This window comes from Siminovitchia fortis, from assembly GCF_003605365.2.
GTDB classification, from domain to species: domain Bacteria; phylum Bacillota; class Bacilli; order Bacillales; family Bacillaceae_C; genus Siminovitchia; species Siminovitchia fortis.
In genome coordinates this window covers 1-56,870 of record NZ_QYTU02000011.1, presented here as the reverse complement: position 1 = coordinate 56,870, position 56,870 = coordinate 1, and the positions used below count along the sequence as shown (strand labels likewise).

The window sequence follows — 56,870 nt, the reverse complement described above, 5'->3', positions numbered from 1 at the left end:
GGTTCAGCAAATAGTCATATTTCATCAACCCCTCAGCCAGCTCCCTGTTCCGGATTTCTTTTTCATTCAAAAACTGAATTAGCCTTTTATAGAGGTCTTCAAGCTGATGCCCGATTCTTGACCATCCCTGTTCGTCCCAGTAAGAACCGAAGTTCTGGAAGAAATCAAAAGGAGTATCAAAACAGGAGGATGTGATATAGTCCACTGCATGATCCATTCTATGGTCATTCCAGTATTTTTCCAGAACATCTTCCACCTGCTTGATTTTCATGACATCTTCAAAACTAAGTACATTATTTTGCAGAATTTCATAAGGGGAATGGTCCATATAGACATAACCGAACTGTTTGGCAGATATCCTTAATCCTGTACCGCGCAGCATTTTTAAAAATCCGAGCTGAAGTTCTTCCGGTCTTAAGGCGAATACATCATTAAATGTCTTTCGGAAGGAATGGTAATCTTCTTCCGGAAGTCCGGCGATCAAATCAAGGTGCTGAAGGATTTTTCCGCCTTCTTTGACCATTGTCACTGTCCTTGTCAGCTTTTCAAAATTCTGCCGTCTTTTTACCAGCTCATTTGTCAGATCATTCGTGGATTGCACACCGATTTCAAAACGAAATAACCCCGGAGGTGCATTTTTATTTAAAAAGTCGATGACTTCCGGGCGCATGATGTCACCCGTAATTTCAAATTGAAAAACAGTGCCCGGCACATGCTCATCGATCAAAAATTGGAACATCTCCATGGCATAGCTTCGGCTTATATTAAATGTGCGGTCAACAAATTTAATTGTTTTTGCGCCATTAGCCATCAAATATCTGATGTCGTCTTTTATCTTGTCCCTATTAAAATATCTCACGCCCACTTCAATGGATGAAAGGCAGAATTGGCAGCTGAATGGGCAGCCTCTGCTCGTTTCAATATAGGTGACACGTTTGGAGAGATTGTCCCTGTCTTCCGGAAAGCGGAAAGGGGAGGGAAGCTCCCGAAGGTCGACTTTGTCTCTTATCGGGTTAATGACAGGTTTTCCGTCTTTCATAAAACCAATGCCTTTAATATCATCGGTATTCGTTCCATTTTTAAATGCGTCAAGGAGCACCTTGAATGTTTCTTCACCTTCCCCGATAACGATAAAGTCGATTTCATTTAAGCGTTGCAGCCAATAAACCACATCATAGGAAACTTCCGGGCCTCCCAGGACAATTTTGACATTGGGCATGATTTTGCGCATGATCTGAATCACTTTGACCGTTTGTTCTATATTCCAAATATAGCAGCTGAAGCCGACGACATCAGGCTTTTTGGCAAATAGGTCCGTCACTATATTTAAGGCGGGATCATTGATCGTGTACTCAGCAATTTCAATATCATGATCAGGGGCCGCATACGCCTTTAAGTAGCGTATGGCCAAATTTGTATGGATAAACTTCGCATTAAGCGTACTTGCGATTACTTTCATTTCGTTCGCAGCTCCTTTTTTCTTCACTACTTTATCCATTTTATCGAAGAAAAAAGAAAACTACAATTTGTGATAAGAAAAGCAGGAATTTTTCGAACTATAGCGAATTTAGGTAAAAGATGAATAAAAAAAGAGCGAATCAATCGCTCCATCAAAGTGAACTGTATTCATTCCGCAGCCGGTTTGCAGCATGCTTTAACTTTGACCACTTCATTTCTATAATCGGCTGGGTGAGGCTCGTTACAAATTTACTCGAAAGGAGAGCGGTCAACAGAAGACTGACTATTAATAATAAAGGTAATGCCTGCACTTGATCTACGTAATCCTCAAGGCCACTTCCCCTAAATGTACGTACAATGAATCCGTGCAGCAAATAGACGTACAGTGTATTTCTTCCCCAGTTCGTAAAGAAGAATTGCCTGCGAGGAACAAATGCAAAAAAACATGCAGTCATCGCAAATTGGACCATGTATATTCCCGCCCGCTGTAATATTCCAAAAATCTCCGCGCTATGAAATTCACTATATGCTTTTGAACCAAAGAACCACTTTTCATTCAGGTCAGGGAAACATAGGATGCCGACGGCTACGATAAACATGACAATGAGCGCGGCAACTTTTGCCTTTGGCTGGATGAGTTTCTTGAAATCTTTTTTGCTTAAAAAATAACCTGTTAAGAAAAACGGAAAGAAGACAATGGTTCTCGACAGGCTGAAATAAGTTGAAATCCAGTCAAAGTAGCCTGCTCCAAGACCGGCCAAAAGAGTGATGGCCAAAGCAATTCCGGGTTTCATGCGGCTAAAGGCCAACAGCAATATATTCCAGCAAAAAAGGCTGATTAAAAACCAAAGGGACCAATGCGGCTGAAAAAGTTCCAGTTTAAAGGTATCTTTGCTGTGCAAAAAATAGTAAAATACGGCGTAGGCAATTTGGAATAAAATATAGGGCAGAATCAGTTTTTTGGTGATTTTGGCAATATAGCCCTTTTCATAAATGCCTTTGGCAAAGAAACCCGAAATCAGAATAAACGCGGGCATATGAAATGTGTATATGAATTTATATAAAAAGGAAATAAACGAACTTGTTTCAATATAGGATTGAAGGAAGTGCCCAAATACGACCAGAAAAATCAACAGGATTTTGGCGTTGTCAAAATAATAATCTCTTTTTTTCATCAGTGATCACCTACATACCAAGTTAGTCACTATGCATTTTCCCTTTATACGCATTCACAAACATTACGTTTTTGTAACAAATAAAAAAGTAATATAAGTGGATAAGGAGGCTAATACAATGGACAGAAATTTTACAACAAACAAATTTTATTATACAGAGATGGACAGTTCAATAGGTAAACTATTTCTAACCGCTGCAGATTATGGAATGACAGGTATTTATTTTAAAATGGATGATGTTCCGGAATCGGTAAAAAACAATATGAAGGAAGGAAGGGATCATCCGATTCTACGAGAGGCTGCCAATCAATTATCAGATTATTTCCATGGTAAAAGGCGGGAATTTTCTGTTCCTCTTTCTCCTGAAGGAACGGACTTCCAGAAAGCTGTGTGGAATAGTCTGTTGGAAATTCCTTATGGAGAAACCCGGACATATGCTGAAATCGCAGCTTCCATACAAAATGAAAAAGCAGTGAGAGCGGTTGGACAGGCAAACAGGGCCAACCGATTGCCGATATTGATCCCATGCCATCGGGTGATTGGAAAAAATAGCAAATTAACAGGTTATGCGGGGAATCAAGTCAACAAAAAGGAACTTCTGTTAAAATTGGAAGGTGCTCTATGATCAATATGAAAAAATAATCTTATTTTTGTCCGAATAGTGTCAACTTCTGGATATTTATTTACATTGATGTGTAGTTTTGAGATAATAGAAAAGTTGAAAAGAATGGATGGCGGAGGTAAGTAACACATGTGCAACAGCAGTAAGGATCAAAGCACTTTTTTGGCAAAGATTCAACGAAAACGGGAAGAAATGTTCATTCTAGGCGAAAAATACGGATTGAGCGCAGATGAAACGATTACCTGCAGCCGTGAACTTGACCAGCTTTTAAACGATTATTATCATAATTTTCAATCGACACCCTCTGCTAAGACAACAAACCAAAGCCGCAAACAATCGTTTGTAATATTCTCAAAACCGTATCCTGCAAGACATGTACAATCATCATGAAAACTGAATAAATGAAAAAAAGAGACTGCCCAATTAGGCAATCTCTTTTTGTTTTACGATGATTTTATCGTTCTCCACGACAGCTTGAAGCTGCTCGGCGTCTTCATTTTCCAAGATGAAATCTGCGATTTGATCTTCAAGCTGTTCCTGGATCGCACGGCGCAGCGGGCGTGCACCAAACTGTGGATGATATCCAAGGTCCGTTAATTTTTCTTTCACTTCGCCTGAGATGTCAATGGACAAGCCTTGTTCAGCCAAAGTATCGGACATTTCCCGGAGCAGAAGATCTACAATTTTCAATAAGTGTTCTTTCTCCAGCTTGTGGAATTCTACAATTCCGTCGAAACGGTTGAGGAATTCCGGCTTAAAGAAAGATCCGAGTGAATCGAGGATGCTCGTCTCTTTTAGTGCATCGCTTTTATCAAATCCGACTTTGATCTCTTTTACGCCTGTTCCGGCATTGCTTGTCATAATGATAACAGTATCTTTGAAGCTCACTGTTCTGCCCTGGCTGTCTGTCAGACGGCCGTCTTCCAAAATCTGCAGGAACATATGCTGTACATCTGGATGTGCTTTTTCAATCTCATCAAGCAAGATGATGCTGTACGGATTGCGGCGCACTCTTTCAGTCAATTGTCCGGCTTCCTCGTGTCCCACATATCCTGGAGGAGATCCAATCAACTTGGATACGCTGTGTTTTTCCATATATTCGCTCATGTCCAGGCGGATATAGGCATCTTTTGTTCCGAAAAGTTCCTCGGCCAATACTTTAGTCAATTCTGTTTTACCTACTCCTGTCGGTCCTACGAAAAGGAATGATCCGATCGGGCGGTTTTTCGCCTTCAAACCGGCGCGGCTGCGGCGGATGGCTTTGGCCACTTTTTGAACCGCTTCTTCCTGGCCGATTACTTTGGAAGATAGATTGTCAGCAAGTTTTTTCATTTTCTTTTGTTCATCCGACTCAAGCTTTCCGACTGGAATTCCTGTTTTCACAGCGATGATGTCCTGGATATGCTTAACATCCACAACCATCCGTGGTCCGGCTGAGCCCTCATTCAATATTTTCTCCAACTCCGCTTCTTCGTCGCGGAGTTTTGCGGCAGTTTCATAATCTTCTTTGGCAAGTGCCGCCTGTTTTTCTTTTTCCACTTCAGCGTAACGCCGCTGTGCTTCTTCCTTGCTTGGTTCATTGATCATCAAGTTTAACTTGGAACCTGCTTCGTCCATCAAGTCAATGGCTTTGTCCGGCAGGAAGCGATCCTGGATGTAGCGGCTTGACAAGTCGACGCATGCATTGATTGCTTCGTCTGTGTAAGTCACTTCATGAAAGCTTTCATATTTGTCTTTCAAGCCTTTTAAAATTTCCAGCGCTTTTTCCCTGCTTGGTTCGCCGACTTGCACCGGCTGGAACCGTCTTTCCAATGCCGCGTCTTTTTCAATTTGACGGTACTCTTTTAAAGTAGTGGCCCCGATGACTTGCAGCTCACCTCTGGCCAACGCCGGTTTCAAAATGTTGCCGGCATCCATGGAGCCTTCGGCCGATCCGGCACCGACAAGCAAGTGAATCTCGTCGATAAATAGCAAGATGTTTTTGCGTTTTTGAAGTTCAGCGATCAGCTGCTTCATCCGCTCTTCGAATTGTCCTCTGATGCCTGTATTGGCAACGAGAGAAGCAACATCCAGCAAATAAACTTCCTTGTTCTTTAATTTGGAAGGTACACTGCCTTCGATAATCTTTAAGGCGAGGCCTTCGGCGATAGCAGTTTTACCAACACCCGGCTCACCGATCAAAACAGGATTGTTTTTGTTCCTGCGGTTCAATATCTCGATGACCCGGTTGATTTCCTCGTCACGTCCAATGACAGGATCGATCAATCCCGCTTTGGCTGCATCATTCAAGTTGCGGCCGAACTGATCTAAGAATCCCCCGCCATGTCCTCCAGCGGTCCTTTCCTGGACTTTTCCATTCATGTTTGGATTAAATATATTTTCTCCTGCACCCGGGAATCCTTTGAAAAAGTCATCAAATCCCCCGAATTGATTTCCGAAAGGGGATCCTCCCATTGCTCCCAGAGCTTGTTTTTCATTGGCATAGCAGGTGGAGCATAATGCCAAGGTTTGTTTTTGTCCATTAATATTTACGTGGAGATGAACGTTAGCATTTCTTTGATTACATTTGCTGCATAGCATATGCATCTAACCTCCATTATTTAGTTTGATCATTTTTGACCATTTAGCGATTAAAAAACAGGTAAGTTGTTTGACCAACTTTGACCTTGTGATTTCATTATACACTGACCTTTTTTGACTTTCAACCCATTTGATCAAAAAAATTTATTTTTTTTGGGCCTGTCTCATATGGATAAAAGGAGGGGAAAGGAGCGTGTCTGTTGAGAAAATGGTCAGAGGCTTTCCAGGTCGCTTCAGTCTATGTGGGAACAATAGTAGGAGCGGGATTTGCAACGGGGCGCGAGATCGTCGAATTTTTTACACGCTTCGGTTTCTATGGCACTGCCGCCATCTTTCTGGCGGGTGTCCTGTTTATTGTGCTGGGTTCTAAAATCATGCTTGTCGCGATTGATATCAGGGCAAAGTCCTTTGAGCAATTGAATGAATATTTGTTTGGGCGCCGCCTCGCTTTGGTCATGAACATTTTTTTAATGCTCATGCTGACGGGAGTATGTGCTGTCATGCTATCCGGTGCGGAGGCATTGTTTACGGAACAGCTTAGGCTGCCGCAGCGTACAGGCTTGGTCTTTACAGTAATTCTTACACTTATTGTCATGGCTGCCGGGGTGAAAGGGTTGTTTGCGGTCAATACATTTGTTGTCCCGATGATGGTTGTTTTCAATTTCCTTGTTATGCTCCTGGTGATGAATACAGGCAGCCGGGTTTTTGCACCTGTGGTTTCATCAGGGTGGGAAGAAGGAGGGAAAGCAGTCTTGTCGGCTTTTTCATATGCCGCATTTAACCTTGCCTTGGCCCAGGCGGTTCTGGTGCCGATGGCTGCAGAGATCAAGGACCGTTCCGCTGTAAAAAGGGGAGGGGTGATCGGCGGCCTGCTGCTCACTGTCATTCTTTCATCAAGCCACATATCACTTGGAACGCTGTCTGATCCCGCAAGTTTTGACATCCCAATGGCAGTGATTGTAGAAGGGACAGCAGGCACACTTTATTTCTTATATCTTCTTATTATATATGGGGAGATTTTCACATCGGTGATCGGGAATTTGTACGGGCTGGAAAGGCAGATACGGAGTTATTTGCCTATCCACAGCCTCTGGATCTATATTTGCCTTTTGTCTGTTGTTTATGTCATCAGTCTTGTCAAATACGGGACCTTGTTGGAAATCTTATATCCTTTGTTCGGGTATATCAGCATCGGATTTTTATTTTTGCTGTTGATCAAGCCGGATAAAGCCCGGTGAATTCACTCACCGGGCTTTAGCAAAAAAGAAAGAAAGTATAACTTGATATGAAAATTTTTTTCAAAAGAAGCCTTTCTTTGTCCAGCTCCAGGCGCCATCGGCGAAAGGATCAAGTCAAATTGCTGTGGTGGCTGAAGAACTCCCTCATCAAAATTTGCCTTGTGCTTGTCGCCTAAGGCTGCGCGCCTTACGCTTTTCTTATGTCTATTTCACTTTTTTTCAATCGTTTCGGCCATTTTTAAGAAAGGATCTTCCGCATCTTCTTTGACGGGTGTAAAAATTGTCAGTTTCAGGAGCCAATCTTTTTGCGGGATGAGATATGCGCTGACTTTTTCATTTCCATTATCAGCCGTAAAGCCGGCTGCGTCTTTCAGCCACTCGTGCCCTTGCGGCTTGGCCTCTTTTATATCGGAGCTGACAGATTCAAGCTGCGATTTGGCTGTTTCAATTTCATCATTTAATTCTGCGTCAGCCGGAAGGAGCTCAATCCGCATAAACAATGTATCATTCTCTTTCAGGTAGAGGACATCTTTTCGCGGTTCCTCGCCGGTCAGTTCATAGTCCGGGAGTACGTATAGGGAATAGTCCTGATTGTCGCTCTCCTTTAAAAAAGCCGTTTCTTCTTTTTCCTCGCCTTTCCATTGATAATTGAGGTTTTTTTCCATCAGACGGATCTTGTCTGATCCGCTCCCGGTTTCATTTTCTTTTTGATCTTGTCCATCTGGGGATTCATCATCGGATTTGCCTTCATCGTCCTGTTGTTTGCTGGTGCCATCGTCTGCAGTTTCGGTGTTTTCTTTTCCATCACTGCCGCCGCTTCCGGCATTTTGCTCTTTTTTTGTTGTCCCGCAGGCTGAAAGCATGGCAGCGGCAAGCAGGAAGATGAATAATAACTTCATTTTTTTCATTTTAATGGCCTCCTGTATAATGTTTTTCAAAATATGATTTGCCTAATATAAAGGGAAGATCATCAATAATAACAGGTCAAACGTCAAATGTGAAAAAATGACAAGAGGTATGCTCCGTTTCCATAAATACAAGGTTCCCCAGACGAGGCCGCTCACGAAAGCGGCTAAGGCCAATATGGGATATCCTGAGAGGAAAAAGCCTGCTCCATTCAGCAAGGCGGCGCCGATTACGGCTGCTGCAGGGCTTAGCAGTCTTGTCATCCTTTTAAGGACAAACCCTCTCCAAAAGATTTCTTCTCCGGGAATCATGATAAAAATAAGGACGAGGTAATGCCAAATGAATTTAAAAGAAAAAAAGTTGAATAGCGATGCAACCTGGCTGTCCAATGAGCCCGGCAAAACGGATAATATCCGGTTCCCAGCAAAAAACAGCAAATAAAGGGAAATTCCCGACCAAAGCCCGTGTTTGATATAGTCCTTTGCCGGCACTTCATCGTCAAGCTGTTCATTTACGATTGTATAGCTGATTAAAAATAAGAGAGTGGCCGTATATAAATACCAAAATACATCTTTTCTGTCGAACGTGACATAGATGAGCAGGAAAGCAAAGAATATGCCTCCGATTAATTTTAAGTCAACCCATTTTTTAAACATGCAGCAGGTTTGGTTCCTTTCCTAATTTCTATAACCTTTTGAGAATATGAATTCATTCTAACGGAAAAAAGAGTATTCTTCCAATCATACTCCGGCAAAACTGCGGTTTTCGATAGATATATGAATGGGGAGAAGGCAAGCTAAAAAAGCAAGCATATTCGCTTGCTTTTTTAATTGTTTAGCGTATTATAAAATGCTCAGGTTGTAAGTAACTTATTTGTCACTCAGTGCTGAGTCCGGCTCCGACGGACAGGAGGTCCTAGTGCCGCCGGCGCCACAGGACGTGGCGCTTTAAGGCGGCCAGCGCCTATCGACTAGCAGACTTCACACTTAAAGTGCTCCTGCGGCGCAGCTTACTCTAGGAGGCGTAGGCGAACATCATAGCAAAGCTGCACGACCCCAACTCAAGGAAGCATCACACGAAGCCATCTCAAGTAGTAGCTTTCCTACGATAAGTCAACATCGCTCCGCTGCGCGTGTTGTCCGGCTGCGAGTGCCATCGGCGCAAGGATTAAGCCAATCGCTGCTGAAGGCAAACTACGCCTTCGCAAGCGTAGTCTAGCTTTGCGCCGATAAGCAGGCACTCTCCGGCTTTCCTTATCCTTTATCTCGTCAGAAGCGCTCCAGTGTCTAGCTTCAGACGGCAGGGGCTCGAGGTCGCTTCGGTCAAACCAATGAAGTCAAAGAACGACTTCACAGGTTTGCCCTCCGACGGACAGGATGTCCTAGTGCCACCGACGCCACAGGATGTGGCGTTTGTCGGCGGCCAGCGCTTGTCGCCCCTAAACGGCCGTCTTCCGCATTTCAGTCTGTACGTCGATAAACAGGCGCTTGCGCCTTTGTTCTTGTATAGGAAATTATAAAATTCTGCAGTTGTGGATAACTTCTTGTGGTACAATTCAAGCAACACTTTAAGGAGTAATAAAAATGGCTAAGGGTTCCGGGGTAATAAAACAAATTCTAAAAGAACATTTTGCGGGATTTTGGTATCTGCATTCTAATCGATTTCCAGAAAGTTATCGAGAAGATATAAAAGAAACAGTGGAGAAAACGATAAGTTGCGGATCCAAGGATATAGGTTATGCCCGTTATGAATGTTTAGGATGTGAAAATCCTAACCCTAAATTTGTCTGCTTTACTTGTAAAAGTAGGTTTTGTCATCGTTGCGGAAAAAAGTATACAGATGACTGGGCAGATAAACAACAGGAAATGATCTTTGATGTTCCCCATCGCCATATGGTATTCACTATTCCTAAAGAATTACGGAAGTTATTTTATAATGACCGGAAAAAGTTAAATGAGCTAAGTAAACAAGTTTCAGATGTATTTCAATATCATCATGATCAAAGAAATAAAGAAAGAGGACTACGTTCAGGTGTCATTACAGTTATCCATACGTTTGGACGTGATCTGACTTTTAACCCCCATATACACGCTCTTGTTACGGAAGGGGCATTGGATAACCAAAATAAATGGGTATCTACTCCCTTTATCCCTTATGAGTATTTAAGAAAATCATGGCAAAAGATTGTATTAGGTCTATTGAAAAAATGGTTTCCGAGGGACCTAAAAGTCAAAGAATTGATTAATGATTTATTCCAAAGGTATCCTAAAGGGTTTTATGTAAATGCAGAAAAAAAGATGAAGAATGCGAAAAGTGTAGCTAAATACATAGGCCGATATTTAGCACGACCAGCAATCGCGGAATACCGCGTTGTGGAATATGACGGAGATGAAGTTCAATATTGGTATGAAGATCACCGTACTGGTAAACGGATAGATAAAAAAGTACCTGTATATAAATTTATATTTGAACTTCTTCAACATATTCCGCCAAAACATTTTCGAATGGTTGGTAGATATGGGTTATATAGTAGGAGATCCCATTATAAAGCTCAGCAAATATTAAGCTTACATGCATTCATGAGAACGAAGCAAATTTCACTATTATTGGAAACCAAACGTAAAAAGAAGTCATATCGTGAACGTATGATGGAATCTTTCGAACAAGACCCTCTTCAATGTCCACATTGTCAGGGAGAGATGGATCTGGTAGGTATATGGCATAAAGATTACGGATGGATTTATCATTATATGGAAGACATAGAAAAGGAGAGATGTAGGAAATATGGTATCCCCTATCAAAAAAGGCCAGGGTGAGTCGTCTGATTTGGATTGGTTAAATGAGGATGATCCATTGCGCTTTGATGAAGAAATAGTAACCGTACTATTCAAATGTATAGATTGTAAAAAAACCGATGACGTTCCTGAGTACATTATCGGTGAATTTAGTGTGGATTTGAATAAAGGGGAAGAAGTAGAAATTCATTGTCCTTACTGCAATGGCACTATGATAGAAGCGAGAAAAAGTCCCAAGTGATTCATCTACACTTGGGACGTGTTTAAGGGCGCGTTAGCGCTTTTGTTCTTCAACTTGTACGCCTGCGCGTTGTTTCAAAGCTTGACTGATTCATTAATAATTTTATAGTTTTTATGGTTAATGACAGTTTTTTCTTCCAGTTCGAGATCACGGTAATTTTTCATATATGTCAAGTCTACAATTACCGAGTTTTCATTTATTTTTTCAACTATTCCTCTAAGGCCGTCCTTGAATTCAATGAGGTCACCGACTTTAGCAATTTTCATTGGCTTCTCCCCTTTATTTTTTATCTAGTTTGCACTATTTTTAATAAAAGTGCAATCGTAAAAATAATAACGGTTCCTTCCATGTACACATGCACGGATGTTGTAACAAAAATGAAATAAAAAAATTTTAAAAAAAGAGGTTATTTGGTCAAGTTTTGGGTAATAAAATACTAATCATGGCTGATTGGAATTTTCTAGTAGTCATGTCAATCTCATTTTTCCCCCTTTTATTGGAAGACTTTGTGTCTTCCTTTTTTTATGTGATCTTCCAGGTTACCGCAGCTAAGCTTCACGTTTTCCTAATCCGGAATTCCTCTACTGTTTGCCGGGTATATTCAGGCGATTGCAGGTTGATTCTTGTGCTATACTTGTGACAGGAATGAAGGGAAAAGGAGATGAGAGATTTGGATTTGGGTTTGAAAGATAAAAAGGCCCTTGTTATGGCTTCCAGCCAAGGTTTGGGAAAAGCCATCGCTGAACAGTTTGTCCGGGAAGGAACAGACGTCATGATTGCCAGCCGGAGCGAGGATCAGTTGAAACAAGTGGCGAATGAGCTTAATCGCTTACAGGGCGGCAAGGTGGAATACATACGCTGTGACATCACCAATCCCGACGATATCAGGCGCACAGTCAAGCATACAGTTGATGTGTTCGGAAGAATCGATATATTGATTAATAATGCCGGCGGACCGCCGGCCGGAAGTTTCGAAGATTTGAATGATCAGGATTGGCAGCGTTCATTTGAGCTGAACCTGCTATCATATATCAGGGTGATTCGGGAAGCGCTCCCATTTTTAAAAGAAAAGGGCGGCAGAATCATAAATATCGCTTCTTCTTCGATCAGGGAACCCATTCCCGGACTGATTTTGTCCAATACATTCAGGCTGGGTATCGTGGGTCTTTCAAAAACGATTGCAGATGAATTTGCCAAGTATAATATTCTTGTAAATACGGTGGGCCCCGGAAGAATTGCAACCGAAAGAGTAGAGCATCTGGATGAGGCGCATGCCCAAAGGGAAGGGGTCTCCGTAGATGAGATAAAAGCACGGTCAAAGAAGGACATTCCTCTTGGAAGGGACGGAAAGCCGGAGGAATTTGCAAAAGTTGTCGTTTTTCTTGCTTCAGAAGGAAATACATATATGACAGGCAGCACATTTGTGGTAGACGGCGGAAAACTAAGGTCCATTTAAAAGGGAGGCTGTTCAGCTAATGGAGAAAAAAATCGGTTTTATTGGAATCGGTGTCATGGGGAAGGCGATGGTTCGCAATTTAATGAAGAACGGTTATCCCGTCTTCATCTATACCCGCACAAAGGAGAAAGCTGAAGATTTGCTTTCGGAAGGGGCACACTGGAAAGCGTCACCTAAAGAAGTTGCTGAAGAAACAGATGTCATTATTACAATGGTGGGCTATCCACACGACGTAGAAAGCGTGTATTTTGATGACAACGGAATTTTTGCAGGAGCGGGTAAAGGAAAAATTGTCATTGATATGACGACTTCCACTCCGACGATGGCCAAAAAAATCTTTGAAGAAGCGGAGAAGCTTGGAATGGATGCTTTGGATGCACCTGTTTCAGGAGGGGATATAGGTGCCAAAAACGGAACCCTTTCCATCATGGCCGGAGGAACCGAAGAGGCCTTTAATGAAGTCCGCCCCATTTTTGCGGTACTTGGCAATAATATAGTATTCCAGGGAGAAGCAGGAGCAGGCCAGCATACGAAGATGTGCAATCAAATAGCGATTGCGTCCAACATGATTGGTGTAACCGAAGCCCTCGTATACGCGCAAAAGGCCGGTCTTGATCCTGAGAAAATGCTCTCATCCATCAGTACAGGAGCAGCAGGAAGCTGGTCCATGTCGAATCTCATTCCGCGGGTATTGAAGGATGACTTTTCACCAGGGTTTTTTATCAAACATTTTATAAAAGACATGGGAATCGCCCTTGATGAAGCGAAGAAAATGGGATTGGAGTTGCCTGGTCTTGCGCTTGCCGAAAAGATGTATAAAACTTTGGCGGAAAAGGGCGAGGAAGACAGTGGAACACAAGCCTTAATAAAATATTGGAGATAGTCCCCGTAAACCCGTAAAGCCGCTGACAAAAAGTCAGCGGCTTTACGGTGTAATAAGAACTAGAATACTGTTTTTGCCAAAGCCTGTCCCCTATACGGCGGTTCGAACGGGCTAAGAAGGACATTACACAGCAAAAAGGATGCAAGCGGTGTGCCGGAATCAAGCTGCTGACACATGGATTCGATTAAAAAAAGCTGTCACCCAGTTTTTTAAACACGGGCTTCTGCTGCTTTCTTTTTTGATGTTCTTGTCTGGGTTCTTTGAGACCGGTATATTCTTGAAGGAGTTGTTTCGCTTTACTTAGCGACATGCATGTTTTTGGATTGCGGGAATGTTGATCAAGATGGCCTAAATGAGGTAATTGTTCAAAATCTTCCTTTGTAGGCGGAATATGAAATGTATAATCGCCGCATTTGACTAAAACATCCGATTGCTGTTGGCTGAATCTCGGGTTTCTTGAAAAATGCAGCCCTGCTTTGGATGCTTTCTTTTCCCTGATCATTTTTTCAAGCGCCTGTTTTTTCAGGCTGTAAAGGAATTTCGGATTAAGGGCTGTCTTTGCGTGTCTGTTGACCGTGAAAATAGCTTGTGACAAGTTCTCGATTGTCGGTTCCAGTGGAGCTGTTCTTCTGGTTTCCTGATCCACAAATGGGCTCTCCTTTCTTTAAATGATGAAATTTACATATAATTATATCATTATGCGTCTGGAATGAAAAGACGTGCCTTGTTAAAGATGAAAACCTGCGGAATTTTTACTTGAAAACGGAGCATCCCAGGTGTATATTAACTTTGTCAGTGAAAGGGAAATTTACAATGATTAATTGACATATAGCCAAGAGAGCTTGCAAGGAAGGAGATGCAGAAATGAAAAAAAACAAAGATTATGAAGCTGTTTTCCTGCCTTCAAAATCAGGTATCATCAAAATTTATATTTACGGTTTCAAGCCTTACGGTTCATGGGGTAAAGTGAATACAAGCATGAACGGAGTTTCCGTCAACGTCAAAGGATATAACCGAAAGAAAACAATCATCAGGTCTCTAAAAAAACTGAACGAGTCATTGTTGAATATAAAGGAAGATCAATAAGAAAATTTTTTGCGAAAAAGGCTTCCGGGGTGGTTTGAAAAGCGGCCTCCCCGGGAAATTACTCAGAGGCAGGCCCATCCTGTCTAATTTTTTTCGAAAACCAGCACCCTCCGCAAATAAAAAACGATTTGCATTGTCTAAGGGGCATCTTTTATAATAAGTGTGTCTTCCCAAAGAAAGGGGTTAAAACATGTCACAACTATTAGGTATCATTCAAAGACTGCAAACAATGCAAAGTATGGAGGGCCAAGAAGACGTTCCGCAAAGACAGTTTGAAGTGAACGGGAAAGTCATCTGCCAAGTGAAGTACTTTTCAGGCACAGGAACATTTGAAGTGGAAGAGTACGATAAGGATAATAAGCAGACATATCAATTTGATGACATTGATGCTGCAGCTATAGAGATATTCGATATTGTCCAAGAAGAAAAAGCATTAAGTTAAACTTTTTCCCTTCCGCTTGCTCCTTGAAGCGGAAGCCTTTTCACCTTTAAGCCGCCTCGCCTTTTGTTATAAAAAGATTTTTCATATCACAGATTTGTTTCCCTTTTCTAAATTTATGGTAAAATGATATTAGAATGATTTTGTAAAGAGATGAGGGAGTTTAAAAATGATTTCCTTGAAAAGTCAGGCGTATACAGAACCGAAAATCAGTGACTACATGATTCCGTCTGAAAAAGTGGCCCATGTGCAAGTAGGAAATAATTTAGAGCATGCTTTGCTTGTTTTGACAAAGAGCGGCTATTCTGCAATCCCGGTGCTTGATGCCCGCTTTAAATTACACGGTTTAATCAGTTCTGCTATCATTACAGAATCAATCCTTGGGTTGGAAAGGATCGAATTCGAAAAGCTCAGTGATAAAAAAGTCGAGGATGTCATGGCTGTAAATATTCCGATTGTTATGCTCCATGATCATTTTAAAAAAGCAGTGGGCCTGCTGATCGACCACCCTTTTTTATGTGTTCTTGACGAAGAGGGATACTTTGAAGGCATTGTTACAAGAAGAGCCCTATTGAAAGAGCTAAAATTGCAACTTTAATGTAAAAATGTTTAAAAAGGAGGCTCCCTTTCATCGGGAGCCCAATTTTTTTATTTTAATACGAGGAGTGGGATAATGGGGGAGATGGCCAAAAACATTCCAAACCGTACGAAACGCCCGTATGTACTTGCATCTGTTATGCTGGCAATGTTCATCGGGGCCGTTGAAGCGACGATTGTTGCCACCGCTATGCCGGCCATCATAGGGGATTTAGGAGGATTTGCCCACTACAGCTGGGTTTTCTCCGCATTTTTATTAATGAATACAGTTACGGTCCTTATTTATGGGAAACTGTCGGATTTATATGGAAGAAAGCCGATTTTAACGATAGGGGTCAGTATATTTTTGATCGGATCATTTTTATGCGGCGTTTCGGGGTCCATGAAGCAGCTTATTATCTTTAGGCTCATTCAGGGGCTGGGTGCCGGGGCTGTCATGCCGATCGCAACAACGATAGTCGGAGATATTTATACAGCTGAGGAACGTGCCCAAGTGCAGGGATATTTATCAAGTGTCTGGGGAATCTCTGCAATCATGGGGCCGGCAGTGGGTGGTCTCCTTGTAGAGTATTTAAGCTGGAGATGGGTTTTTTGGGTAAGCATTCCGTTAGGAGCCCTGTCCATTATCGGTATTTGGCTTTTTTTGCATGAAACGATTGAGAAAAAGAAACCGGATATCGATTATGCCGGTGCCGGACTCCTGACTGTAGCCATTTCATTTTTCATGATCATTTTAGTGGAGGGGGGCGTCCGATTCTCCTGGTCCTCTCCTCAGGTAATAGCACTTGCAGTTATTGCAGCCGCCGCTTTCCTGATGTTTATTTTACAAGAGAAAAGGGCTGCCGAACCTATGGTGCCGCTTGAAATCTGGAAAATCCGGCCCATTTTGGTCGCCAATCTTGTCTCTTTTACAACAGGGTTGATGCTGATAGGGATATCAAGCTTTTTACCCGCATATGTACAAGGAGTGATGGAAAAAAGTGCAACAATTGCCGGGTTCACTTTGACTGCGATGTCCATCGGCTGGCCTTTGGCATCAACAGCCGCCGGCAAATTGATCATAAAAATTGGCTATCGTTCCACCTCCTTTATCGGCGGCATTTTTCTTGTCGCCGGCGGTGGCTTGTTCGTTACGATTGTACCGTCGGCCGGGCCAATAGGGGCTGCTTTTTCCTCATTTTGTGTAGGAGTCGGAATGGGGCTTACAAGCACCTCGTTTATTGTGCTTATACAAGGGGCAGTTGGTTGGAAACAGCGCGGTATCACGACCGCAGCCAATATGTTTATGAGAAACTTGGGGAATACTGTAGGTGCGGCTTTGCTAGGCGGAATTCTCAATGGCCAGATCCTCCGTTATTTTGCGGAACATGGAGGCAAAACAGGCCAAAACCTTACGCTGGACTCCACTAATATGCTGCTTACCGAGGAACATCGGGCTGAATTGGGCGAATCGGTCAAGCACTTGTTGCAGGAGGGACTGTCCCATTCATTGCATTCCGTATATATAGCGGTGCTTGTGTTTGGTATCATCAGTTTCTTTTTGGTACTTCTACTGCCGAAAAAAAGTAAAGCTGTTGCTTAAGCATTGTACAAGCAATCCGATTGAATGACACCAAGTGAAACGCTGAAATACTAAATTAAGAGGTTTTTTTATGTCCAACACAGATTTACGTTTTCTAACCGTGCTTGCTGAAGAAATGAATATGCGGAAGGCAGCGGAAAAGCTTTTTGTTTCCCAGCCTGCCTTGTCCCAGCGGCTGCAGAATATAGAAAAGCAATGGGGAACGAAATTATTTATCCGTTCACAGAAAGGTTTGATTCTTACCCCGTCAGGGGAGATTGTCATTAAATTTGCAAAAGAGATGCTGGAGAAAGAAGAACAGGTGGTAGAAGAAATCCAGGCTCTTGAAACGCATGTACACGGGACATTAAAAATAGCCTGCGCTTCGATCGTTGGCCAAAATTGGCTCCCAAAAGTACTGAAGAAATTTGTGAGTTTGTACCCCAATGCGAAAATTTCACTTATTACCGGATGGAGCAGTGAAATCCTAAAGGCGCTTTACGGAGGGGAAGTGCATATTGGCATCATCAGGGGAGCGACGGATTGGAAAAGTTCAAAATATCATTTATTTGAGGACAGTCTCTATCTTGTTGACAAGGAAATCAAAAAAATAGAACAAGTGTTTCAAACCGATCGTCCTTTTATCCAGTTTAAAAGTGATTCGAATTATTATCAGGAGATCCAGGATTGGTGGCATCGCCAATTTCAAACGGCGCCAAAAAGAACAATCGTTGTAGACCAGATCGAGACATGCAAGCAAATGGCATACAACGGAATTGGATATGCCATCCTGCCTGCCATTACACTGAACGGCCCGGATAAAAACATGTTTCAAATCCCTCTCCTTGATGAAAAGGGGATGCCGATCAAACGTGATACATGGCTGCTCGGCTACGATTCCGCTTTTGAATTGAGGCAGGTTCAGGCATTTTTGGATGTTGTCCGTGAATTCAATGAGGATCATGGGGATATTGGCTGAATGCTCCCGTCTTTGATATGGCGGTACGGAGCATTTTATTTTGTTGTCGATAAAAGTCATGGTAGACTGAAATAGGTGGAATATTTATCCGTTTTTGTGGGATACATAAGAAGGTGTAAAAAGGCAAGCGCATTAATTAGTAATGATTTTTTATTTAAATTTATTATAATTAATGTTGACTTGTCCTTAGGATTATCCTATAATAACTATTGTGATGAGGTAGTGCACTGAGAAAATACATAGACATTTCTCAGTTAAATAGTAAATTTTTAACGGAGGGATTTTAAATGGCAGAACGTATGGTAGGAAAACAAGCACCGCGCTTTGAAATGGAAGCAGTATTGCCAAACAAGGAATTTGGTAAAGTAAGCCTTGAAGAAAACATGAAAAACGACAAATGGACAGTTCTTTTCTTCTATCCTATGGACTTCACATTTGTTTGCCCAACTGAAATTACGGCCCTTTCCGACCGCTATGACGAGTTCGAAGATTTGGATGCAGAAGTAATCGGTGTATCCACTGATACTATCCACACTCACTTGGCTTGGATCAACACTGATCGCAAAGACAACGGTCTTGGCGATCTGAAATACCCGCTTGCTGCGGATACTAACCATGTTGTTTCCCGTGAATATGGAGTACTGATCGAAGAAGAAGGTATCGCACTTCGCGGATTGTACATCATCAACCCGGAAGGTGAATTGATGTACTCTGTTGTCAACCATAACAACATCGGCCGTGACGTTGACGAAACCCTTCGGGTACTTCAAGCGTTGCAAACTGGTGGACTTTGCCCTGCAAACTGGAGACCTGGCCAAGAAACATTGAACGTTTAATAAAATAGAAAAGCGAAGGCCGCTGTCTAGGGGAGATAAGCGCTAAAGCGACCTCGAGCCGATGGCGGCCGGACATTAACAGGACAGGCACTAATTGTGTCTGTCTTTCATATATCAGAGCTTAAAATTTTCCAAAGAAGAGAGGGATCGCTTTATGAAATTGCGTGAACCAATGCCTGAACTGGAAGGTGCAGCCGAATGGCTTAACGGACAGGTGACAAAAGAAGATTTGATAGGGGAGAAGCCTACATTAATCCACTATTGGTCAATAAGCTGCCACCTTTGCAAGGAAGCTATGCCTCAGGTTAACGAATTCCGTGATGCATATAAGGATAAATTGAATGTTGTAGCCGTTCATATGCCGAGATCTGAAAATGACCTGGACATAGACGAGATTAAAAAAGTTGCAGATGAGCATGATATCACACAGCCTATTTTTGTTGACAGCCAATTGAAGCTGGCAGATGCTTTCCAAAATGAATATGTACCGGCTTATTACGTATTTGATAAAGACGGCCAATTACGCCATTTCCAAGCCGGAGGCGGCGGAATGAAAATGCTTGAAAAACGGGTGAACCGTGTGTTGGGTGAATTGGAGAAAAAAGAATAAAAAGAGGGAAAGGCGCTTTCTACGAAAAGCGTCTTTTCTTATGAAAAAAAGCTAGAGCCGGAAGGCACTTCCTCCGGCTCTAGCTTGAAACAGCGACAATCCGTTCAGGGTGTGTGTAAATATTCAACTGGCCATTCCTTGCAAATCCGATCGCAGTAATGCCGAGATCATGTGCCAAATCTATCCCTAGTGTCGTTGGGGCCGATTTTGAGATCAGTATGCCTGCTCCGATTTTGGCAACCTTCAATACGACTTCCGATGAAATCCTTCCGCTGAAAACGATCACTTTATCTTTTAAGGATATATTATTGATAAGACAATGGCCGAATATTTTATCCAATGCATTGTGGCGGCCAATATCAGAGTAGCTGAAAAGCAGTTCATCCTCGGTGCATAAAGCCGCATTGTGCACACCGCCTGTCAGCTGGAATTCTTCGGAGCTTTTCTGCATTTCTTCCATCAGTTCCAGGCACTGTCCGGCTGAGATTTTTTGCCTGGACATGATCGTTTTTGCTGTTTTGGCATCATTGTAGAAGTAAAACTGCCGGCTTTTGCCGCAGCATGACCCGATCATTCGTTTCGAGTAATATTCTTTGCTGATCACTTGTTTCACTTTCAACTCCACATAGGCAAATCCCTGATGTTCATCTATCTCAAGTGAAGAAATGTCTCCGATGTTTCTGATCATTCCTTCGGATGCCAAAAAGCCGACTACGAGCTCTTTCAAATTCGCAGGGGTGCAAACGACTGTTGCGAACTCTTCATTGTCGATATGGATTGTAAGCGGATATTCTACAGCAGCCTGATCCTCTATTTCAATAAGTGATTTTCCGGTGTATCGCAATACTTGCAGGCGATCCCTGACGATAGGCTCCATACAACCACCTTCTTAGCTAATTACTTGTTCGAGATCATCCATTCGCTTTTCCAAATAGTTGATGTCTTTCTGCGCATTGTACGTGTCTGCTTTTTCAACAACGACACTGATATTATATTCCGGAATTCCGGCGAATTGTTCATAGATGCCTTTTTGCAGCAATACATTACCTTCGGGCCAATATACGGAAATATTGCCTCTTCGTGTGTCGGCAAACCTTGCTTTCCCTTGGAACGTCCCGTATTGATTATAAACAACAATGGCTTCGCCTTCCAATATTCCAAGTTCTTTTGCATCTTCGGGATGTATCAAGACATCGTATCGGTCTGCTGCATTAAAAGGATCTTTCTCGCTGTAGATCATTGAGTTGAATTGTTTGCCCCGTCTTGTCGTAACATAGAAATGTCCATCAGGCTTGCGCAATTCCGGAAGCTCGATTGGCAGAAGGTTGGCTTTTCCGTCTTCGGTCGGACAGATTCCGTCCTCGCACAGCCATGCTCCACCCCATTGAAAAACATCTCCCCGATTTTTCAAATGTTGGATTCCGTCATAATTTGGGTTGGCGATGGCTATTTCCGCCCTTATTTGTTCCGCTTCTGTAAAATTCAGCAAATGTTTTTCCTCAGGTTTGATCCGTGCGGCCAAATCCACGTATATTTCCCATTCGGAGCGGGCTTCTTCGATTCTGGGCCCTTCGATTTCAGGGGAAAAATAGACCATCCGTTCAGTTGAAGTGGATGTTCCGCCGCCGCGCTGTTCATATCTCGTTTGAGCAGGCAGGACAATGACTTCTTCCTGGGCGTCTACAAGCGTGGAAGTATTTAGAATGATGTCCTGATGGACCCTTAAGTCGACACTGCTCAAGCATTCCTCCATAAATGCCGGATCAGGCATCGTTTCAAGGAAGTTGCCGCCAGATGTATAAAAGACTTTCAATTTTTTCTCGTGATCTTCGGGAAGTACGGCATTTTCCAGAGAAACGCCGACAATATCGCCCTGCCATTTGGGGATGTCAAAACCCCAGACCTTTTCCATCCGCTCAATGTTTTCCGGCTCGAAATCTCCTCCGGGAAGAACAAATGGATCGGCTCCCATTTCTCCTGAACCTTGGACACCTGAGTGCCCTCTAATCGGCATCACTCCACAATGTTCCCTTCCGATGAACCCTCTTAAGATTGCCAAGTTGGCCACCTGGGAAATATTATCGGTTCCAAACCGGTGCTGAGTCAATCCCATGGACCAGACAAAAACGCCACTTTTGGAATTGGCAAGCACTTCCGCGAATTCCAGCATTCTTTCCTTTGTGATTCCGGATGATTTTTCAAGCTGATCCCAGCTTTGCTTCTGCACGTGTGCCTTCAAATCTTCATACCCATTTGCATGCTTGCTTACAAAATCATGATCTATCGCCGAGCCGGGCATATTTTCTTCCATTTCAAACCAATGCTTCATGATTCCATTCATGAAGGCGATATCTCCTCCGATATTCACCTGATAAACATCATCGGCTATTTTAGTTCCGAAGAGGGCGGATTCTGCTATCGAAGGTACCCAATACCCCTCCATGGCCGGTTCTTTGTATGGATTGATGCAAATGATTTTTGTGCCTTTTCTTTTTGCGGCATACATGTATTTGGTTGAAACAGGCTGGTTATTGGCAGCAACAGACCCCCAGAAAATAAGGACATCCGTGCCGATCCAGTCTTTATAATTGCAGCTGGATGCTCCGATGCCAAGTGATCTTTTTAGAGCGGTCTTGCTCGGTGAGTGGCAGATTCTTGATGCATTGTCGATATTATTCGTGCCTATGAACCTGGCAAACTTTCCGGCCGTATAATATACTTCGTTTGTGATTCCCCGGGCTGTTAAAAAGAGTGCCATTTGTTTAGGATCGATCGCCTTCACCTTTTTTGCAATTGAATCCAGCGCTTCGTCCCATGATATTCTCCGGAATTTTTTCTCGCCCGGTTTACGCGAAAGCGGATAGGGGATCCGGCCAAGTTTTCTTAATTCAGTGCTGTCCAGTTTTCTCAGTTCATCGATATCCGAATGAAGAATTTCCTCTTTTATGGCGGGCATCGTGTTCAGGCGCAGTACATTTAACCGTGTCGTGCAAAGATGCGGGCCGGCAAGGGTTTGGTCATACAGTCCTGATACTCCAAGCGCACAGCCATCACATACTCCCTGTGTCAGGATTCGGAAAGCGTACGGCAGGTTATCGCTGTTTTCAAGCACCACCTTCATCGTGTCCCGGATATGCTTCGGTTTGACTTTGCCAAGCCCGAATGGAACCGGGCTTACCCAATGTTTTGGGTCAGGTTTTTTCGGCAATTTGATAGGGCCTTCATGTTTTGTTTTTCCCATTCTCATTCTTCCTTTCTATCTATTTTATAATAAAAAACCACCGCAAAAACGCCTGAATAAGCATTCTTTGCGGTGGTTAGTCTTTAACAGGTGCGCTGCCAAGTGCCAACTCACTTATTTAGTATTGAATTTTTCTTCCAGGTTCTGATCAAAGATGAAAATTGACATGCCCAGGTCTTTTTCGATGTCTATATCAACAAACAGATCGAGGAACTTTGCACCGAGCAGCTCTTCCATTTCGACAGGATGGTTTTTTCGGTACATCTCTTTTACCATCTCCGTTCTGGCGGCCCTGACCATCTGTTTTCCATCTTCTGCGCTTGCGATAAATTTCTCGACCGGCGATAAATTGCCTTCCATTTCGCAAATCGCCCAGTTTTTGCAAAAAGTCGTCTTTATTTTACTGGGACCTTTGCCCATATGGCGTTTTCGAAAAGATCTTACTAAATTACTGAACTCCGCCTCATAATTTCTCATCATCCAATAACCTCTTGTCTTGGTGCATACTACCATTCTACCATGTTTGCAGGATATCTCAACTACCTGTTTAATTGGTTACTAAGTCTTTTTTCTTTTTTACCTTTTTAATGTCAACCCGGATAATAAGTGAAACGGCAAATGCGACGACAAATAATGCTGCAAAGAACAACAGGCTGTTTCCGTAGCTCCCTGTCATATCCTTAATTTTAGCCGCAAACATTGGTCCGGCGATTCCAGCGGCTGACCATGCAGTCAATATATAGCCGTGGATAGCTCCCAGCTGCTTCGTTCCGAATATATCTCCGATATAGGCCGGAATGCAGGAGAAGCCTCCTCCGTAGCAAGTCAGGATGACAGCAAGCATGATTTGGAATAAAATGGATACACTTGTAAATGGCAGAAGGGCGAATAAAACGATTTGGATCGTAAAGAAAACCGTATAAGTATTAGGCCGGCCGATATAGTCGGAGGCGGTTGCCCAGCCTATTCGCCCGAGACCGTTAAAGATGCCCAGCACTCCGACCAATGCAGCAGCCTCGATGGATGAAAGGCCGATGCTTTCCTGAGCAAGCGGGCTGGCTGCAGATAAAATGGCAATACCGCAGGTGACATTGATAAACAGCATGATCCATAGATAGTAAAAGCGCGGTGTTTTTACTGCTTCATTGGCAGTCAGCTGGGAAAGATCCGTCGATACTTTTCCTGATTCCACTTTTTCCTTGAAACCTTTCGGCATCCATCCCTCAGGCGGTTTTGCAAGGTAAAGGGAGGAGGAAGTCATAATAATGAAATAGACTGCTCCCAAAATAAAGAAAGTATTGGCGATGCCAGCGTTTTTTATGAGGAAATCCATGATTGGACTGCTGATGGCTGCCGCAAATCCGAATCCCATGATGGCCATTCCTGTAGCCATGCCCCTTCTGTCAGGAAACCATTTGACAAGGGTTGATACCGGGGCTATATAGCCGACACCCAAACCGATTCCGCCAATGACCCCATAGCATATGTAAAGCAAAGGCAAAGACCCCAGTTTTACTGCGAAGCCTGAGCAAAAAACACCAACTCCAAAAAATATGGAAGAGAGAAGGCCTGCTTTGCGCGGACCGTGCTTTTCAACAAAATGGCCTAAAAAGGCTGCTGAAAGTCCCAGGAACAAGATAGCGAGACTGAATGTCAGCTGCACCTGGCTTGCGGTCCAATTAAATTCCTCCATCAGCGGGTTTGTAAAGTTGCTCCAGGCATAGACTGAACCGATTGAAATATGTATGCCGACTGCAGATACAACAATCAGCCACCTGTTTTTCAGTTTCTCCATTATTATACCCTCCTTAATGAAATAGTTCCTGCATTGGTGAAACCGTTAACAACTTATAAAAATATCAAAAACATATAGAAGGAATGAATCATTTTACATAATACGACTTAATGTTCAAATAGAAATATATATAAAGCAAGACCAAAAAACCACCGTCAAATATGGCCTGTCATTGGATAAGGCGATTTGCGGTGGTTAGTCTTTAACAGGTACGCTGTCAAGTGCCAACCGTTCAGGTATTATGTTCATTTCCCAAGCTTCTACATGAATATTGATATTTCGATTTACATGTTAACATATCTGTCACAATTTTAATAGAGAAAAAGGTTAAAAAATTCACATTTTATTCGGGCCATGAATCAGACTCCATAACGCAAGCTTCCCGGGCAGTGTTTACAAACATTTCCCAGGGGTAATCCAATAGTATAAAAAGCAGAAGGAGGTTTTTTCCATGGAAGAAAAATATGTGATAGGTTCCTATGATACGGAACAGGAAGCGGTAAGTGCAGTCGAACAGCTGAAACGGGATGGCTACAGCCAGGACGATATATCCGTCATTAGTAAAAACAGGCAGGAAGTGGATCACATTACTCATGAAACAGATACAAAAGCTCCTGAAGGTGCGGCAACCGGCGCTGCGACCGGCGGTGTGCTTGGAGGATTGGGAGGGGTGCTAGCCGGACTTGGTACGTTGGCGATCCCGGGAATTGGACCGGTTATCGCAGCCGGACCGATTGTAGCCGGTCTATCAGGGGCTGCTGCAGGAGCGGGAGTAGGAGGGCTTGCCGGTGCTTTGATCGGAATGGGAATTCCCGAAGACGACGCACACCGCTATCACGATGAAGTGAATAATGGAAAAATACTTGTCCTTGTTGACAAAGCCAAAAGGGAAACATTACCTTAATATCTGAATAATATCATCTTCCGTCTGAATGGCGGAAGATTTTTTTAAGAAACGGGCGCCCACGCTTTTCGAATAGTGTAATGGTATAATGGGGATTATTGTAAATGGTTATCATTCGAAGGAAGGTAGATCACATGTCAAGATTGGAAGCTGGAACGGTTGTTCAATTATATGGGGCACGCGAAGTGCCGTTTGGATACTTTTTGACTGATGGGGAAGAGGATGTCCTGCTTCATCACACGGAAGTTCCGGATGGCTTTGATCCACAACAGGAACAGACCGTCTTTTTATATCAGGATCACGAAGGAAGGCTGGCAGCGACATTAAAAATTCCGGAAATTAGAAAAGGGCATTTCGGATGGGCTGAAGTGGTGGAAGTCAAAGAAAATTTGGGTGTTTTCATACATATCGGATTAACGAAAGACATCCTTGTTTCTAAAGATGATTTGCCCGAATTGCCCCGTCTATGGCCCGCAAGGGGCGACAGGCTTTATTGCACATTAAAAACAGATAAGAAAAACAGGCTATTTGGGATGCTGGCAACCGAAGAAAATATTCGCAGACTGGCAACACCTGCCGATAAAAACTTGTTTAATAAAAATGTAAAAGGGACAGTTTACCGTCTTTTGATGGAGGGCTCAAACATTATCACTGAAGAAGGGTATCTTGGTTTCATCCACCATTCGGAGAGAACAAGGGAGCCTCGTCTGGGAGAAATGGTGGAGGGCAGGGTGATCGGTGTCAAGGAAGATGGGTCGATCAATATATCGCTTCTTCCAAGGGTGCACGAAGCCATTGATGAGGATGCTGAACGCATATACAGCTATCTCGTGGGACGCGGCGGGAATATGCCTTACTGGGATAAGAGCCTTCCCCAAGATATAAAGGACCGTTTCCAAATGAGTAAAGGGTCCTTCAAACGGGCATTGGGCAAGCTGATGAAAGAGGGAAAAGTTATCCAAAAGGATGGCTGGACTCACTTAACCGAAAAGGCCGACCAATGAATTTTTGACATATCATTATTTTTATCCCGCATTAACGGACAGTAAGACTCCCACCTCAAAACTTTAGATGAATCAGGTAGTTTAGGCGGGAGATCAACTGCCTGTAAAAGCCCGATTCGTTCAACTAACAATCAGTGGGGGATGAAGAAAACCCCCACTGATTAAAGTTTCACTTTATCTTTCAATTCAGCCAGATTTCAAACTTGCGCCGTATCAGCTTTTCATCCTCTAGGGCAAACAGAAGGTCGTCCGCTTGCAATGCAAAGAATAATTTCGCGTAAAAGAGGGAATAGATAAATGATTAAAACAGGTTAGGGGTATAGCGGATGAGGAGCGAAGAAATTAAAAAAGCCCATCAATTCGAGCATGGGTGGACTTGGATTGATTTGGATTTTGAAGATGAGGATCAGATTGAACAGCTAAAAAGGAAGTCTTCAGAATTTGGGCTTTGGATGAAAAACGCCAAAAGTATAAAATCGACATCCTTGGATATCATGACACTTGACAAGGCCAACAACTCCGCCCTTGTCGGGTCATTAAACTATTTATGCGATCCGGAAAATGCTGATTCCTATGAATTGCTTCATTTCTATATATCAAAGGATCTTCTAATTACAATTGATTTGGACATAGATTCTATTTTTGATTATGACCTTAAATCCGTATTGGAACAATTCCGCATGTGTGAAAATGCGATTGAAGGTTTTCTGTTGATTATTGGGAAAGTCGTAAACAATTTTCTGGATGGAATTGATGATTTTGAAGAAAAGCTTTTAAGTCTTGAAAAAAAAGTCAGAAGACGAGATCACGGAAACCTCCTGGAGGAAATATTTGAATGCCGCTCAGATATGCTTTTTTTGAAACAACTTACAATACCTGTGGAAGAATTGCTATTAGCCTTGAGGGAAGCGTATTTGGATCAGGTGGAAGAGATGGATGCTTATCGGAAAGCGGTCATCCGGGTGGAGCGGACAATGAAGCTGCTGTATCATTACGATAACCAAATTGAAACGCTTCTGAATATTAATATGAACGTATATTCATATCGGGGAAATGAAATTATAAAGGCTTTGACAGTATTTACTGTCCTCGTCACTCCCATTACCGTGTTGGGCGCATTATGGGGAATGAACTTTAAATATATGCCGGAGTTTGACTGGAAATATGGATATGCATTCGCTTGGGGAGTGATTTTGCTTTCAACAGGTTTGATTTATTGGTGGCTGCATGAAAAAGGATGGACAGGGGATGTCATGAAAGGAAGAAAACAAAAGGCTAGGCAAAAGAACCAGAAGTACTAATCCGACGTGTTCAACGTCGGATTTTTATATTTATAACCGTCTTGTCTTGTTGACCGGTGTTGCAGCCTGTTATTTTTCGTATCTCAGTCTCTGGTCCGAGTGAAAAACACGGCTTAAGGTCGTTTGGCGAAGGCCGTTCATTCTTTAAGATAGAGTCAACAAGTACGAAAGGGGAGATCAAAATGAAAAACCTGCTTACTTTTACTTTGGCTGTCATTTTGGCGATCATCGCTGTTGCAAGCCTGGGAAATATTGTCGGGTTGGCGATTAGCCTGATCATCGTCTATTATTCGCTGAAACAGTTTTTAAAAACCCGCTCCACATGGCAAAAAATTGCCTGGGGGATCCTTGGAGTGATCGGGTTGTCCGGTTTACTGGGCAATTTGCCGGCATTGGCAGGAATAGCAGCCGTTTATGTCCTTTATGTGGGATATAAAAACTGGAAAAAGGAAAAAGCAGAGGATTGTGATACAAAGCACGATCCATTCACGAGTTTTGAACGCCAATGGAATGATCTTGAAAAAGGCCGGACAAAAATTTAAAACAAGGGAGACTGAAAAGATGAACACTTTATTTGAAAAAATTAAGCAAGCTGTAAAAGATGATTTTTATGAAATTGCTGATAAGCAGAAAAAGCCAAATCCAATCTCTTTATTAAATCAATATTTACGCGAAAGCGAAGCGGAAGTAAAAAAAGCCTCAAAACTGATAGAAAGACAGAAGCTTTTGAGGGATGAATTTTACAAAGAATGGCAGCAGATTGAGAAAATGGCTGAAAAAAGAAAAGAGCAAGGGGAGATTGCCTTAAAAGTAGGGGCAGAGGATTTATCGGAAATTGCACTGCGCGAACAGGCTCAATATGAGGAACGTGCCGAGCGATTGAAACATGCCTATGACAATTCAGTGAACCAATTGGAAGAACTGGAACAAAAGTACCGGGAAATGAAGTTGAAGCTGAAAGATATGCATATGAAACGATTGGAGCTTATGGGCCAGGAAAACGTCGTCTTAATGAAAAACAAAATGAACAGGGTATTGAAAGAAACCGAATTTGGAATTCCCGCCGAAAATATGGAAAACATCGGAAAGTTATTTGAACGGGAAGAAAAGAAAGCGAATGATGAATATGAGATCAGCATATTTGATGCACGTATTCAGCAACTGGCAAAAGAATTAAACAAACAAGATTCCAGCGAATTAAGCGATCATTCGTGATAGAATAGAAGAGGATCAGAACTGAGCAATTTATCGATGAGGAGGGACACCAATGAAAAACTTCAGCAGAAACAGCAAAATTGGCTGGGCCATGCTGTTCGCAGGAATTGGAGTGGCGCTGGAGCTTCTGCTCAATTGGAAGCTATTTGTCCCTCTTCTCATCGGTTGTTTCATCATATTTTATTGGAAAAGCCATAAGCACAAAGATTCAAAGAAGATTTATCTAATCATTGGTGTTTCACTTGTTTTTATCCCTATCATATCCACGGCTGTTTTTAAAATTTTCATTATCGCAGCAGCCGTTTATGCACTCATCCAGTATTCAAAAACGAAAAATCAGCCAAAGAGAATAAATGTAAACACAGTTCCGCCTGACCAAAAGACAAAAGTCAACAGAAAAACACCCTTTATCAAGAACATGCTTTCCGGAACCCGAAGGGTTGTCAATGAAATATTTGAGTGGGATGATATTAATATACAGTGCGGGTTTGGAAATACGATCATCGATCTGGGAATGACCATGCTTCCGCCGGGAGAAAGTGTCGTTCTCATTCGTGGTTTAGTTGGCAATATTCAGCTCATCGTGCCTATTGATGCTTCCGTAACCATTAATCACTCAGCAATCAGCGGCAAATTAAATATTTTCAATCAGGAAGAAGAGCTGTTGAATTCCAACGTCATTTACTATTCAGACGGAGATGATAAAACATCCCGGAAAATAAAAATTGTTACAAGTGTCATTTTTGGGGATGTTGAGGTGAGACGCACATGAAAATGGCCAGAACTTTGTCATTTTACTTTGCGTCTCTGGCCCTCTTCGTTTTTCTATTTGTTCTTTTGATTTTTCTATTCACTGTTGATACGGATTGGTATCAATCATTGATGCAAAAAAATTATTTGCTTGTTCCGAATGTGTTTTTTATCCTCGCCATATGTTTATTGGTGGGTTCGATCGCCGGTTACATAGTCGGAATCTCTATTGATAAAAAGGTAGAAAAGATTGAATGGAGCCTTTTGGAGCTGGAAGGGGGAAATTATGACCGGGTAACTATTCCGCCCGCAAAAAACGATAATTTTCCGTCAATCTGGCAAGGGATCGATAACATACGAGCCAGGCTAAAAGAGCAAACGCTGTTATATCAAAAATTCACCAACGAACGGGTGAAATGGAACCGCGAATTAAAAGAAGAGGTTCTCACTCAGGAGAGAAATCGGCTGGCAAGAGAACTTCATGATTCTGTCAGCCAACAGCTTTTTGCTGCAACGATGCTTTTATCAGCAATCAATCAAAGCCCTGATCCAACAAGTGAAACCACTGCAAAACAAAGAGCTTTGGTCGAAGAAATCATAAATGAAGCCCAATCCGAAATGAGGGCACTGCTTCTTCATCTCAGGCCGATTCAGTTGGAAGGCAAAACCCTAAAGGCAGGCATGCAGGAACTGCTGTCCGAATTGACGGCCAAACTGCCTTTGAAGGTTACATGGAATTTACAGGACGTTCAATTGGAAAAAGGAATTGAAGACCACTTATTCCGCATATTGCAGGAGGCGGTTTCAAACACTTTAAGACACGCTAAAGCAAAAACGCTTGAAGTCCATATGATGGAAGTGGATCAATTCGTATTTTTAAAGGTGGTTGATGACGGTAAAGGCTTCAGCATGGACGATCAAAAAGCCGGTTCCTATGGATTAACAAACATGAGGGAAAGAGCGTCGGAAATTGGAGGAAATGTCAAGATCGTCAGTTTGCCGGGAAGGGGAACAAGTATCGAAGTGAAAATTCCTCTGCCAAACCAGGAGGGAGGATGAAAAATGATCAAAGTTTTGTTAGTTGATGATCATGAAATGGTCCGAATTGGTGTTTCGGCCTATTTATCAGTTCAAGAGGATATAGAAGTGATCGGCGAAGCGGTGGACGGAAAACAAGGCGTTGACCTTGCCTTGTCGCTGCGCCCGGATATCATATTAATGGATTTGGTCATGGAAGGCATGAACGGAATTGATGCCACGAGAGCAATTCTGGAGGAATGGCCTGAAGCGAAGGTACTGATCGTAACAAGCTTTTTGGATGATGAAAAAGTATATCCGGCACTGGAGGCGGGAGCCGCCGGGTATATGTTAAAAACCTCCAAAGCCAGCGATATAGCGGATGCTGTCAGATCCGCTTACAAAGGACAGAAAGTCCTGGAACCCGAGGTTACGGATAAAATGATGAAAAAGCTGCATCATGGCACAATGCGCCCCCTCCATGAAGATTTAACGAACCGCGAAATGGAAATTCTCACATTAATGACTGAAGGGAAAGCAAACAAAGAAATTGCGGATGAGCTTTTTATCACTTTAAAAACAGTTAAAACACACGTCAGCAATATATTGAGCAAACTGGAAGTGCAGGACCGGACGCAGGCTGTCATTTATGCTTTTAAAAATGGGGTCATCAGAAAGTAAATTCGTCTTAACAGATGAGTTTGCTTTTTTTTACGGTTTAGCAGTACTTAAGCGATGTTTTGTATGTTAATGACTTCCAAGTATGCTAAAATGGCAGCATAGCAAGAGTGGAGGAATGAAAGTTGAAAAAAGAATTTGCGGTTATCGGCCTCGGGCGTTTCGGCGGGAGCATTGTCCGTTCCCTGACAGAGCAGGGGATGGAAGTAATGGCCATCGATATCAGTGAAGACCGTGTCAATGAATTTGCTTCCATAGCGACACAGGCAGTCATTGCCGACACTACGGACGAAAACGTTTTGAAAAGTTTAGGAATACGCAATTTTGACCATGTCATCGTCGCCATAGGGGATAATATCCAATCCAGCATCCTGACAACGATTATTTTGAAAGAACTGGGTGTTGAACACATAACTGTTAAAGCGCAAAACGATTACCATGAAAAGGTGCTTCGGAAAATCGGGGCAGACCACGTCGTTCACCCTGAGCGCGATATGGGAAGACGGATTGCGCATTATATCGTTTCCACCAATGTCCTCGATTATCTTGAACTGTCGGAGGAATACAGTATCGTCGAAGTGATGGTCAATGATTTGTTGGCAGGGTATACGCTTGTTGAATTGGATATACGGGCAAAATACGGACTGAATATCGTCGCCATTAAAAGGGGAAAAGAAATTATCGTCTCGCCGCAGGCCAATGATCCGTTGCAGATGAACGATATTTTAATCATTATTGGCGCGGATACCGACATTAACCGCTTTGAGAAAAAAGTATTAGTTGAATAAGAAAAGCGCAAGGCGCTCGCTTATCGGCGACAAGCATAAGCCAATCGCTGAAGAAGGCGTAGTTTGCCTTCATCAGCGATTGGCTTATGACCTCGAGCCGATGGCGCCTGAAGCTGGACATATCATATCATCATTTCATATAGAAAACTTGGCCAAATTTTAAACTTTCTAAACAGTAAAAAAGTACCGCCTTGCATTCCATGCAGGCGGTACTTTTTTATTCACATCACAGATTTAGACTTCCATGATAATTGGCAAAATCATCGGGCGTCTTTTCGTTCTTTCGTACAAGAACGGCAATAATGTGTCCGTAATTTCATTTTTAATTTCAGACCATTGGGTTGTCTTGCGATCCATGACTTTATTTAAATGCTTTGAGAGCATTCTTTGGGCTTCATTGATCAAATCTCCGGATTCCCTCATATAGACGAAGCCGCGGGAAATGATATCGGGTCCTGCCGCAATTTTATACTTGTCCATGTCAATGGATACTACAACGATGACAAGGCCTTCTTCTGATAAGATCCGGCGGTCGCGCAGGACGATATTGCCGATGTCCCCGATTCCGCTACCATCGATATATACAGATCCGGACGTTATTTTACCCGCAACTTCCGCATAATCGGAGCTGAGTGCAAGGACATCTCCATTATCCATGATAAAGCAATTTTCTTCAGGAATTCCGCAGTCAACGGCCAATTGTGCATGCATTTTCTGCATTCTGAATTCCCCGTGGATCGGAAGGAAGAATTTCGGTTTCATGAGCCGCAGCATCAGCTTCTGTTCTTCCTGTCCGCCGTGCCCTGAAGTATGGATATTGTTCAGCGAGCCTGCAATGACGTCGGCTCCCGCACGGTATAAAAGATTGATCGTTCGATTGACACTGTTTTTGTTTCCGGGGATGGGAGATGATGAAAACACAACCGTATCCCCTGGCTGAATTTGTATTTGGCGATGCGTCCCATTGGCGATGCGCGATAATGCGGCCATTGGTTCACCTTGGCTTCCGGTACAAAGGATCGTCACTTTATTTGCCGGCAGCCTGTTAAGCTGCTGCGTATTGATGAATGTATCCTTTGGAGCGCGGATGTATCCCAGTTCTTGGCCGATTTCGATTGCTGCTTCCATACTTCTCCCGAAAACAGCAACTTTTCTGTCATTGGCTACCGCTGCATCAGCAACCTGTTGTAATCTGTGGATATTTGATGCAAATGTTGCAAATATGATCCGGCCGTCCACCTTGCGGAAAATATCTTGAATGCTTGCCCCGACCTTGCGTTCGGACATGGTGAAATGGGGAACTTCCGCATTTGTGCTGTCCGACAGCAGGCAAAGGACGCCTTCTTTTCCGATTTCCGCCATTTTCGTCAAGTTAGCCGGTTCTCCAACAGGAGTAAAGTCAAACTTGAAATCGCCTGTATGAACGATATTTCCGGGCGGGGTCTTTACAACAATCCCGTATGAATCCGGGATGCTGTGGGTTGTCCTGAAAAAAGAAACCGATGTCTTTCTGAATTTGATGACATCCTCTTCTTTGATTTCATAAAGCGTCGTCTTCCTGAGAAGTCCGTGCTCTTCAAGCTTGTTTTTAATCAGGCCCATGGCAAGTTTTCCTGCATAGATAGGAATGTTGACTTGCCTCAGCAGGTAAGGAATCCCGCCAATATGGTCCTCGTGGCCGTGCGTAATGAAAAGTCCCTTCACTTTATCTTCATTTTTGACGATATAAGTGTAATCGGGGATGACATAATCGATTCCGAGAAGCTCGTCTTCAGGGAATTTAATTCCGGCATCGATCAGAATAATCTCATCTTGGAACTGTACACCGTATGTGTTTTTGCCGATTTCACCCAAACCGCCCAGGGCGAAAACAGCTGTCTGATCATTTTTTACAAACTTCATATCCTATACAGTCTCCAATTTAAAGTTCGGACTGTTCTTTTCATATTCAAGATAAGGTCCTTCCAACAGTTGAATGAATTCGATATTGATTTGGCGGTCTTTCAAATGTCGGCGTACCTCGAGCTCACTTCCGGCTTCAACAAACAAAACTTTCGTATTTTCCCGGACAGGCATCTCCGTCATGCTGTCCTGATAGTACACTTTATAAATCATCACTTTCTCTCCTTAGCTCCGTGTTCAAATTCCAATATTCTCTATTATATTAAAAAGCTGCAATGAATGCATGTTTTAACGCGCGGGGATTTTCCAGGGAGGAATGATATATAATAAAAGAATAAGCCCTCTGAAAAAAGAGGGTTTGTAAACGGTGATATTTGAATCATCAGGCAATTGTCTTTTTCTTGAGCAAATCTTTCCATTGTTTTAAAAGCTTCCGTCTTAGCTTCTTAAACATGGTGAATCACTCCTTACATTCATTTTAACCGATTTTTGTCCAAAGTAAAAGCCTCTTGGAATCCGCAGCCTCTTTTTGTGCAAGTTTATTGGTTTTATTATATGCTGAAAATAGGATTCTCCATCATGGATATCATTGGAAATAACAAAGTGGATGTGGTTGAACATGAATAAAATTGTATTTTTTGATATTGACGGTACGTTATTGGACGGGGATAAAAACCTGCCGGCATCAGCCAAGGAAGCGGTTCACACATTGCAGAAAAATGGGATTTATACGGCTATTGCAACCGGAAGGGCCCCCTTTATGATTTCTTCTTTGCTGAAGGAGCTAAATATTGATTCCTACGTCTGCTTCAATGGACAATATGTAGTTTTTGAGAACAAAGTGATTGCTGCAAATGCCATAAACAAGGAGATATTGAAAAATATTGAGAAAACGGCCAACAGGCATGAACATGCCCTGGTTTATATGAATGAGGCGACATTAAAAACAAACACGAAAAACAATGACCGTGTCAGAAAGAGCCTGGGAACACTGAAATTGGCTTACCCCGATTACGATCCTGAATTTTACACGAAAAAAGATATATACCAGGCTCTGTTATTCACCAAGGAGAATGAAGCGGAATATTTATCTTCCTTTCATGAAGTGTCATTCATCAGGTGGCATGAACTGGCGCTGGACATCGTTCCAAAAGGCGGGTCAAAAGCAAGGGGGATCCGGCAACTGATTAAACGGCTCGGTTTCAAAATGGAAGATGTGTATGCATTCGGGGATGGCATGAATGATATAGAAATGCTGCGAGAAGTGGGAACCGGCGTAGCTATGGGCAATGCACATGATGTGGTAAAAGAACATGCGGATATTGTAACAACAGATGTGGAAAATGACGGGATTGTAAACGGGTTGAAGGAAGTGGGCCTGTTGGCTGGATCTTTTGAAACAATGAAATGAAAAAAACCCGGACTAATCCGGATTTAATTTTCGATTGGAATCGCCTCTTCTTTCAGTTGGAACGGATTCTTTTTGTCGATATGGTCATAAAACATGATGCCGTTCAGGTGATCGAGTTCGTGCTGGAAGACGATGGCCGGGAGGCCCCGTAAACGGAGTTTTATTTCTTCGCCCTCCGCATTATAGCCTTTTACCGTAATTCTTGCGTGCCGGAATACATATCCCGGAATACTCCTGTCAACTGACAGGCATCCTTCGCCTGATGTCAAATAAGCTTTTTCAACCGAATGGCTTACAATTTTCGGGTTGATGAACCCATAATTGTACTCCTTTCCTTTATCATCGCTTACACGCATGGCAAACATTCGCTTGGAAACATTGATTTGCGGTGCGGCAAGGCCGACTCCGCCTCTAAGGCCGTATTTTTCACTGATGACCGGATCCTGGCTGTTTTTTAGAAATTCTTCCAAGCTTTTTAATGTTTCTATGTCAGCGGGAGCAGGCGGAAGCGGCACTTCTTTAGCGACTTTTCTTAAAGTGGGATGCCCGTCCCGGATAATATCCTTCATTAGCAGCATCGTATTTCCTCCTGAAATGTTCTCTTGTAAACATCAGTTTACCAAAAAAAATAGTGCCTGCAAACAAGATGTTCCGGCCTATGGCGCCACTTATATTGTATGCTGACAATAATCTTTTTTGCCTTAGGCGATAAGTTATTTCACAAACGATTTGCTCGCCTCAACTACGAGCTGAATATTATATTTTCTAATTCTCCTCATGAGCAACGATTGTGTAACGCCTAAATATTTGGCCGCTTTTCTTGTCGAGTTTTCTTTTTCAAGAGCATCGATGATCATCTTTTTTTCCATTTCTTCCAGTATTTCTGGCATTGTTGCATGATTTGAATGAGATGGTGAACTTGAAAGCATATTCCGCCGGATCATTTTCTGAGGCAGGTCCTTTTCCTCAATGACTTTATCCTCTGATAATATCACAAGGCGTTCGATTAAATTTTCCAGCTCCCGTACATTTCCCGGCCAGGAATATTGCAAAAAGTTTTTTAACACTCCCTCTGAGAAGTGTTTGCTTTTATTGTATTTCCCATTGTACAGATCCAAAAAGTAAATGGCCAAATCTTTGATATCATCGCGGCTTTCCCGTAAAGCCGGCATCTTCACTGTCAGTATATTCAATCGGTAAAATAAATCCGAACGAAACGTCCCTTCAGCAAGCATACCTTCTAAATCCCTGTTGGTTGCTGCAATAATCCGTACATCTGCATATCTTGGCTCTCTTGCACCGATCGGCATATATGTTTTCGATTGAAGAAAATGTAATATTTTTGTCTGCAAGTGTATTGGCATCTCGCCGATCTCATCTAAAAATAACGTTCCAGTTTCGGCTGCCTGAATCAACCCCTGTTTTCCTTTTGAAGTTGCTCCTGTAAAAGATCCTTTCTCATAACCGAATAATTCGGATTCCAAGAGGGAGTCTGGTAAGGATGCACAATTAATCTGTATGAAAGGTCCGTTTTTTCTTTTGCTTAACATATGAATCTTTTCTGCGGTCAAGCTTTTGCCCGTCCCCGTCTCACCTACGATTAAAGCTGTTGTATCAACAGCGGCAATTTTTTCGATAATTTTTCTGGCACTCACACGGCTCTTGCTTTTCCCGCCAAAGTTAACATATTCAGCTCTATTGCTATTCTTTTGCATGTTTGTCAACTTTCTAATTTGGGCACTGTACTTTTCCAATAACTCTTCAATTTCCTGGAGTTTTGATGTGTTTTTTACTGCGTCCGTAATATCGCGCAAATGTGCGACGGCAGCAATTACCTTTCCATCTTTATTTTTTACTAAATGCCCTGTTGCAATATATTTTTTTCCATTGCCCACGGTTTGAACAGTACTGACATTTTTACCTTCCTCAAGGGTCATTCGCAATACGGAAGGTTCGAATAAACCTTCCTTTTCCAGATCTCTTACGTTTCTACCGGTAATTTTATTTCTAGGAATGCCGTGCATCTCTTCACTTGCGGAATTCAACCAAAGCGTTGTTCCTTCATGATCCGTAATTAAGATTGCATCTTTAATGGATTCTAAGATGTCAACGAATAATGCCGGGTTTTGATGGCTTAGTTCAAACAGCTTCTCCAAATCTTTTTCCTCCATTCCTCCAATAGAGTCTATTTCGATTCAGTATGATCTAATATAAAAATATCGACAAAAAATCGAATTGATATCGAATCAGGTGAGTTGATTATTTTAAAATTGTACTTTTTTAGTGCAAGATTTTCAATTGATTTTTGAGAAACAGACCAATATTAGGTCCAATAAATAAGTTTTATTTGGCACGCTTCTTGCAATACTAAAAAGTCGGGAGGTGACGTTTAATCAATAACGAAAAAGTTCCTCACCGGGAAGAGACAGTCAAGATGTGGTTTTAAAAAAGAAAGCATAGCACAATGGCCCATAGCGGAGCAGCATTGCTCGAATTATTTTTACGATTTGCAAACCGAAAGAAAGATTACAAAGGTAAGGAGAAGACATACGTGATGAAAGCGGAAACCGACTTAACTTTACAAAAAATATTTAATCAGATAGACACATCGTGGGATGAAGAAGTCTCATTTTTGCAAAAGATTTGCCGATTCCCGTCAACTCTTGGCAATGAGGCACCGGTCCAGCACTTTATTGCTGATTTTTTGGAAAAAGAAATGAGCTTGGATGTAACTAAAGTGATCCCTGATCCCGAAAAGCTGTCCTCGCACCCCGGTTATTCAGATTCCGACTGGTCATATGAGGATAGGCCGGTTGTCATCGGAGAGTATCGCACTGAAGGTGAAAAGAAAGGAAAAAGCGTGATCTTTCAGGGGCATATAGACGTTGTCAGTCCGGAACCTGTTTCGTTTTGGGAACATGATCCATGGGGTGCTGAAATCGTCGGCAATAAAATGTACGGCCGTGGAACTGCTGACATGAAATCAGGTGTGGCTGCTATGATCTTTGCGTTAAAAGCTGTTCGCGACGCAGGCATCAAGCTTTCATCAGACGTCATTATCAAAACGGTAACAGAAGAAGAGTGTACGGGAAATGGTGCCCTTGCAGCGATAGAAGCAGGATTTAAAGCAGATGCAGCTCTTATTCCCGAGCCCGTACTTGGACAAAAGGGACTAACCGCTCAAGTTGGGGTGATATGGGTCAGGGTGAAAGTCAAAGGTTTAGGTGCACATACTGAAAGGGCTGACAAAGCTGTAAACTCTATTATGGAAGGGTATAAAATGATCAATGCCCTTTTGGATTATGAAAAAGAGCTGAACAGCAGAGAAAGGCATAAGGACTTTGCTGATCACCCTCATCCGTATAACATCAATATTGGAAAAATCCATTCAGGAGATTGGCCTTCATCGGTTCCTTCCGAATGTACTGTTGAAGCAAGAGTCGGATTTCCTCCGGGGGTAAAACCGCAGGATGTAAAGGACGAATTAAAGGCTTATTTGTTGGCGGCTGCAAAAAAGGATGAGTGGTTAAGAGAAAATCCGCCGGAAATTTCATTTTACGGCTTCCATGCGGAAGGGTTTTCAATTGATCCGAATCAAGAGCTTTTCGATGTTTTAAACGAGGCTCATATGGCCGTTGTAGAAGAACCAATGGAAACTGGATCATTCACAGCCACGACTGATGCGAGATTTTATAACCTGTACTATGATATTCCTTCCACTTGCTATGGACCGACAGGCGATGGGCTTCATGCGCCAAATGAGTGGGTTGACCTTGACAGTGTCAAAACGGTTACAAAAACGTACGCTGCATTTCTGCTTAAGTGGTGTGGATATAGTAACTAGATGGTCGGGGAGCAACCGAGCGAAAAAGGCTGGGTGATCTCCCGATTTGTCCATTTCGAAGATGCAGAAAGGGATGGAAAGAATTTTATCCAAGGGATAAGATTGGGACCTTTAGTAATCGGTATTTATGGAATGATAAGTAATAATTCAGCTAAAGAATTTTAACTAAAGAGATGGTGAAAAGAAAAAATGTCAACTGAAATAAATCACGAAAATTTAACTGAAAAACAGCGAAACAGCCAGGCTAAAAGAGCCGCTCTTGCCAGCTTAGTTGGAACAACAATTGAATGGTATGATTTCTTTCTTTTTGGAACAATGGCCGCTTTGGTCTTTCCGAAATTGTTTTTTCCGGGTAATGATCCGTACGTTGGGCTGTTGCAATCATTCGCCGCACTATTTGTAGGATTTGCTGCCCGTCCGCTTGGGGCTGCCTTTTTCGGTTACTTTGGTGACCGCATTGGACGGAAAGCTACTTTAGTTACAACACTTCTGTTAATGGGAATAGCCAGTATGCTAATCGGATTATTGCCTTCATACCAAACCGGGGGTATTATTGTAACGATTTTGTTGGTGTTTTTCCGCTTTTGCCAAGGCTTCGGTGCCGGGGGTGAATGGGGAGGGTCGGTCGTCCTCTCTGTTGAATGGAGTCCTAAGGGAAAAAGAGGTTTAATGGGAAGTATGACGCAAGTTGCATCGCCTATTGCCCTGCTCTTATCGTCAGGCGTTGTTTCCCTCACGATTTTTTTAACAGGGGATAGTTTCCATGTTTGGGGATGGAGGATTCCTTTTCTTGTCAGTATCATACTTGTTATCATCGGCTTTATCATTCGTCGTGGTGTAGCGGATTCTCCACAATTTACAAAAATGAAGAAAGAAAATCGTCTATCAAAACAACCTGTTCGGGATGTATTTAAAAGATACCCCAAAACAATATTGTTGGTCATCCTGGCCAGTTTAGCCCAAGGAGTTCCTTTTTACGTCTTTACTACTTTTGCCATCAGTTATGGGTCAGAACAATTGCAAATAGAAGAACAGTTTCTGACGAATACACTTATGGTGGTATCAGTAGTTGAGATCCTTGTCATCCTTTACGCAGCTCATTTATCAGATAAGTTCAATAGAAAATCTATATTTTACGCAGGAGCTATTGTAACTGTATTGATGGCCTTCCCATTCTTCTGGCTTTTTGATACAAAGGTCGCGTTTTTAGTTGTTCTTGCGATGAGCCTTGCCATTATTGGTGCTGGAACAGTCTATGGTCCTTTAGCCGCATTAATTGCCGAGTGTTTCCCTGCCGAGCTTCGGTATAGCGGAACGTCACTGGGTTATCAGCTTTCAGCTGCCGTTCAAGGAATATCACCTATGCTATGTGTGTATTTATTAAATACCTTTAATAGCACAGCACCTATCAGCATCTATCTTATTGTTGCTTCTCTGCTTGCTATTGTGGCCGTTGCCAACTTAAAAAAGGCTAAATATATGGATGCGGATATGGCTAGCTAATTAATGATGTATGTCCTTGTGTTTGTTTCTTAAGTATATAAATCCTAAAATGTCATATTTAATGGAAAAAAGGCTGCTACCTTCAATGATGTGTAGCAGCCTTTCGCTTTCCTGGAACGGGGTGCCTGAAATTCCAATTGAAGAACGATAAATATAAACCTTCCATTCCTTAAAGCCACGTTTATCAGCTCCTTTCGATAATGCCTGTTGTCAATTCCTGTTTCTCCCTTTATAGTAGAAACTATCGTAACGATGGGAGGAATACCGGTGAAAAAACGTCATTTAGCTGTAATACTGCTTGCATCCGCAACTCTCTTATCGGCATGTGGGACCCCGGAGGAGCAAATACATAAGAGCCTTGAAGAGACAGTCGTTTTGGAAAAAGACTTTGAAAAACAGCAAAAGCCTTTGATGAAACTGGAAAAAGAAGAAAAATCACTGTTTGATGAAATCATGAACCTGGGGATGAAAAAGTTCGATGAAATCGTTGCTCTATCCGACAAGGCTCTTGCCAATTTAGATAAACGCGAAGAACTTTTAGCCAAAGAGGAAAAAGCGATGGCAGCTTCAAAAAAAGAATTCGACAACATCGATCATTTAATTGATAAACTGAAGGATGATCAGTTAAAGGGAAAAGCGAAAGAACTGAAAAAGCTGATGAATCGGCGCTACGACAGCCATGAGCAGCTTGTAAAAGCTTATAGGGAAGCAATCAAGGAAGACCGTAAGATTTATGAAATGATGAAAGACAAAGAATTGAAGCTGGAAGACCTGGAAGCTCAGATTGAGACCGCCAACAACGTACAGGAAGAAGTTCTGAAGGCAAGTGAGCAGTTCAATAAATTTACAGATCAATTCAATGAAGAGAAAGAAAAACTTTATAAAGAGGCAGGCATCACCAATGATTAGCGCTGCTTTGAATACGGGGAACGAGTGTGTCGTTCCCTTTTTGCATTTAAAGAAAAGAACTATATACCCTCAGCTGAAGGAGGCGCCTGCGGTTTCCAGAATGAATATGTTGTATAACACGCCTAAACTTTTTCTTTTGTATATGAAACAGTGATGTCGCTTTTTATAATACAGATATAGTTAAGGCTCTTTCCAAGTTAAAAGTGGTATGCCTTTTAATATTATAATCCTTGACTTAAAGGGCGTTGTCATGTAATCTAAAAAACGAGATATACAAATGATTGTATTATAAAACGGCAAAAAAATAACTGATACAGTTTGGGATTTGAGAAATACGGCTGGTTTTTAGGACAGCATTTGTGGAAAACATATAGGAATAGGCCTTTTCATTAGTTGAACATGCCGTTTAGGGTACTCTAAAAGAATAAAAGCCAAAATCAAAAAAATAAAGGAAGGATTGGTGGTTTTGATGGCTTCAAAGGCGAAGGCAGCTCAAGTTGATGCGGTTAAAACGCTGGAAAGCATTGAAGAAAAGTTTGAAATGGTACAAGTTTTAAATGAAAAAGGTGAAGTGATCAATGATAAAATGATGCCGGATCTTTCCGATGAGCAGCTGGTGGAGCTTATGAGCCGGATGGTTTACACGCGTATTTTGGACCAGCGCTCTATTTCCTTGAACCGTCAGGGACGCCTGGGGTTCTACGCTCCTACTGCGGGACAGGAAGCGTCAGCTATCGCTTCTCATTTTGCGCTTGAAAAAGAGGACTTTATATTGCCCGGATACAGAGATGTGCCTCAAATTATTTGGCACGGGCTTCCTTTATATAAAGCATTTTTGTTTTCGAGAGGCCATTTTGCCGGAAACCAGATTCCCGAGGATGTCAATGTGATTCCGCCTCAAATTATTATTGGCGCCCAATACGTCCAGACAGCAGGTGTGGCTCTTGGGCTGAAGAAGCGAGGGAAGAAAGCGGTGGCCGCTACATACACAGGTGATGGCGGTTCTTCACAGGGTGATTTCTATGAAGGCATTAACTTTGCCGGCGCATTTGGTGCTCCTGCGGTTTTCATTGTTCAAAATAACCAGTTCGCCATCTCCACTCCGCGTGAAGAACAGACAGCTGCAGCAACAATTGCCCAAAAGGCAGTCGCTGCCGGCATTCCAGGAGTTCTTGTTGACGGGATGGACCCGCTGGCGGTATATGCTGTCGTTCGTGAAGCAAGGGAGCGCGCTATCAATGGTGAAGGACCGTCCTTGATTGAAACACTCTGCTACAGATACGGCCCACATACGATGGCAGGGGACGATCCGACCCGTTACCGTACGTCTGATACAGACAATGAATGGGAGAAGAAAGACCCGATTGTCCGTTTCAGAATATATTTGGAAGGCAAAGGCCTTTGGAGTGAAGAGAAAGAGAATGAAGTGATAGAGAAGGCGAAAGAAGAAATCAAAGAGGCGATCAAGAAAGCTGATGATACTCCGAAGCAGAAAGTGACAGACTTGATTTCAAACATGTTTGAAGAGCTTCCATATAATCTGCAAGAGCAGTATGAAATATATAAAGAGAAGGAGTCGAAGTAAGCCATGGCGCAAATGACAATGATTCAAGCAATAACGGATGCGCTTCGCACCGAGCTGCGCAATGATGAAAACGTCCTTGTGTTTGGGGAAGACGTAGGGGTAAACGGCGGCGTTTTCCGTGCGACGGAAGGGTTGCAAAAAGAGTTTGGGGAAGAACGTGTATTTGACACTCCTTTAGCCGAATCCGGTATTGGCGGCCTTGCCATCGGACTTTCCACTCAAGGTTACCGCCCGGTTCCGGAAATCCAGTTTTTCGGGTTCGTCTATGAAGTGATGGACTCCATCAGCGGACAAATGGCACGCTGGCGTTACCGTACAGGCGGCTCTTATCATGCGCCGATTACAATTCGTTCACCTTTTGGCGGCGGTGTTCATACCCCTGAGCTGCATGCAGACAGCCTGGAAGGGTTAATGGCTCAGCAGCCCGGTTTAAAAGTGGTCATTCCATCAACTCCTTATGACGCCAAAGGCTTGTTGATCTCTGCCATCCGTGACAATGACCCTGTCATTTTCCTTGAGCACATGAAGTTGTATCGTTCCTTCAGGCAGGAGGTCCCTGAAGAAGAATACACCATTCCGCTTGGAAAAGCAGAAGTGAAAAAGGAAGGAAAAGACTTGTCGATCATCACATACGGTGCGATGGTGCATGACTCCATCAAAGCGGCGGAGGCACTTGAAAAAGAGGGACATTCAGTGGAGGTCATTGATCTTCGCACAATCAGCCCGCTTGACATTGAAACGATCATCAAATCAGTTGAAAAAACAAATCGGGCGATTGTTGTGCAGGAGGCGCAGAAACAAGCAGGAATTGCAGCGAATGTTGTGGCGGAAATCAATGATCGTGCCATTTTGAGTTTGGACGCGCCTGTTCTCAGGGTGACAGCTCCGGATACCGTGTATCCTTTCTCCCAGGCAGAACCGGTTTGGCTTCCGAACCACAAGGATATAATTGAAACTGCAAAGAAAGTGCTTGAATTTTAAAAACAAAGGCGCAAGCGCCTGTTTACGACGGTCTATCCGAAATATGAATAACAGGAGGGTGAAATACATTGTCATTCCAATTTAGGCTCCCTGACATCGGTGAAGGAATCCATGAGGGCGAGATTGTCAAATGGTTCGTGGAACCGGGCAAAAAAGTAGAAGAAGATGATGTGTTATGTGAAGTGCAAAATGATAAGGCAGTGGTTGAAATACCATCACCTGTTGCCGGGACGGTTGAAGAAATTCTTGTTCAAGAAGGCGAGACGGCTGTTGTCGGCGACGTGCTGATCAAGTTTGATGCACCAGGCTATGAAGACCTTCAATTTAAAGGTGCCCACGGCGAAGATGAAACCGAAGCGGACGTGCAATCAACAGCCGAATCAGGACAAGATATCGACAAAGAGGAAGTAAAGGAAGAGGCCGAGCAAAAGGAAAAGGCGGAGAAAACCGGAGCCGGAGACCAGCCGGAAGCCAAAGAGGAAGAGGCTTCAGACAAAAGGGTCATTGCCATGCCTTCCGTCAGAAAATATGCGCGTGAGAAAAACGTGAACATACAGGCTGTCAGCGGTTCCGGAAAAAATGGACGGATCTTAAAGTCTGACATTGATGAATACTTAAATGCACCGGCGGAAAAAGAATCAGCGCCCGAAGCAGAAGAAACACCGAAACAAGAGGAGAAGCAACAGAAAAAAGCTCCTGTTGTCCCGGAAGGCGACTATCCGGAAACAAGGGAGAAAATGAGCGGTATCAGAAGGGTGATCGCCAAGGCGATGGTCAATTCCAAACATACCGCACCGCACGTTACCCTTCTGGATGAAGTCGATGTAACTGCACTTGTTGCACACCGCAAGAAATTCAAGGGGATTGCAGCTGAAAAAGATATTAAACTGACTTACCTTCCATACGTTGTAAAGGCTTTGGTAAGTGCATTGCGTGAATACCCTGCATTGAATACATCCGTTGATGATGAAAAAGAGGAAATCATACAAAAGCATTACTACAATATTGGAATTGCTGCTGATACGGAAAGAGGTTTGCTTGTTCCGGTCGTAAAACGGGCAGATTCCAAGTCGGTTTTTGCTATTTCCAAAGAAATCAATGAATTGGCAGATAAAGCAAGAACAGGAAAATTGAGCCCGAATGAAATGAGCGGCGGTTCCTGCACAATCACGAATATCGGATCTGCAGGAGGACAATGGTTTACACCTGTCATCAATCAACCGGAAACAGCCATTCTCGGAATCGGCCGCATTGCGGAAAAACCGATAGTGAAAAATGGTGAAATTGTTGCCGCACCTGTGTTAGCATTATCATTGAGCTTTGATCATCGGATTATTGACGGCGCTACTGCGCAACAGGCATTAAACCACATCAAGAGGCTGTTAAGTGATCCCGAACTTTTACTAATGGAGGCGTAAAGTATGGTAGTAGGTGATTTTCCAATTGAGACAGACACGATTGTAATTGGTGCCGGGCCTGGCGGATATGTGGCAGCCATTCGGGCAGCACAGTTAGGCCAAAAAGTAACGATTGTTGAAAAAGGGGAACTGGGAGGAGTTTGCCTGAATGTAGGATGCATTCCTTCAAAGGCTTTGATATCAGCTTCCCACCGTTTCCACGAAGCCAAAAACTCAGAAGACATCGGAATAAAAGCGGAAAATGTCACACTTGACTTTGGAAAAGTCCAAGAATGGAAATCCGGAGTGGTTAACAAACTGACCGGCGGTGTCCAAGGGCTTTTAAAAGGAAATAAAGTCGACATTGTCAAGGGAGAAGCTTATTTCGTTGATGAACACAGCATTCGTGTGATGGATGAAAACTCTGCACAAACATACACATTCAAAAATGCCATCATAGCGACCGGATCTCGTCCTGTTGAGATTCCAGGCTTTAAATATTCAAAGCGCGTGCTCGATTCAACAGGAGCCATCAATCTTGATGAGCTTCCAAAAAGTCTTGTTGTCATCGGCGGGGGATATATCGGTGTCGAACTTGGATCTGCCTATGCAAACTTTGGCACGGAAGTGACGATCATTGAAGGCACAAAGGATATTCTTGGCGGATTCGAAAAGCAAATGACTGCGCTTGTCAAACGCAACTTGAAAAAGAAAAATGTAAATATTGTTACTAACGCCGAAGCAAAAGGCGTTGAAGAAACAGACGAGGGAGTAAAAGTGACATATGCTGCTAAGGGTGAGGAACAGACGGTCGAGGCAGATTATGTCCTGGTGACGGTTGGAAGAAAGCCTAACACGGACGAACTTGGACTGGAGCAGGTCGGAGTAAAAATCGATGACAAAGGACTTATTGAAGTCGACAAACAGCGCAGATCCAATGTTCCAAGCATTTTTGCGATCGGTGACATTGTCGATGGGCCTAAGCTTGCACACAAAGCTTCCTACGAAGGAAAAATTGCTGCGGAAGTTATTGCAGGGCAATCCTCTGAAGTCGATTATATCGGCATACCGGCAGTCGTCTTTTCAGAGCCTGAATTGGCTTCAGTCGGATATTCCGAACAGCAGGCAAAAGATGAAGGAATTGAAATTGAAGCAGCCAGATTCCCATTTGCAGCAAACGGCCGTGCGCTGGCGCTCAATGAAACAGACGGTTTCGTAAAACTGATCACTCGTAAAGAAGATGGATTGATCATTGGCGGGCAAATTGCAGGAGCCAATGCTTCCGATATGATTGCCGAAATCGGGCTTGCCATCGAAGCGGGCATGACAGCAGAAGATGTGGCTATGACCATTCATGCTCACCCGACACTCGGAGAAATGACAATGGAAGCCGCAGAGGTTGCTCTCGGAACTCCTGTTCATATCATGAAATAATGTTTTTCAAAAACCCTTTGGAACTCCAAATTCCAAAGGGTTTTTTCATATAAAAAGGTTTAATTTGCCCCAGAGAGTGCATATTATCAATAACAGGATGCTTGTTATATCCTTAAAAGTTGGTGACCTGTCAATGAAAAAATATGTGGCACTCATATTGCAATTGATGATCTGGAGCGGCTTCACACTTGTGGAATGGTTGTCGGGGCGTGACCATATTCTTGCAAAGGCCATTTTATTTTCCGTGTTCTTTTATCTTGCGTTTTTGCTTGCAAGAATGATAGTCAAATCAAATAGGACTACTATTTTTATTACGGTGGCAAGTTTGAGCGCTTATGCCGGGATTCATCTGTTATTGAATACGTTATACAGATCGGCGCTTTTTTACTGAGTAAGAAATCATAAGATTTTTTAGCTATAAAATTTTGAACAAAGCCTTTTGTTGTCTAGCTCCAGCGCCTACCGACTAGCAGACTTCGCACCTCCTCCTACGATAAGTCAACATCGGCTCGTTCCTCGCCGTGTTTCCTTTATCTCGTCGGAGGCACTCCAGTCTGTACGTCGATGGGCAAGGCGCTTGCGCTTTTCTTAATCGGTGAAGGTTTTACAATATCTATCAAAGGACAGAAAAGTTATAATAGAGTAAATTCATATTTTGATTGATTTGAGAGGAGAAGATAATGAGGAAGTTTTTCACCATGACAGCGGCAATTCTGCTTCTGGCTGCTTGCGGTGCGGAGAAAGCGGCGCATGAGGACAAGCAGTCTGGAGATGAAGCAGCTAAACAGGAAACCCGCGAGCATAAGCAGGGGGCGGAGAATAAGGAAGAGGACAAGCCAAAAGAAGAAAGCACGAAACAGGAGGAAGCCGTCGCTTCACCGGAATATAAATTGAATCAAAACACATTTGCTTTGGAGCCGATCGGAGAGGCAAACCCTAAAGTAGTGCTATTAACCATTGATGATGCGCCTGATGAACATGCATTGGAAATGGCCAAAACCTTGAAGAAGCTGGACGCGCCGGCTATTTTTTTCGTCAATGGCCATTTGATCGATTCTCCTGAAAAAGAAACGGTGATCAAAGAGATACATGATCTTGGATTTATGATCGGAAACCATACATATTCGCATAGCGACCTGACAACCCTTCCTGAGGAAAAACAAGGGGAAGAGATTTTGTCTGTAAATGATAAAGTTGAAAAAATAATAGGGGAAAAGCCGAAATTTTTTCGCGCTCCTTTCGGCAAGAATACAGATTACAGCAGGAAGATTGCCGAAGATGAGAACATGCTGCTGATGAATTGGACATATGGCTATGACTGGGAGAAAGAGTATATGACAGGTGACGCCATCGCACATATTATGGTCGATACACCGTTGCTGCAGGACGGGGCCAATTTGCTCATGCATGACCGTGAATGGACGAATGACGGCCTTGAAAGGATTGTTGACGGTCTGCGTGATAAAGGGTATGAACTCCTTGACCCTGCTCTAATTGATACAAAAACTGAATAACCTCTTATTCTGTGAAATGTGTCATACAATTTAGGCTTGATAATCAAGATGTGTTATATTATTATGAATTTAATGAATCATTTTCAAGCCTTTTCACAGGAAGGGATGGAGAAGATGGGAATTATCATCTGTCAGGATTGCAATGCAACCATCGATTATTTTGAGGATGACAAAGTGACAAAATTGTATTCCTGCTGCTGTGAATGCAATGAAAAAACAGATGAACAATAACTGGAATGAGGAGCATCCCGGACGGGGCGCTCCTTTTATTTTAAAAATCTGCTTCAATTAAAACGACAAGGGAGAGGTTAAGGGATGGAAAAGTGGAAAACAAGAGTGACAGATTTACTTAATATCAAGTATCCGATTGTACAAGGCGGATTGGCTCACCTGGCCTATTCTGAATTGGCGTCTGCGGTTTCCAATGCCGGCGGCTTGGGACAAATAACAGCCATGTCGCTCTCAACTGCTGATGAACTGAAAGAAGAAATAAGGAAAACAAGAACAATGACCGACAAACCATTTGGGGTTAATTTTGCGATCGGACAGCACGGGCGCCGCTTTGAACATATGCTTGAAGCCGCGATTGAGGAAGAGGTTGAAGTGGTTTCTGTTACAGGCGGAAACCCATCCGGATTTTTTAAAGAACTTGAAGGGGTAAATGTAAAAAAACTTGTCCTTGTTGCAGCGAAGCGCCAGGCCGTGAAGGCGGAAGAACTGGGGGCAGATGCTGTCATGGTTGTCGGCCAAGAGGGTGGAGGGCATATCGGCAGGGATGATACCGGCACATTTGTCCTCATTCCATCTGTTGTCGACGCTGTGACAATTCCTGTTATAGCTTCCGGCGGGATAGCGGACGGCAGGGGTCTTATGGCGGCAATGAGCCTCGGGGCGGAAGGAATAGAAATGGGAACGAGATTCATAGCCACAAAGGAATGTGTTCATGCTTCAAACCGATATAAGCAGGCAATAATTGACGGATCCGAAACAGATACTGAAATTATCAAAAGAACGCTTAAAGCTCCTGGGCGTGTAATCTCGACCCCATGGTCCAAAAAGATCATCGAACTCGAAAAAGCGGGTGCCGGCTACGAAGAGCTGAAGCCGTATATTAGTGGAACAGCCAACAAAAAATATATTTACGAAGGCAATCCGGAGCAGGGATTCGGCTGGGCAGGACAGGCAGCAGGGTTGATACATGAAGTTTTAAGTGTCGATGAGCTTATACAAACAATGATGAGTGAAGCGGAAAAAATTCGTTTGAAATGGAGTGTTCATTAATGGATTATCAATATCCGATATCCCATCTCTGGTCGACTGAAGAGATAGTGGATGTCATCCATTTTTTTCAATCAATAGAAAAGGCGTATGAGAAAGGAATTGAAAAAAGCTCACTGATAGAAGCGTATCGGCGTTTTAAAGAGATTGTGCCGGGGAAAGCAGATGAAAAGAACATTTGTAATGAATTCGAAGAGGTGAGCGGCTATTCGGCATATAATGTTGTCCAAAAAATGAAACAGGCAGCCCCCGGTGAAACAATTCGTTTATAGCAAGGAGCCAACATTAGACAGAAAGCATCATGTGTTTAATATTATCGACAAACGGGTACTAAATTATTAAGCGGAACTCATTCATTCAACATCCTGGGTAAGTGCACAATTTTGTTACCGGCAATCAGTCGGCAACATACGATAAAGTAAGCGAATAGAGATAAGGTAAGCACTTGCAAACTAATCCCGGAAGGAGTGTTTTGTCAATGAAGCAAGTCGTCAACGCTTATCGAAAGAAGTCAGTGGATAAACAGAAACTTGCTGTCCTTCACCTGGAATTAAACTATGAACTCGCTGTTCTGTTTGATGCAATGCAGGAAAATAACGAAGATATGAAGACAAAAGCAAAGCGCAAATTGGAAAGAATCCGTTCTGAATTAATAAAGATGGAAGCATTGTGATATTGATCCAGATGAAAATAATAACTGATTCTAATGGCGAACTCCCTTCATGTTTTAAAATGAAGGGGTTCGTCTTTTGTTGCCGGACAGGATAGTATAAAATGATCCTGTTTCTTATAAACTTGAAATGATAATGGATATTCAATAAGCTGGGTATTGAAGAAGGAAAGACTGATCGGAGGATGACAATGGCAAACTGGACATTGATAGATAAATATGCCAAAGCATGGCTTCAGGAGGCGGGCACAAGAATTGTCTCTTCATTCGCAACAGCACCTGAAGTCATGACAAAATCGAACCCGGATGATCTCGTAACAAATATAGATCAAGAAACGGAACAGTTTTTCACAAAAAAAATAAGGGAAGCATTTCCTGATCACTATATTTTGGGCGAAGAAGGCTTTGGAGATGACCCGGCCGGGTTCTCCGGGATCATTTGGATTATAGATCCAATCGACGGCACTACCAATTTTGTTCACCAGCAGAGAAATTTCATGATCTCCATCGGAATTTACGAAAATGGAAACCCTAAATTAGGATATGTATATGATGTTGTGTATCAGGAGCTATATTATGCCAAAGCAGGTGAAGGCGCCTTTTGGAATGATAAGAAGCTTCCGCCATTAGAAAAGGTGCCTGTAGAAAAAGCATTGATCGGGATCAATTCAACGTGGCTTGTTTCCAACAGGCTGATTGATCCCAGAGAGACTCTGATACCGCTTGTAAACGATGCAAGGGGAACACGATCGTACGGCTCCGCTGCACTTGAGTTTGTATTTGTTGCTACCGGAAGGCTTGATGCCTACATAACGATGCGGCTTTCACCGTGGGACTTCGCCGGGGGGAAAATCATTGTTGAGGAAGTTGGCGGGAAGGTGACAAATTTAAAAGGGGAGCCGCTGAACATTTTGGAAAGAAATCCGATCGTTGTAGCAAAACCGGGGCTCCATGAAAAAATCATTCAAAAATATTTATCAAAAGGTTTATAGAAGAAACGGTCCAGTTATGGCAGCTGGACCGTTTCTGTATGAATCCAAAATGGCGTGTAATCATATAACCATGGGGTTCTATAATTTGCCGGATTCCCTGTATCTTTTTTTTGTCGCAAAGCCATAGCCCATAACAGAAATCAAAATGATAAAACAGATGATTATTCCAATGGGACTTCTTGCACCGAGGGAAAAACCCATCCCTACGATGGAAAACGCCGCTAATATGGCCAAGAAAAGAAAATTCCACTTAATGCCATTCACGCTGTTCGCCCTCCTCACTCATCAATTTTACAAAAAAATGATCGGCTTGGCTACTATTGTGGTATAATTGTTAAGTTATATGCCAGCATTTGCTGTTATACAGGCAGGAGGAACTACTTTGAATATAAGAAACGATATAAGGAATATTGCGATTATCGCCCACGTGGACCATGGAAAGACGACTTTGGTTGATCAGCTGCTCAGACAATCCGGAACGTTCCGGACAAATGAGCATGTCGAAGACCGGGTAATGGATTCCAATGATTTGGAACGTGAACGGGGAATAACCATTTTGGCGAAAAATACCGCCATTCAATATAAAGATACAAAAATCAATATTATGGATACACCCGGCCATGCCGATTTTGGCGGAGAAGTGGAACGGATTTTAAAAATGGTGGACGGGGTACTTCTTGTGGTGGATGCATATGAAGGCTGTATGCCCCAGACCCGCTTCGTATTGAAAAAAGCCTTGGAACAGAACCTGACCCCCATCGTAGTCGTAAATAAGATTGATAGAGATTTTGCGCGGCCTGAGGAAGTGGTGGATGAGGTTCTGGAATTGTTCATCGAGCTTGACGCCAATGATGATCAACTGGAATTTCCGGTCATTTACGCTTCAGGAATAAATGGAACGGCCAGTAAAGAACCGGATCATCAGGAAGATAACATGGAAGTGTTGTATGAAACGATTTTGGAGCATATCCCTGCGCCTGTGGAAAATCGGGAAGAACCTCTCCAGCTGCAGGTATCCCTTTTGGATTACGATAAATATGTTGGACGGGTAGGCATAGGCCGTATATTTCGCGGTACCATCAAGGTAGGACAGCAGGTTGACTTGATGAAGCAGGATGGGAACGTGAAACAGTTTCGTGTAACCAAATTGTTTGGTTTCTTCGGGCTGAAAAGGGTCGAAATTAATGAGGCATATACAGGGGACATCGTAGCCGTATCCGGCATGGAAGATATAAACGTCGGTGAAACTTTATGTCCAATCGACCATCAGGAGCCCTTGCCGCTGCTTAAAATAGATGAACCTACCCTCCAAATGACTTTTCTGGTCAACAACAGCCCATTTGCGGGCAGAGAGGGAAAATTTGTTACGGCAAGAAAAATTGAAGAAAGGCTTAAAACGCAGCTTGAAACGGATGTAAGCCTTCGGGTTGAAGATACTGAATCTCCGGATGCATGGGTTGTTTCAGGGAGAGGCGAGCTCCATCTGTCCATTTTAATCGAAAATATGCGCCGTGAAGGCTTTGAACTCCAAGTGTCAAAACCGAAGGTGATTGTCAAAGAGGTGAACGGCGTACTGTGTGAACCGATTGAGCATGTTCAAATTGACACTCCGGAGGAATACACCGGAAGCATTATTGAATCGCTCGGATCCCGTAAAGGGACGATGCTGGATATGATCAATAACGGGAAGGGCCAGGTCCGTCTGATTTTCCATGTTCCTGCAAGGGGATTGATCGGATATACAACAGAGTTCATGTCGCTCACAAGGGGCTATGGAATTTTGAACCACACTTTTGACAGCTACCAGCCGATGGCTTCCGGTCAGATCGGAGGAAGGCATCAAGGTGTCCTTGTTTCGATGGAAGGCGGAAAGGCGACGACGTACGGCATCATGCATGTGGAAGACCGTGGAACGATATTTGTTGAACCCGGCACCGAGATATATGAGGGGATGATTGTCGGCGAGCATTCGCGTGATAACGATCTGGCGGTCAATATTACGAAGACGAAGCATGCCACGAATGTCAGGTCGGCCACAAAGGACCAGACTTCAGTCATCAAAAGGCCGAGGATCATGTCTTTGGAGGAATCTCTCGAATACTTGAATGATGATGAATTATGTGAAGTCACCCCTGAGTCAATCCGTTTGCGCAAAACAATTTTGAACAAAAATGAACGGGAAAAAGCGGCCAAAAAGAAAAAGTTTGCCTAATTTTGTTATAATGCCGCTTAAATATGGTATGCTTATGGGGGATTCCTTTTAAAAAGGAGTCCCTTTCTAAAGACGTAGGAGGTAGCCTGAATGAATTTCATTGGTAGTCTGTTCTTCGTTCTGGCCATGACGAAAGCGGACCAAGCTGCGATTGATAGATTTTCTACATTTTATAAATTTTATTATCTGCAGGCGCCAAATGCGAAAACTGCAAATTGGCTCTTGTTTTTGACTATTGCAGCACTTTGCATTCTCGTATATAAACTTGGGTTTGCTAAGAAACTGCCATTGTTAAAATCCGCAATTATTTATTTCTTTCTGTTTATTGGGTGTACAATACTTACTTTTCTCGGGATTTTTCTTCCGATTGCAGAAGGGCTTGTCGTAGCGGCACTCATATTGATCATTTATAAGATCAGGCTGAACAGGGAGAAAAAAGCGGGGACATTCAATAATTAAGAAAAACCGGGCAAAAAGCAGCCCGGTTTTTCTTATTAAAAATCCTTTTCCTTCCCTTTAAAACTGTATAGCTGAAACTGCCCGCTTGCATGACGCGCTTTTGTTTTCTCTTCAATTCTTTTATGGCATTCATCACACATATAAGTATGAATCGGCCTGTTCCTTAACTTTTTGGCAAGGGGTGTGTCATTTCCCAGTTCGTGCTGATTATCGCAAATGACGCATTGCACTTTCATTACGGCCACCTCTGTAAAAGAATAATGTTCTTTTACAAACCATTATACCATGTTGCAGCCTGATTCTTACATGATAAATTCTCTTATGGCCTGTTGCTATTCCGTTGATTGCTTTTCCTGCTCCTTTTGGATTTGGCGGGTGTCCTGCCTGTCCATTTCCTGCTCCTGTTTTTGAGGCGCTTCCTGAGGGTTTTTATTATTTTCCTGAGGAGGCAATTCAGGCATTACCCTTCCTGTAATATCGGCCAATTCATTGATGATCCCCTGCATGGGCATGCCCTTGGATATGTCATCTTTAATTTCTTTCAGTCTGGCATTGATATCGGGATCGGCGACCACGATAGCTCCGGCACCTCTCGGATCGTGCTTGATGCTTTCAGCGACTGAATATTTGATGGACCCCACTTTGGATCGGTCCAAATCTTTATCCACGTCTATGCCGATAATAGCGTAATCCCCGGCAACTACAGCTGTTGCATTTTTTACCTGGGGGATGTCGGAGGCGAGCCCGGCTAAATAATTTGCTCTGTCTTCATCGCTGTTTCGGGTGTTATCTTGACGGCTTATTTCAGTTTTTGTGTTTTGAAGGGAGGGATTCTCTCCATCCCTTTGCTGCCCGTTCATCTGGCCGCACGCTGCGAGTATGAGAATGATGAAAATGTATGCTGCTTTTTTCAATATGCTTTCCTCCTGTTTTTTTGCCAACTATCATTATTTATATATTGTGCAATATGGCTTCTAAGTTTATGCACAATTACATATATTTCAGACAAAGAGCTGTCCCTTATGACACTTTCTAATGGAACCGGCCGATCTACAGCATCATATGATATTAAAAAGGAGCAGGAGGCATCAATTTGACGAAAATATACGTGTTAGATACGAATGTCTTGTTGCAGGATCCCAATGCCGTCTTTTCGTTCCAGGACAATGAGATTGTCATCCCGGCGGTTGTGCTGGAAGAATTGGACTCAAAGAAGAGGTATATGAACGAGATCGGCAGGAATGCAAGGCATGTTTCCAAATTGATAGACGGCTTCAGACTGACCGGAAAACTCCACGAAAGGATAGCTTTGGAAAATGGAGGGACATTGCGAATTGAACTCAACCACAGGTCATTCCACCAGCTGCAGGAGATCTTTTTAGAAAAGACGAATGATAACCGTATTTTGGCGGTGGCAAAAAACATCGCAATGGAGGAAGAGAAGAAAGAGAACGGGAAGCCCGTCATCATCGTCAGCAAAGATGCTCTGTTAAGAGTGAAGGCAGATGCCCTTGGACTGCAGGCGGAAGATTTTTTGAGCGACCGTGTAGTGGAAGTGGATCATTTATATACCGGAACACAGGAGATTTTTATTAATATCGACTTATTAAGAATTTTTTATGAAACAGGTGAAATTTCATGTTTGGATATCGCAAACGGCAAACCGATGCATCCGAATCAGTTTATCGTCATGAAGGATGAGCTTGGAAGTTCATCATCGGGGCTTGGAATCGTTGATGAAACAGGAACGATGATTAAAAAATTGATTACCCACTTTGATTCCATTTGGGGAATCAAGCCGAGGAATGTCCAGCAGACAATGGCGGCTGAGCTGCTTTTCCGCCAGGATATCCAGCTGGTTACAATGATCGGAAAGGCTGGCACCGGGAAGACTCTTTTGGCCCTGGCAGCCGGATTGATGCAAACCGAAGATATGAAAAAATACAAAAAACTTCTTGTCGCTCGGCCAATCGTTCCGGTGGGAAAGGATATCGGATATTTGCCGGGAGAGAAGCAGGAAAAATTAAGGCCATGGATGCAGCCGATTTACGATAATCTTGAATACCTGTTCAATACGAAAAAGCCCGGCGAGCTGGATTCGATTTTGGTGGGGATGGGTTCCATTGAGGTTGAAGCACTGACATATATAAGGGGGCGGAGCATCCCCAAGCAGTTCATTATCATTGACGAAGCCCAAAACCTTACAAAGCACGAGGTGAAAACGATATTGACGAGAGTAGGGGAAGGAAGCAAAATTGTGCTGATGGGAGATCCCCAGCAAATCGATCATCCATACCTTGATGAATTTAATAATGGTTTGACGTATGTTTTGGAAAAGTTCAAAGGGCAAAGTGCAGCAGGCCATATTAAGCTGGTCAAAGGGGAGAGATCTGATTTGGCGCAGCTTGCAGCAGATATTTTATAAACACATAAAGAAAAGCGCAAGGCGCGCAGCCTTGGGCGAAAAGCTGAACTACGCTTGCGAAGGCGCAGTTTGCCTTCAAAAACGATTGGCTTAATCCTTGCGCCGATCGCGCCTGGCTGGACATGCCACATCGCCATTCTATATAGAAGGTACGGTCAAATCTTTTACTTTAACCTTAATCCGTGACTAAATTTATCTA

59 protein-coding genes and 1 pseudogene (1 of these 60 running past the window's edge) are annotated in these 56,870 nt (G+C 42.9%); 41 read left to right on the top strand and 19 right to left on the bottom strand.

Translation table 11 applies throughout. From position 1 onward, the window contains the following. Positions 1-1,459 carry the 5' portion of a B12-binding domain-containing radical SAM protein gene (locus D4N35_RS07025; protein WP_120071851.1) on the bottom strand. The gene continues 311 nt to the left of window position 1, outside the view, so the window shows 1,459 of its 1,770 coding nt (coding positions 1-1,459); its start codon is at positions 1,457-1,459; its stop codon lies beyond the left edge, outside the window. Between the two features lie 151 nt (positions 1,460-1,610). After that, entirely contained in the window at positions 1,611-2,633 is a 1,023-nt protein-coding gene (locus tag D4N35_RS07020) for an acyltransferase family protein (RefSeq protein WP_120071849.1), read from the bottom strand. 118 nt (positions 2,634-2,751) lie between these two features. On the opposite strand from D4N35_RS07020, the gene D4N35_RS07015 reads away from it, so the two are divergent. Beyond that, complete coding sequence (locus tag D4N35_RS07015; protein ID WP_208646277.1) at positions 2,752-3,258, top strand: methylated-DNA--[protein]-cysteine S-methyltransferase; 507 nt, start codon at positions 2,752-2,754, stop codon at positions 3,256-3,258. Between the two features lie 126 nt (positions 3,259-3,384). Next, positions 3,385-3,645 carry an aspartyl-phosphate phosphatase Spo0E family protein gene (locus D4N35_RS07010; RefSeq protein ID WP_120071847.1) on the top strand — a complete coding sequence of 87 codons (261 nt, stop codon included), beginning with the start codon at positions 3,385-3,387 and terminating at the stop codon, positions 3,643-3,645. Between the two features lie 33 nt (positions 3,646-3,678). Here the strand turns inward: D4N35_RS07010 and D4N35_RS07005 are convergent, their stop codons facing one another. Then, a complete protein-coding gene (locus D4N35_RS07005; RefSeq protein WP_120071845.1) occupies positions 3,679-5,835 on the bottom strand; it encodes an ATP-dependent Clp protease ATP-binding subunit in 2,157 nt (718 codons plus the stop codon). A 200-nt stretch (positions 5,836-6,035) separates the two neighbouring features. Here D4N35_RS07005 and D4N35_RS07000 point away from each other — a divergent pair, with 200 nt between their 5' ends. Further along, complete coding sequence (locus D4N35_RS07000; RefSeq protein WP_120071843.1) at positions 6,036-7,073, top strand: YkvI family membrane protein; 1,038 nt, start codon at positions 6,036-6,038, stop codon at positions 7,071-7,073. 209 nt (positions 7,074-7,282) lie between these two features. Here the strand turns inward: D4N35_RS07000 and D4N35_RS06995 are convergent, their stop codons facing one another. Both D4N35_RS06995 and D4N35_RS06990 read right to left on the bottom strand, forming a co-directional pair. Continuing rightward, a complete protein-coding gene (locus tag D4N35_RS06995) occupies positions 7,283-7,981 on the bottom strand; it encodes a DUF8580 domain-containing lipoprotein (RefSeq protein WP_120071841.1) in 699 nt (232 codons plus the stop codon). Positions 7,982-8,023: 42 nt separating this feature from the next. Then, positions 8,024-8,635, bottom strand: a complete 612-nt coding sequence (locus D4N35_RS06990) for a CPBP family intramembrane glutamic endopeptidase (protein WP_120071839.1) — start codon at positions 8,633-8,635, stop codon at positions 8,024-8,026. Between the two features lie 927 nt (positions 8,636-9,562). Here D4N35_RS06990 and D4N35_RS06985 point away from each other — a divergent pair. Together D4N35_RS06985 and D4N35_RS06980 are read left to right on the top strand one after the other, a co-directional pair. Continuing rightward, the gene (locus D4N35_RS06985) at positions 9,563-10,795 is read left to right on the top strand and encodes an IS91 family transposase (protein ID WP_120071837.1); all 1,233 of its coding nucleotides are present in this window, start codon (positions 9,563-9,565) and stop codon (positions 10,793-10,795) included. Positions 10,796-10,805: 10 nt separating this feature from the next. Beyond that, positions 10,806-11,015, top strand: coding sequence for a hypothetical protein (locus D4N35_RS06980; RefSeq protein WP_235870319.1), 210 nt, complete (start codon positions 10,806-10,808; stop codon positions 11,013-11,015). Between the two features lie 74 nt (positions 11,016-11,089). On the opposite strand, the gene D4N35_RS06975 is transcribed toward D4N35_RS06980, so the two are convergent. After that, complete coding sequence (locus tag D4N35_RS06975) at positions 11,090-11,281, bottom strand: YkvS family protein (RefSeq protein ID WP_120071833.1); 192 nt, start codon at positions 11,279-11,281, stop codon at positions 11,090-11,092. 404 nt (positions 11,282-11,685) lie between these two features. Between D4N35_RS06975 and D4N35_RS06970 the strand changes: the two genes are divergently transcribed. Both D4N35_RS06970 and D4N35_RS06965 read left to right on the top strand, forming a co-directional pair. Next, a complete protein-coding gene (locus D4N35_RS06970; RefSeq protein WP_120071831.1) occupies positions 11,686-12,471 on the top strand; it encodes an SDR family oxidoreductase in 786 nt (261 codons plus the stop codon). Between the two features lie 16 nt (positions 12,472-12,487). Further along, positions 12,488-13,354: pseudogene (locus tag D4N35_RS06965) on the top strand (NAD(P)-dependent oxidoreductase); the annotation flags it as partial. A gap of 184 nt (positions 13,355-13,538) precedes the next feature. On the opposite strand, the gene D4N35_RS06960 reads toward D4N35_RS06965, so the two are convergent. Next, positions 13,539-14,000, bottom strand: coding sequence for a YkyB family protein (locus D4N35_RS06960; protein ID WP_120071827.1), 462 nt, complete (start codon positions 13,998-14,000; stop codon positions 13,539-13,541). 218 nt (positions 14,001-14,218) lie between these two features. Here D4N35_RS06960 and D4N35_RS06955 point away from each other — a divergent pair, with 218 nt between their 5' ends. From D4N35_RS06955 to D4N35_RS06925, 7 genes are all read left to right on the top strand, one after another. Next, a complete protein-coding gene (locus D4N35_RS06955; RefSeq protein WP_120071825.1) occupies positions 14,219-14,440 on the top strand; it encodes a hypothetical protein in 222 nt (73 codons plus the stop codon). Positions 14,441-14,630: 190 nt separating this feature from the next. Continuing rightward, positions 14,631-14,882, top strand: coding sequence for a YkuJ family protein (locus D4N35_RS06950; protein WP_120071823.1), 252 nt, complete (start codon positions 14,631-14,633; stop codon positions 14,880-14,882). A 166-nt stretch (positions 14,883-15,048) separates the two neighbouring features. Beyond that, the gene (gene cbpB, locus D4N35_RS06945) at positions 15,049-15,477 is read left to right on the top strand and encodes a cyclic-di-AMP-binding protein CbpB (RefSeq protein WP_120071821.1); all 429 of its coding nucleotides are present in this window, start codon (positions 15,049-15,051) and stop codon (positions 15,475-15,477) included. Positions 15,478-15,552: 75 nt separating this feature from the next. Continuing rightward, on the top strand, positions 15,553-17,058 hold the full coding sequence (locus D4N35_RS06940; RefSeq protein ID WP_120071819.1) for an MDR family MFS transporter: 1,506 nt from the start codon (positions 15,553-15,555) through the stop codon (positions 17,056-17,058). Positions 17,059-17,128: 70 nt separating this feature from the next. Then, positions 17,129-18,016 carry a transcriptional regulator CcpC gene (gene ccpC / locus D4N35_RS06935; protein ID WP_120071816.1) on the top strand — a complete coding sequence of 296 codons (888 nt, stop codon included), beginning with the start codon at positions 17,129-17,131 and terminating at the stop codon, positions 18,014-18,016. A 287-nt stretch (positions 18,017-18,303) separates the two neighbouring features. Continuing rightward, positions 18,304-18,852, top strand: coding sequence for a peroxiredoxin (locus D4N35_RS06930; protein ID WP_120071814.1), 549 nt, complete (start codon positions 18,304-18,306; stop codon positions 18,850-18,852). 154 nt (positions 18,853-19,006) lie between these two features. After that, a complete protein-coding gene (locus D4N35_RS06925) occupies positions 19,007-19,462 on the top strand; it encodes a TlpA family protein disulfide reductase (RefSeq protein ID WP_120071812.1) in 456 nt (151 codons plus the stop codon). 79 nt (positions 19,463-19,541) lie between these two features. On the opposite strand, the gene fdhD is transcribed toward D4N35_RS06925, so the two are convergent. From fdhD to D4N35_RS06905, 4 genes are all read right to left on the bottom strand, one after another. Next, a complete protein-coding gene (gene fdhD, locus D4N35_RS06920; RefSeq protein WP_120071810.1) occupies positions 19,542-20,339 on the bottom strand; it encodes a formate dehydrogenase accessory sulfurtransferase FdhD in 798 nt (265 codons plus the stop codon). Positions 20,340-20,351: 12 nt separating this feature from the next. Then, positions 20,352-22,703: an FdhF/YdeP family oxidoreductase gene (locus D4N35_RS06915; RefSeq protein WP_120071808.1), complete on the bottom strand. Its 2,352-nt coding sequence runs from the start codon at positions 22,701-22,703 to the stop codon at positions 20,352-20,354. Between the two features lie 114 nt (positions 22,704-22,817). Continuing rightward, complete coding sequence (locus tag D4N35_RS06910; RefSeq protein WP_120071916.1) at positions 22,818-23,180, bottom strand: Na-translocating system protein MpsC family protein; 363 nt, start codon at positions 23,178-23,180, stop codon at positions 22,818-22,820. Positions 23,181-23,250: 70 nt separating this feature from the next. Beyond that, a complete protein-coding gene (locus tag D4N35_RS06905; protein WP_120071806.1) occupies positions 23,251-24,498 on the bottom strand; it encodes an L-lactate MFS transporter in 1,248 nt (415 codons plus the stop codon). Positions 24,499-24,949: 451 nt separating this feature from the next. On the opposite strand from D4N35_RS06905, the gene D4N35_RS06900 reads away from it, so the two are divergent. The 9 genes from D4N35_RS06900 (at position 24,950) to D4N35_RS06860 (ending at position 32,155) form a co-directional block, all read left to right on the top strand. Beyond that, positions 24,950-25,402 carry a general stress protein gene (locus tag D4N35_RS06900; RefSeq protein WP_120071804.1) on the top strand — a complete coding sequence of 151 codons (453 nt, stop codon included), beginning with the start codon at positions 24,950-24,952 and terminating at the stop codon, positions 25,400-25,402. A gap of 134 nt (positions 25,403-25,536) precedes the next feature. Next, a complete protein-coding gene (locus D4N35_RS06895) occupies positions 25,537-26,406 on the top strand; it encodes a CvfB family protein (protein WP_120071802.1) in 870 nt (289 codons plus the stop codon). A 326-nt stretch (positions 26,407-26,732) separates the two neighbouring features. Beyond that, positions 26,733-27,707, top strand: a complete 975-nt coding sequence (locus D4N35_RS06890) for a magnesium transporter CorA family protein (RefSeq protein ID WP_120071800.1) — start codon at positions 26,733-26,735, stop codon at positions 27,705-27,707. 182 nt (positions 27,708-27,889) lie between these two features. Then, positions 27,890-28,249, top strand: coding sequence for a lmo0954 family membrane protein (locus D4N35_RS06885; protein WP_120071798.1), 360 nt, complete (start codon positions 27,890-27,892; stop codon positions 28,247-28,249). A gap of 19 nt (positions 28,250-28,268) precedes the next feature. Beyond that, positions 28,269-28,922, top strand: a complete 654-nt coding sequence (locus D4N35_RS06880) for a PspA/IM30 family protein (protein WP_164876305.1) — start codon at positions 28,269-28,271, stop codon at positions 28,920-28,922. 52 nt (positions 28,923-28,974) lie between these two features. Further along, positions 28,975-29,694, top strand: a complete 720-nt coding sequence (gene liaF, locus D4N35_RS06875; RefSeq protein ID WP_120071794.1) for a cell wall-active antibiotics response protein LiaF — start codon at positions 28,975-28,977, stop codon at positions 29,692-29,694. Beyond that, entirely contained in the window at positions 29,691-30,731 is a 1,041-nt protein-coding gene (locus D4N35_RS06870) for a sensor histidine kinase (protein ID WP_120071792.1), read from the top strand. Before liaF ends, D4N35_RS06870 begins: the two co-directional genes overlap by 4 nt. A gap of 3 nt (positions 30,732-30,734) precedes the next feature. Beyond that, entirely contained in the window at positions 30,735-31,370 is a 636-nt protein-coding gene (locus tag D4N35_RS06865) for a response regulator (RefSeq protein WP_120071790.1), read from the top strand. 122 nt (positions 31,371-31,492) lie between these two features. Further along, entirely contained in the window at positions 31,493-32,155 is a 663-nt protein-coding gene (locus D4N35_RS06860; RefSeq protein ID WP_120071788.1) for a potassium channel family protein, read from the top strand. A gap of 234 nt (positions 32,156-32,389) precedes the next feature. On the opposite strand, the gene rnjA is transcribed toward D4N35_RS06860, so the two are convergent. Beyond that, the gene (gene rnjA, locus D4N35_RS06855; RefSeq protein ID WP_120071786.1) at positions 32,390-34,057 is read right to left on the bottom strand and encodes a ribonuclease J1; all 1,668 of its coding nucleotides are present in this window, start codon (positions 34,055-34,057) and stop codon (positions 32,390-32,392) included. A 3-nt stretch (positions 34,058-34,060) separates the two neighbouring features. Then, positions 34,061-34,270: a DNA-dependent RNA polymerase subunit epsilon gene (locus tag D4N35_RS06850; RefSeq protein WP_120071784.1), complete on the bottom strand. Its 210-nt coding sequence runs from the start codon at positions 34,268-34,270 to the stop codon at positions 34,061-34,063. Between the two features lie 406 nt (positions 34,271-34,676). Between D4N35_RS06850 and D4N35_RS06845 the strand changes: the two genes are divergently transcribed. Continuing rightward, complete coding sequence (locus tag D4N35_RS06845) at positions 34,677-35,468, top strand: Cof-type HAD-IIB family hydrolase (protein WP_120071782.1); 792 nt, start codon at positions 34,677-34,679, stop codon at positions 35,466-35,468. Between the two features lie 23 nt (positions 35,469-35,491). Here the strand turns inward: D4N35_RS06845 and def are convergent, their stop codons facing one another. Further along, entirely contained in the window at positions 35,492-36,046 is a 555-nt protein-coding gene (def, locus tag D4N35_RS06840) for a peptide deformylase (protein ID WP_120071780.1), read from the bottom strand. Between the two features lie 135 nt (positions 36,047-36,181). Further along, positions 36,182-37,639 (bottom strand): sigma-54 interaction domain-containing protein, encoded by a 1,458-nt coding sequence (locus D4N35_RS06835; protein ID WP_235870318.1) that lies wholly within the window; start codon positions 37,637-37,639, stop codon positions 36,182-36,184. 383 nt (positions 37,640-38,022) lie between these two features. On the opposite strand from D4N35_RS06835, the gene D4N35_RS06830 reads away from it, so the two are divergent. Both D4N35_RS06830 and D4N35_RS06825 read left to right on the top strand, forming a co-directional pair. Beyond that, on the top strand, positions 38,023-39,312 hold the full coding sequence (locus D4N35_RS06830; RefSeq protein WP_120071911.1) for an ArgE/DapE family deacylase: 1,290 nt from the start codon (positions 38,023-38,025) through the stop codon (positions 39,310-39,312). Between the two features lie 189 nt (positions 39,313-39,501). Next, positions 39,502-40,815 (top strand): MFS transporter, encoded by a 1,314-nt coding sequence (locus D4N35_RS06825; RefSeq protein WP_120071778.1) that lies wholly within the window; start codon positions 39,502-39,504, stop codon positions 40,813-40,815. Positions 40,816-40,859: 44 nt separating this feature from the next. Here the strand turns inward: D4N35_RS06825 and D4N35_RS18505 are convergent, their stop codons facing one another. Continuing rightward, entirely contained in the window at positions 40,860-40,994 is a 135-nt protein-coding gene (locus D4N35_RS18505; RefSeq protein WP_260842592.1) for a hypothetical protein, read from the bottom strand. Positions 40,995-41,082: 88 nt separating this feature from the next. Here D4N35_RS18505 and D4N35_RS06820 point away from each other — a divergent pair, with 88 nt between their 5' ends. The 12 genes from D4N35_RS06820 (at position 41,083) to D4N35_RS06765 (ending at position 51,575) form a co-directional block, all read left to right on the top strand. Then, the gene (locus D4N35_RS06820) at positions 41,083-41,724 is read left to right on the top strand and encodes a YkyA family protein (protein ID WP_120071776.1); all 642 of its coding nucleotides are present in this window, start codon (positions 41,083-41,085) and stop codon (positions 41,722-41,724) included. A 469-nt stretch (positions 41,725-42,193) separates the two neighbouring features. Continuing rightward, positions 42,194-43,309, top strand: a complete 1,116-nt coding sequence (pdhA, locus tag D4N35_RS06815) for a pyruvate dehydrogenase (acetyl-transferring) E1 component subunit alpha (protein WP_120071909.1) — start codon at positions 42,194-42,196, stop codon at positions 43,307-43,309. Between the two features lie 3 nt (positions 43,310-43,312). Then, the gene (locus D4N35_RS06810; RefSeq protein WP_120071774.1) at positions 43,313-44,290 is read left to right on the top strand and encodes an alpha-ketoacid dehydrogenase subunit beta; all 978 of its coding nucleotides are present in this window, start codon (positions 43,313-43,315) and stop codon (positions 44,288-44,290) included. A gap of 68 nt (positions 44,291-44,358) precedes the next feature. Next, on the top strand, positions 44,359-45,708 hold the full coding sequence (locus tag D4N35_RS06805) for a dihydrolipoamide acetyltransferase family protein (protein WP_120071772.1): 1,350 nt from the start codon (positions 44,359-44,361) through the stop codon (positions 45,706-45,708). A 3-nt stretch (positions 45,709-45,711) separates the two neighbouring features. Further along, the gene (gene lpdA / locus D4N35_RS06800; RefSeq protein WP_120071770.1) at positions 45,712-47,121 is read left to right on the top strand and encodes a dihydrolipoyl dehydrogenase; all 1,410 of its coding nucleotides are present in this window, start codon (positions 45,712-45,714) and stop codon (positions 47,119-47,121) included. Between the two features lie 133 nt (positions 47,122-47,254). Beyond that, positions 47,255-47,512 carry a hypothetical protein gene (locus D4N35_RS06795; protein WP_120071768.1) on the top strand — a complete coding sequence of 86 codons (258 nt, stop codon included), beginning with the start codon at positions 47,255-47,257 and terminating at the stop codon, positions 47,510-47,512. A 289-nt stretch (positions 47,513-47,801) separates the two neighbouring features. After that, entirely contained in the window at positions 47,802-48,635 is an 834-nt protein-coding gene (locus D4N35_RS06790) for a polysaccharide deacetylase family protein (RefSeq protein WP_120071766.1), read from the top strand. A 63-nt stretch (positions 48,636-48,698) separates the two neighbouring features. Further along, positions 48,699-48,866 carry a GapA-binding peptide SR1P gene (locus D4N35_RS06785; protein WP_390614815.1) on the top strand — a complete coding sequence of 56 codons (168 nt, stop codon included), beginning with the start codon at positions 48,699-48,701 and terminating at the stop codon, positions 48,864-48,866. A gap of 84 nt (positions 48,867-48,950) precedes the next feature. Further along, positions 48,951-49,916 (top strand): NAD(P)H-dependent flavin oxidoreductase, encoded by a 966-nt coding sequence (locus D4N35_RS06780; RefSeq protein ID WP_120071764.1) that lies wholly within the window; start codon positions 48,951-48,953, stop codon positions 49,914-49,916. Next, on the top strand, positions 49,916-50,185 hold the full coding sequence (locus D4N35_RS06775) for a UPF0223 family protein (protein ID WP_120071762.1): 270 nt from the start codon (positions 49,916-49,918) through the stop codon (positions 50,183-50,185). The genes D4N35_RS06780 and D4N35_RS06775 overlap by 1 nt, the downstream gene beginning before the upstream one ends. Positions 50,186-50,391: 206 nt before the next feature. Beyond that, a complete protein-coding gene (locus D4N35_RS06770; RefSeq protein ID WP_120071760.1) occupies positions 50,392-50,586 on the top strand; it encodes a YkzI domain-containing protein in 195 nt (64 codons plus the stop codon). 188 nt (positions 50,587-50,774) lie between these two features. Next, entirely contained in the window at positions 50,775-51,575 is an 801-nt protein-coding gene (locus tag D4N35_RS06765; protein WP_120071758.1) for an inositol monophosphatase family protein, read from the top strand. Positions 51,576-51,653: 78 nt separating this feature from the next. Here D4N35_RS06765 and D4N35_RS06760 read toward each other — a convergent pair whose 3' ends face one another. Further along, the gene (locus D4N35_RS06760; RefSeq protein WP_120071756.1) at positions 51,654-51,839 is read right to left on the bottom strand and encodes a YlaF family protein; all 186 of its coding nucleotides are present in this window, start codon (positions 51,837-51,839) and stop codon (positions 51,654-51,656) included. A gap of 79 nt (positions 51,840-51,918) precedes the next feature. Between D4N35_RS06760 and typA the strand changes: the two genes are divergently transcribed. Continuing rightward, positions 51,919-53,787, top strand: a complete 1,869-nt coding sequence (gene typA / locus D4N35_RS06755) for a translational GTPase TypA (RefSeq protein WP_390614827.1) — start codon at positions 51,919-51,921, stop codon at positions 53,785-53,787. A 90-nt stretch (positions 53,788-53,877) separates the two neighbouring features. Then, a complete protein-coding gene (locus D4N35_RS06750; protein ID WP_235870317.1) occupies positions 53,878-54,246 on the top strand; it encodes a YlaH-like family protein in 369 nt (122 codons plus the stop codon). Positions 54,247-54,281: 35 nt separating this feature from the next. Here the strand turns inward: D4N35_RS06750 and D4N35_RS06745 are convergent, their stop codons facing one another. Both D4N35_RS06745 and D4N35_RS06740 read right to left on the bottom strand, forming a co-directional pair. After that, the gene (locus D4N35_RS06745; RefSeq protein ID WP_120071752.1) at positions 54,282-54,482 is read right to left on the bottom strand and encodes a YlaI family protein; all 201 of its coding nucleotides are present in this window, start codon (positions 54,480-54,482) and stop codon (positions 54,282-54,284) included. Positions 54,483-54,578: 96 nt separating this feature from the next. Next, a complete protein-coding gene (locus tag D4N35_RS06740; protein WP_235870316.1) occupies positions 54,579-55,160 on the bottom strand; it encodes a YhcN/YlaJ family sporulation lipoprotein in 582 nt (193 codons plus the stop codon). A 179-nt stretch (positions 55,161-55,339) separates the two neighbouring features. Between D4N35_RS06740 and D4N35_RS06735 the strand changes: the two genes are divergently transcribed. Next, positions 55,340-56,671 (top strand): PhoH family protein, encoded by a 1,332-nt coding sequence (locus D4N35_RS06735; RefSeq protein ID WP_120071750.1) that lies wholly within the window; start codon positions 55,340-55,342, stop codon positions 56,669-56,671. The last annotated feature ends 199 nt before the right edge of the window (positions 56,672-56,870 follow it).

What these genes read in the sequence shown, in the direction of transcription:
- D4N35_RS06930 (WP_120071814.1), top strand. Translation starts at nt 18,304, where the DNA reads ATGGCAGAACGTATGGTAGGAAAACAAGCACCGCGCTTTGAAATGGAA.
- fdhD (WP_120071810.1), bottom strand. Translation starts at nt 20,339, where the DNA reads ATGGAGCCTATCGTCAGGGATCGCCTGCAAGTATTGCGATACACCGGA.
- D4N35_RS07015 (WP_208646277.1), top strand. Translation starts at nt 2,752, where the DNA reads ATGGACAGAAATTTTACAACAAACAAATTTTATTATACAGAGATGGAC.
- typA (WP_390614827.1), top strand. Translation starts at nt 51,919, where the DNA reads ATGCCAGCATTTGCTGTTATACAGGCAGGAGGAACTACTTTGAATATA.
- D4N35_RS06865 (WP_120071790.1), top strand. Translation starts at nt 30,735, where the DNA reads ATGATCAAAGTTTTGTTAGTTGATGATCATGAAATGGTCCGAATTGGT.
- def (WP_120071780.1), bottom strand. Translation starts at nt 36,046, where the DNA reads ATGCTGCTAATGAAGGATATTATCCGGGACGGGCATCCCACTTTAAGA.
- D4N35_RS06940 (WP_120071819.1), top strand. Translation starts at nt 15,553, where the DNA reads ATGGGGGAGATGGCCAAAAACATTCCAAACCGTACGAAACGCCCGTAT.
- rnjA (WP_120071786.1), bottom strand. Translation starts at nt 34,057, where the DNA reads ATGAAGTTTGTAAAAAATGATCAGACAGCTGTTTTCGCCCTGGGCGGT.
- D4N35_RS06910 (WP_120071916.1), bottom strand. Translation starts at nt 23,180, where the DNA reads ATGAGAAATTATGAGGCGGAGTTCAGTAATTTAGTAAGATCTTTTCGA.
- D4N35_RS06780 (WP_120071764.1), top strand. Translation starts at nt 48,951, where the DNA reads ATGGAAAAGTGGAAAACAAGAGTGACAGATTTACTTAATATCAAGTAT.
- D4N35_RS06880 (WP_164876305.1), top strand. Translation starts at nt 28,269, where the DNA reads ATGAACACTTTATTTGAAAAAATTAAGCAAGCTGTAAAAGATGATTTT.
- D4N35_RS06785 (WP_390614815.1), top strand. Translation starts at nt 48,699, where the DNA reads ATGAATTTAATGAATCATTTTCAAGCCTTTTCACAGGAAGGGATGGAG.
- D4N35_RS06905 (WP_120071806.1), bottom strand. Translation starts at nt 24,498, where the DNA reads ATGGAGAAACTGAAAAACAGGTGGCTGATTGTTGTATCTGCAGTCGGC.
- D4N35_RS06955 (WP_120071825.1), top strand. Translation starts at nt 14,219, where the DNA reads ATGAAAAAAAACAAAGATTATGAAGCTGTTTTCCTGCCTTCAAAATCA.
- D4N35_RS06770 (WP_120071760.1), top strand. Translation starts at nt 50,392, where the DNA reads ATGAAGCAAGTCGTCAACGCTTATCGAAAGAAGTCAGTGGATAAACAG.
- D4N35_RS06925 (WP_120071812.1), top strand. Translation starts at nt 19,007, where the DNA reads ATGAAATTGCGTGAACCAATGCCTGAACTGGAAGGTGCAGCCGAATGG.
- D4N35_RS06975 (WP_120071833.1), bottom strand. Translation starts at nt 11,281, where the DNA reads ATGAAAATTGCTAAAGTCGGTGACCTCATTGAATTCAAGGACGGCCTT.
- D4N35_RS06845 (WP_120071782.1), top strand. Translation starts at nt 34,677, where the DNA reads ATGAATAAAATTGTATTTTTTGATATTGACGGTACGTTATTGGACGGG.
- D4N35_RS06825 (WP_120071778.1), top strand. Translation starts at nt 39,502, where the DNA reads ATGTCAACTGAAATAAATCACGAAAATTTAACTGAAAAACAGCGAAAC.
- D4N35_RS06830 (WP_120071911.1), top strand. Translation starts at nt 38,023, where the DNA reads ATGAAAGCGGAAACCGACTTAACTTTACAAAAAATATTTAATCAGATA.
- D4N35_RS06795 (WP_120071768.1), top strand. Translation starts at nt 47,255, where the DNA reads ATGAAAAAATATGTGGCACTCATATTGCAATTGATGATCTGGAGCGGC.
- cbpB (WP_120071821.1), top strand. Translation starts at nt 15,049, where the DNA reads ATGATTTCCTTGAAAAGTCAGGCGTATACAGAACCGAAAATCAGTGAC.
- D4N35_RS06985 (WP_120071837.1), top strand. Translation starts at nt 9,563, where the DNA reads ATGGCTAAGGGTTCCGGGGTAATAAAACAAATTCTAAAAGAACATTTT.
- D4N35_RS06915 (WP_120071808.1), bottom strand. Translation starts at nt 22,703, where the DNA reads ATGGGAAAAACAAAACATGAAGGCCCTATCAAATTGCCGAAAAAACCT.
- ccpC (WP_120071816.1), top strand. Translation starts at nt 17,129, where the DNA reads ATGTCCAACACAGATTTACGTTTTCTAACCGTGCTTGCTGAAGAAATG.
- D4N35_RS06885 (WP_120071798.1), top strand. Translation starts at nt 27,890, where the DNA reads ATGAAAAACCTGCTTACTTTTACTTTGGCTGTCATTTTGGCGATCATC.
- D4N35_RS06810 (WP_120071774.1), top strand. Translation starts at nt 43,313, where the DNA reads ATGGCGCAAATGACAATGATTCAAGCAATAACGGATGCGCTTCGCACC.
- D4N35_RS06745 (WP_120071752.1), bottom strand. Translation starts at nt 54,482, where the DNA reads ATGAAAGTGCAATGCGTCATTTGCGATAATCAGCACGAACTGGGAAAT.
- D4N35_RS06835 (WP_235870318.1), bottom strand. Translation starts at nt 37,639, where the DNA reads ATGGAGGAAAAAGATTTGGAGAAGCTGTTTGAACTAAGCCATCAAAAC.
- D4N35_RS06775 (WP_120071762.1), top strand. Translation starts at nt 49,916, where the DNA reads ATGGATTATCAATATCCGATATCCCATCTCTGGTCGACTGAAGAGATA.
- D4N35_RS07020 (WP_120071849.1), bottom strand. Translation starts at nt 2,633, where the DNA reads ATGAAAAAAAGAGATTATTATTTTGACAACGCCAAAATCCTGTTGATT.
- D4N35_RS07010 (WP_120071847.1), top strand. Translation starts at nt 3,385, where the DNA reads ATGTGCAACAGCAGTAAGGATCAAAGCACTTTTTTGGCAAAGATTCAA.
- D4N35_RS06870 (WP_120071792.1), top strand. Translation starts at nt 29,691, where the DNA reads ATGAAAATGGCCAGAACTTTGTCATTTTACTTTGCGTCTCTGGCCCTC.
- D4N35_RS06895 (WP_120071802.1), top strand. Translation starts at nt 25,537, where the DNA reads ATGTCAAGATTGGAAGCTGGAACGGTTGTTCAATTATATGGGGCACGC.
- D4N35_RS06950 (WP_120071823.1), top strand. Translation starts at nt 14,631, where the DNA reads ATGTCACAACTATTAGGTATCATTCAAAGACTGCAAACAATGCAAAGT.
- D4N35_RS06850 (WP_120071784.1), bottom strand. Translation starts at nt 34,270, where the DNA reads ATGATTTATAAAGTGTACTATCAGGACAGCATGACGGAGATGCCTGTC.
- D4N35_RS06790 (WP_120071766.1), top strand. Translation starts at nt 47,802, where the DNA reads ATGAGGAAGTTTTTCACCATGACAGCGGCAATTCTGCTTCTGGCTGCT.
- D4N35_RS06900 (WP_120071804.1), top strand. Translation starts at nt 24,950, where the DNA reads ATGGAAGAAAAATATGTGATAGGTTCCTATGATACGGAACAGGAAGCG.
- liaF (WP_120071794.1), top strand. Translation starts at nt 28,975, where the DNA reads ATGAAAAACTTCAGCAGAAACAGCAAAATTGGCTGGGCCATGCTGTTC.
- D4N35_RS06995 (WP_120071841.1), bottom strand. Translation starts at nt 7,981, where the DNA reads ATGAAAAAAATGAAGTTATTATTCATCTTCCTGCTTGCCGCTGCCATG.
- pdhA (WP_120071909.1), top strand. Translation starts at nt 42,194, where the DNA reads ATGGCTTCAAAGGCGAAGGCAGCTCAAGTTGATGCGGTTAAAACGCTG.
- D4N35_RS06890 (WP_120071800.1), top strand. Translation starts at nt 26,733, where the DNA reads ATGAGGAGCGAAGAAATTAAAAAAGCCCATCAATTCGAGCATGGGTGG.
- D4N35_RS06750 (WP_235870317.1), top strand. Translation starts at nt 53,878, where the DNA reads ATGAATTTCATTGGTAGTCTGTTCTTCGTTCTGGCCATGACGAAAGCG.
- D4N35_RS06990 (WP_120071839.1), bottom strand. Translation starts at nt 8,635, where the DNA reads ATGTTTAAAAAATGGGTTGACTTAAAATTAATCGGAGGCATATTCTTT.
- lpdA (WP_120071770.1), top strand. Translation starts at nt 45,712, where the DNA reads ATGGTAGTAGGTGATTTTCCAATTGAGACAGACACGATTGTAATTGGT.
- D4N35_RS06765 (WP_120071758.1), top strand. Translation starts at nt 50,775, where the DNA reads ATGGCAAACTGGACATTGATAGATAAATATGCCAAAGCATGGCTTCAG.
- D4N35_RS07005 (WP_120071845.1), bottom strand. Translation starts at nt 5,835, where the DNA reads ATGCTATGCAGCAAATGTAATCAAAGAAATGCTAACGTTCATCTCCAC.